Here is a 55,706-nt window from a genome sequence, read left to right as displayed (position 1 = left end):
GGTGACCTCCGGGCAGACGACGCCGGCCGGGGTCGACCCGACCGCCGGCGTGAACGTCCACACGATCGACTTCAGCGCCGTCACCGCGCGCGGCACCTACACCCTCGTCGCCGACGGCGAGACGAGCTACACCTTCACCATCGACGCCGACATCTACCAGCAGCTGCGCCACGACGCGCTCAACTACTTCTACCCCGTGCGCAGCGGCATCGCGATCGACGGGTCGGTCATGGTCGGCCAGCCGGACGCCCACGAGTTCACCCGCCCCGCGGGCCACGTCAGCCGTCCCGGCGACGGCCCCAACCAGGGCGACGTGGACGTCGCGTGCCTCACCCCGGCCACCGAGGGCGAGTACTGGATGTACGGGGACTGGACCTGCAACTACACCGCCGACGTCAGCGGCGGCTGGTACGACGCTGGAGACCACGGGAAGTACGTGGTCAACGGCGGCATCGCGGTGGCACAGATCCTCAGCACCTACGAGCGGACCCTCTACAGCCCCACCGGGGCCGGTGCGGACCTCGGCGACGGCAGCCTGAACATCCCGCTCGACGAGAGCGCCAACGGCGTCCCCGACCCGCTGGACGAAGCCCGCTGGGAGCTCGAGTGGATGATGGCCATGCAGGTCCCCGCTGACGCAGACATGTACGCGGGCATGGTCCACCACAAGGTGGCTGACGCCGACTGGACCGGCCTCCCGCTGCTGCCCTCCGACAGCACGCAGGAACGCTACCTGCACCGCCCCTCCACGGCGGCGACCTTGAACTTCGCCGCCGTCGCGGCCCAGGGCGCACGGCTGTGGGCCGAGTACGACCCGGAGTTCGCGGCAGACCTGCTCACTGCGGGCCAGGTCGCCTGGGACGCGGCCGTCGCCACGCCGGACCTGTACACGCCGGCGCCCAACGCCGACCCGAGCCCGGGCAGCGGCCCGTACAACGACGACTCGGTCGGTGACGAGTTCTACTGGGCGGCGGCCGAGCTCTTCCTGACCACCGGTGCGCAGGAGTTCGAGGACCACGTGCTCGCGAGCGAGTACAACACCGCCGACATCTGGACGGCCGGTGGCTTCAACTGGTTCGAGACGGCGGCGCTGGGGCGGATGAACCTGGCGACGGTCGAGTCCGACATCCCCGGACGTGACCAGATCCGCCAGTCCGTGATCGCAGCGGCTGAGCGGTACCTCGGCTGGCAGCAGTCCCAGCCTTTCGGCACCGCCTACCCCGGCGCCGACGGGATCTACGACTGGGGCTCCAACAGTGCGATCCTCAACAACCAGGTGGTCATCGGCACGGCCTTCGACCTGACCAGCGACCAGCGGTTCGCCGACGGCGTGCTGGAGGCCATGGACTACCTGCTCGGCCGCAACGCCCTGAACAACTCCTACATCACCGGCTACGGCCACGTGTACTCCAAGAACCAGCACAGCCGGTGGTTCGCCAACTCCCTGGAGCCCTCGCTGCCGAACCCACCCCGCGGGTCCGTCTCCGGTGGCCCCAACTCCAACGCCGGCACCTGGGACGACGTCATCAAGATGCGGTACAGCGCGGACGCCATGTGCGCTCCCCAGCTCTGCTACGTCGACGACATCCAGTCGTGGTCGACGAACGAGATCACCGTGAACTGGAACTCCGCTCTCTCCTGGGTCGCGTCCTTCGTCGCAGACCAGGGCGACGGGGACCGGTCGGGAGCGGGCCGGGTGGTCCAGGTCCTCGCCCACCCCGACGACGCCACGGCCGTCGACGGCGCGACGGTCAGCTTTGTCGCCGAGGCGACGGGCGACTCCGCCCCGGTGGTGCGCTGGCAGCAGCGCGTGGACGGCGTCTGGGCGGACCTCGCCGGGGCGACGTCACCGACGCTGTCCTTCGCAGCCCGCTCGGGTGACGACGGCCGTGCGTACCGGGCGGTGTTCGCCAACGAGTTCGGCGCCTACTTCACCGACCCGGCGGCTCTCACAGTCACCCCGCGCCCGGCGCAGGTCGTGACCCCTGAGCCGAGCGCCCCAGCGCCGCTGCCCTCGACCCCCGCACAGTCCCCGCCGGTGGTCACCGCGGGACCGGGCAGGCTGCCCACCACCGGCGGGGAGGTGCGCTGGATCGTGCTGGCCAGCGCGCTGCTGCTCGCCGCGGGCAGCGCCGTCACCCACCTGACCCGTCGCTCCAGGCCGGAGTAGCCCGCTCCACGGTGCGGCGTGCCTGCCGCTCCTCCTCCGATGTCCCCCACGGCTGGTGGAGGAGGAGGGGCGGTAGGCTTCCAGCCATGCAAGACCCCACGGACGGTCCAGAGCGTGCCCCCGAGAGCGCACCCCGGCCGGCCCCGGACGATCCCCATGCCCGTCCGACTCTCGACGAGGTGGCGCGCCGAGCCGGCGTCTCGCGCTCCGCGGCGTCGCGGGCGATGAACAACACCCGCCACGTCAGCCCCGCCAAGCGCGAGGCTGTCGAGCGGGCCGCCCGGGAGCTGGGTTACGTCCCGAACGCGACGGCGCGCGCGCTGGCGACCAGCAAGGCCGGGTCGGTGGTCCTGGCCGTCGTGAACGAGGACCCGGACTTCTTCGGTGATCCCTTCTTCTCCCAGGTCATGGTCGGGGTGGCCACCGCCCTGGAGCGCTCGGAGCTGGACCTGACGCTGATGCTCGCCTCCTCGCCCGCCAGCCGGGCCCGGTTGGAGCGGCTGCTGCGGTCTCGTCGCTCGGACGGGGTGATGCTCATGGCCTTGCGGGGGGACGACCCGCTGAACCGCGTCGCGGAGACCACGGGCCTGCCCGTGGTCCACTGCGGTCGCCCGATGACCGGTGAGCCGCGCTGGTATGTCGACGTCGACAACCGAGGCGGCGCGCGTCAGGGGACCGAGCACCTGCTGGCATCCGGGCGTCGGCGCATCGCGGCCATCACCGGACCGATGGACCAGGAGGCCGCCGTCGCGCGGCACCGCGGTTTCACCGACGCCATGGCGGTCGCGGGCCTGAGCGTGGACCGGGTAGCCCACGCGGACTTCACGCACGCCGGTGGCGTCCAGGCGATGACCGCGCTGCTGTCCGCTCACCCTGACCTCGACGCCGTGTTCGTCGGCTCGGACAACATGGCGGCCGGTGCGATCCGTGCCCTGCAGGCCCACGGGAGGTCCGTGCCCGAGGACGTGGCGGTCGTCGGTTTCGACGATCTCAGCATCGCCCAGCAGACCTCACCGGCGCTGACGACGATCAGCCAGCCGATCCGTTCCCTGGGTCACGAGATGGCGACCATGCTGCTGCGCCTCATGGAGGGCGAGAGCCCGAGCCCGATCATCCTGCCCACCCGCCTGGTGGTCCGTGACTCGGCGCCCGCCGCCGGTGGGGAACCCTCCTCCAGCCGGTGACGAGGGCGGTCTCCGGGGGTGTCTTCCCAGGTCTGGGCGTTGGTGCCGGGAGGGGCGGGGCTGACGTTCCGGATGCGGGTGCGTCGGGGTCGACGTACGGTCGAATGGAACCGCGCGACGACCGTGCGGCACCGCCAACCGAGCACTAGGAGGATCCATGGGCATCGGAGACAAGATCAAGAACGCCGCCGAGGACGCGAAGGGCACGGCCAAGGAGGCCGCTGGACGCGCGACCGGGAACGAGCGGCTCGAGGCCGAGGGCAAGGTCGATCAGAGCAAGGCTGATCTCAAGCAGGCCGGCGAGAAGGCCAAGGACGCCTTCAAGGACTGATGACGACAGCGCTCACGCGCTGACGACGCGCAGAGCCCGCCCCGGATGCCGGGGCGGGCTCTGCTGCGTCGTGGGCCTGTGTCGTCGGAGGCGCGAGCGTCAGCCGCGGGGGGCGTTGGCGGAGATGTCGCACTCGCCGCTCGGGTCGATCTGCGTCTTGATGACCGAGCACGCCTCACGCAGGTGGGCGGACTGGTCGGGGTCGAGGGCGTCGAAGACAAGGCGCCGGACGTTGGCGACGTGACCGGGGGCGGCCTCGACGATCTTGGCCAGGCCGGTGTCGGTGAGGATCGCGTTGGTGTGGCGGCGGTCGTGCGGGCTCGGTTCGCGGGTGACGAACCCCTGCTTCTCCAGGCGCTTGACCACGTGGGAGAGCCGCGAGAGGGAGCCGCTGGTGAGCTTGGCCAGCTGGCCCATGCCCAGGGTCCGGTCGGACTGCTCGGACAGCATGGCCAGCACCATGTACTCGTAGAAGCTCAGGCCTGCGTCGCGCTGGAGCTGGGCGTCGAGCGCGGACGGCATGCGGATCATGATCTCGGAGAACTGCAGCCAGGTCTCGTTCTCGTCGGCACTCAGCCAGCGCGGGGCGTCCAGGGGGGCGGGGTCGGCGCTCATGGGCTCTATTCTACGGCAAACGTTTGATGTTTCAAATGTTCTGGGACGGATGGGACCAGCCGGACATGCCGCAGGGGATCCGCAGGGGAGCGGCCCACGGCCGGGGCGCACGTCCCCGGCCACGAGCCCGTCCTGCGATCAGTAGGTGAAGGTGCCCACCGCCGTGCGCAGGTCGGCCGCCATCTGGGAGAGGTCGCTGATCGCGGAGCTCGCCTGGGTCAGCGCCTCCGTCGTGGAGCGGGCGGCGTCGGAGACGCCGGTGATGTTCTCCGCGATCTGCCCTGCGCCGGTGGCCGCCTCGGTGACGTTGCGGGACATCTCGTTCGTGGTGGCCGTCTGCTCCTCGACCGCCGAGGCGATGGTGAGCTGGTGGTTGTTGATCACCGCGATGACGCGGGAGATCTGACCGATCGAGCCGACCGCGCCGGCGGTGTCTGACTGGATGGCCTCGACCAGCCGCGCGATGCTCTCCGTCGACCGGGCGGTCTCCTGGGCGAGCTCCTTGACCTCGGAGGCCACGACCGCGAAGCCCTTGCCGGCCTCGCCCGCCCGGGCCGCCTCGATGGTGGCGTTGAGGGCGAGGAGGTTGGTCTGCTCGGCGATCGAGGTGATGACCTTGACCACGTTGCCGATCTCCTGGCTCGACGTGCCCAGCTTGGCCACGGTCTCGGTGGCCTCCTCGGCTGCGCCGACGGCGGAGGCCGCGACGCCCGCCGCCTCGGTCGCCGAGCTGGAGATCTCCCGGATCGAGGAGCCGATCTCGTCCGCGCCGACGGCCACGGTCTGCACGTTCGTGGAGACCTGCATGGCGGCGGCGGAGACCACCCCGGCCTGGGCGGCGGTCTCCTCCGCGCCGGCAGAGATCTGGTTGGTGGTGGCTGAGAGCTCCTCCGACGCCGCAGCGACGGCGTGGGAGGACCGGGCCACCGTGGTCATGACCGAGCGGAACTGCATCAGGGCGCGGTCCAGCGCCGCCCCCATGCGCCCGATCTCGTCCTGCGTGGTCAGGCCCGTCGAGTGGGTCAGGTCGCCCTCGGCCATGTGCTCGATGACGGTCTCGACCTGCGCGGTGCGCCGTGACACGCCGCTCGCCACGTACCAGCCGAGGGACAGCGGTGCGAGCGCACCGACGACGAGGATGGCGATGGACAGCTTGCGCTGGTCCTGGAAGGCGTTCTCGGAGGCGTCCACGGCGTCCTGGCCGCTGGCGGTCTCGGCGTCCTTGATGATGGCGATGAGCTCGCTCATGCGCGTGGTCAGCGGCTCACCCTGGTCGGCGTTCACCGTGGACCACGACTCGATGTTGTTGGCGATCGCGTGAGAGGCCAGCGCCCCGCGCTGGAGGGCGAGGTAGTCGTCGATGGTCAGGTGCAGCTCCTCCAGAGCCTTCGCCCGGGTGTCGTCCAGCGCGATCGCCCCGTAGTTCGCGGTGGCCTCGTCGAAGGTCGCCTCGATCTCGTCGAGGGTCGCCAGCTCCGCCCGGGTCTCGGCGGGGTCGGCGGCGATGAGCGCGTCGCGGACGGTGAGCCTCATGTTGTCCACGGCGATCTCCATGTCGGCGGCGTACGCCGTGCCCAGCAGGTTGACCTGATACAGCGTCCGCGTCGTATAGGTCGCCGTCGCCAGGGACGTGACCCCCAGCGTCCCGACGATCACCGCCACGAGCGCGGCGATGGTGACGGTGGCCAAGATCTTGGGCCGGATGTTCTGGTTCTTGATGAAGGACAACAGGGAGCGGGCGCGCATGAGATCTCCGATGGGTACGGCGGGCGGGCGGGAGCCCGTGGGCCGGGGGACATCGATGTAGATCGGGCGCAGCGGCCTGCTTATGATGAGTCTTTGGTCATGGGGCTTCCCGCAGGCCAGATGCATCTGCCCGGGAAGCTTGAGGAGAGGACCCTCTCATGACCACCATCGCCCTCATCACCCTCGGTGGGACGATCAGCTCGGAGTCCACCGCCGCCGGCCCCGGTGTGGTGCCGGTGACCGGCGCCGACCTGCTGCGCCAGGAGATCCAGGCCTGGGTCCCCGAGGTGGACCTGGTCGCCCACGAGTTCCGGCTGCTGCCCTCGGCATCGATCGCCCTGGCCGACCTCCTCGAGCTCACCGCCTTCATCGCGGCCCTGCCGCCCGACGTCGACGCCGTGGTCGTCTCCCAGGGGACCGACACCATCGAGGAGACGGCCTTCGTCCTCGACGTGCTCGGCGCCGCCGCGCGGCGGCCGGTCGTGGTCACCGGTGCGATGCGCAACCGCGCGAGCGCGGGCCCGGACGGTCCGGCCAACCTCGTCGCCGCGGTGCTCGTCGCCGCGAGCCCGGACGCCCGGGGCCTGGGCGTACTCGTCCAGTTCGCCGACGTGGTGCACGCCGCGCGCTGGGTGCGCAAGGCGAGCACCTTCCACGTGGACGCCTTCAGCTCCGACCCGCTCGGGCCTGTCGGCCTGATCAGCGAGGCGCGCGCGCACCTCGAGCTCAGCCCCCGTCCGCGGCCCATGCTCGCCGCCCCAGCGCACGCGTCGGCGCGGATCGCCCTGGTCAGCGCGGGGATCTCCGACGACCTCTCGCTGCTCTCCGGCCTGGCCGGCGCCGGGTACGACGGCGTGGTGCTCGCCGGGGTGGGTGGCGGGCACGTGGCAGCCGACGCCGTCGCGCAGGTGGAGCGGGTGGCCGCGGAGCTGCCGGTGGTGCTGTGCAGCCGGATCGGCATCGGCCCGGCGCCGACCGCCACCTACGGGTACCCGGGCGGGGAGATCGACCTGCTGGGCCGCGGGCTCATCCCGGCTCGGATGCTCTCACCGGTCAAGGCGCGGCTGCTGTTGGCGTTGCTGCTCGGAGTGGGTCTGGCGGGAGACGAGCTCCGCGAGGCCTTCGACCGCTACGCTCGGTAGCGCCCTCGCGTGGCTCCACGATGCCGCCTTGCGGCGTCGGGCATGGCTGTCACGATGGATGAAGGTGCCGTACGCGCCTGCGGCGAGCTGCACTGTGCAGCGCTAAGGCATCTCGCGCTCAGGACCTGGGCGTCGACCTCCCATGCAAGGAGTCGAAGATGTCAGGTGAAGGAAGAGTTGCTCTGGTCACCGGCGCCAGCCAGGGGATCGGACGAGGGATCGCGCTGCGCTTGGCTCAGGACGGGTTCGACGTCACGGTCGTGGACCTCGCCACCCAGGAGGACAAGGGGCTGGAGGTCGTCCAGGAGATTCACGACCTCGGCCGCAAAGCGATCTTCGTCGCAGGGGACGTGTCGAGGCGCGACGACGTCTTCGCTGCGGTCGACCAGGCGGTCGACTCCCTCGGCGGCTTCGACGTCATGGTCAACAACGCCGGCATCGCTCAGGTGAGACCTTTCCTCGAGATCACGGAGGAGGATCTGGAGACGATCTACCGGGTCAACGTGCACTCGGTCGTCTGGGGGATCCAGGCGGCTGCCGCCAAGTTCGACCAGCTCGGGCACCCCGGCAAGATCGTCTCGGCGGCGTCGATCGCCGCGATCCAGGGCTTCCCGATCCTCGGTGCCTACTCGAGCACCAAGTTCGCGGTCCGCGGGCTCGTGCAGACTGCCGCGCAGGAGCTCGCGCCTCGAGGCATCACGGTCAACGCCTATGGTCCCGGCATCGTGGGGACGAGCATGTGGGACCTGATCGACGCCGAGCTGAGCAAGGTCAACGGCAAGCCGATCGGGCAGAACCTCAAGGAGAACGTCGAGTCGATCGCCCTGGGGCGGATCGAGACGCCGGAGGACGTCGCCAAGGTCGTGTCCTTCCTCACCGGCCCGGACTCCGACTATGTCACCGGCCAGGTCCTGCTCGTCGACGGCGGGATGCTCTACAACTGAGCGCCCCACCCAGCCCGACGCCGCACCTGCGGGCACACTGGCTCCATGACTTCTCATGCTGGCATGGTCGCCCTGGTCACCGGTGCGTCGTCGGGCATCGGCGCGGAGACCGCGCTGGCCCTGCGCGACGCCGGCTACACCGTCTACGCGGTCGCTCGGCGCACCGAGCGGATGGCGGACCTCACCTCCCGCGGCATCCGCACCTTCGCGATGGACCTGACCGACGACGCGACCATCACCGCGGGCGTGGAGCGGGTGCTGAGCGAGGCCGGGCGCATCGACCTGCTCGTCAACAACGCGGGCTACGGGTCCTTCGGCGCGGTCGAGGACGTGCCGCTCGCCGAGGCTCGGCGGCAGTTCGAGGTCAACGTCTTCGGTCTGGCCCGCCTCGTCCAGCTCGTCACCCCGGGCATGCGCGAGCGCCACCAGGGACGGATCATCAACATCTCCTCCATCGGCGGCAAGATCTACGAACCGCTCGGCGCCTGGTACCACGCGACGAAGTTCGCCGTCGAGGGGCTCAGCGACTGCTTGCGGGTCGAGCTCGCGGAATTCGGGGTCCGCGTCGTGATCGTCGAGCCCGGGCCCATCCTCACCGAGTGGAACGCCCTCGCGCGCGAGAGCATGCTCGCCTCCTCGGCCGGCACGGCGTACGAGGGACAGGCGCGCTCGGTGGCGCGGACGCTGACCGCCGCCGACGACCCGCGCACCGGGACCCGGCCCGGCGTCGTCGCGCAGGTGATCCGGCGGGCGGCGACGGCGCGACGGCCGCGGGCCCGGTACGCCGCTGGTAAGGGGGCGGCGACGATCCTGGCTGCTCGCAAGATCCTCCCGGACCGCGCCTTCGACCTCGTCGTGGCCCGGACTTTCCTGCGCTGAGAGCGGAGCGCGGCCCGGTCGGGAATACCGTCACCGCACCCGAGGGTTAGCCCGAGCACGCCCATTCTCGATCGAAAGGCTCCCTCGTGGACCTGTTCTCCCCGCTGTCCCTCGGCGACCTGCGCCTCGCCAACCGCCTCACCATGGCACCGCTGACCCGCATGCGCTCCGGCGACGACGGCATCCCCGGCGACCTCCTCGTGGAGTACTACACCCAGCGCGCCAGCCTGGGCATGATCGTCACCGAGGGCACGTACCCGCTCCAGGAGTCCAAGGCATTCCCCGGCCAGCCCGGCATCGAGACCGAGGAGCAGGTCGCAGGGTGGAAGGTCGTCACCGACTCCGTGCACGCCGCAGGCGGCGTCATCGTCCTGCAGCTCATGCACGGCGGGCGCGTCAGCCACCCCTTCATCACCGGGACCGAGCGCATCGTGGCCCCCAGCGCCGTCGCCATCGACGGCCAGGCGCACACCGCCCAGGGCAAGGTGGCCTACCCGGTCCCGCACGCCCTGACCCTCGACGAGCTCGCCTCGACCAAGGACGCCCTGGTCGCCGGAGCTCGCAACGCCATCCGCGCCGGCTTCGACGGCGTCGAGATCCACGGAGCCAACGGCTACCTGCTCCACGAGTTCCTGTCCCCGGGCGCGAACGTCCGTGACGACTCCTACGGCGGCAGCCCCGAGAACCGCGCGCGCTACGTCATCGAGGTCACCCAGGCGATCAGCGAGGCGATCGGTGCCGGGCGCACCGGCATCCGCCTGTCCCCGGAGCACAACATCCAGGACGCCTGCGAGAAGGACGCCGACGACGTCCGCGCCACCTACGCCGCCCTGCTCGACGGGATCGGCGGGCTGGGCCTGGCCTACCTGTCCGTCCTGCACGCCGAGCCGGCGGGCGAGCTGGTCCAGGACCTGCGCGCACGCTTCGACGGCGGCCTCATCGTCAACTCCGGGTTCAGCGCGGTGACCACCCGCGCCGAGGCGGTCGCAGTCCTGGAGAACGCCCACGCCGACGCCGTCGCGGTGGGCCGCATGGTCATCGCCAACCCCGACCTGGCCGAGCGGTGGGCGCAGGAGGCTCCGGAGAACACCCCCGACGCCACGACCTTCTACGGCGCGGGCCCGCAGGGTTACACCGACTACCCGACGCTCGTCGGCGCCTGACCTCAGCCTCAGGCCGAGAGCCAGTCGCAGCGACCGCCGCTGCCACCACGCCTGACCGGCGCGGTGGCAGCGGCGGTCGTGGTTACCGGGAGGTGCGCCCGATGAGCGGGAACACGTCAGCGGCGAAGCGCCGGTAGCTCTCCATAGGGTCGTCGGCCCCCGCGACCAGGACGACGGTATCCGTCCCCGCGGCGGCCCAGTCCTGGATCGCGCGGGCGCCGTCGGCCGGGGTCCCACCGACGGTGATGGACTGCAGGATGGCGTCGGTCAGCTCTCCGCTGCCGTCGGCCCCCACGCCGGCGATCTCCGTGAGCCGGTCGAAGACCCGGAAGTCGACGAGGCGCTGCATCCGGGCTCGCAGCGGGGCCAGGGCCTTGTCGCGGTCGTCGCCCAGGCTCGTCATGGCGAACAGCACCGTCGTGGCGGCGGGGCCGCTCGCGGCCATCTCCTCCCGGGCCCAGCGCACGGCAGCGGGCGGGGCGATCTCGGGGAGCACCACGCCGTCCGAGCTGCGACCGGTGATGGCCAGCCCGGTGGGACCGGTGGTGCCGAGCAGGATCGGCGGCACCTGCGCCGGCGGGAAGCCGAGACGGATGCCGTCGAGGTGGACGTGGAAGCCGTCCACCGTGACAGTGTCCCCGGCGAGCAGCGCCCGCAGCGCCGTCGTGGTCTCCTCCAGCGCCGTGAACCGGCGCGGGGTGCCCGCACCGATCTGATCCATCCACGACGGGATCCCGTGACCGAGGGCGACGATCAGACGGCCCGGGGCGATCCGAGCCAGCGCGGCGATCTCCATGGCCGTCGTCGCGACGTTGCGGGTCACCGCCGGCAGCAGACCGATGCCCACCGAGATGGTCTCGGTGCAGGCCAGCGCCGTGGCGACCATCGCGATGCCGCCAGCCCACGGCAGGTCCTCGCTGAACCAGATCTCGTCGAAGCCGGTCTCCTCGGCCCAGCGGGCGAAGGCCGGGAGCTCCTCGGGCGCCCAGTCCGGCTCGAAGCGCACGCCGATGCGCGGGGGGCGGGCGGCGTCGGGCAGGGCCGCCTCGATGGCCGCGACGAGGGCGGGGTCGTCCGGGGCGACCCCAGAGCGGAAGCGGCTCACCTGACCGTCAGGGGTGATGAGGAACTTCTCGAAGTTCCAGGTGACGTCCCCGGCCGTGCCCTCGGCGTCGGGCGCCTGGGTGAGGCGGGCGAACAGCGGGTGCTGGGAGGGACCGTTGACGTCCGTCTTGTCGAAGAGTGGGAAGGTCACGCCGTAGGTGCGCTCGCAGAACTCCGCGATCTTGTCGACCGTACCCGGCTCCTGGCCGGCGAACTGGTTCGACGGGAAGCCCAGGACGACCAGGCCGCGCTCGCGGTATGTCGTGTACAGCGTCTCCAGACCAGCGAGCTGGGGGGTGAAACCGCACCGGGAGGCGGTGTTGACGACGAGCAGTGCCTTGCCGACGAAGTCAGACAGCGCGGCGTCGGTGCCGGCCAGGGTGCGCAGGGCGAAGTCGGGAAAAGTCATGAGGTCAGCGTAGAGGCGAGGTGCCTGCATCTGTCCCGAGCAGGGACCGGGTGATCCGCTGCGTGTCGCCGTCGAGCTCGGCGACGGCCTCTTCAAGGGCTGCGTCGTCCACCTCGCGAGCGGCCTCCGCGGCGAGCAGGACGGCGCGGCGGATGACCTCCTTGACGAAGGAGGCGGTGACCCCGGCTGTGCGGTCCGCGGCGTCCTTGAGAGCCCGGGCAGAGAACGGCAGGTCGGCTGCGTAGAGCCGGAAGAGCCGGCGTCGGGCCTGGGCGTCGGGCAGGGGGATCTCCACGGCGAGGTCGACACGGCCGGGACGCTGGGCGAGTGCTCGTTCGAGCAGATCGGCGCGGTTGGTGGTGAGGACGAAGGCGACGTCGGCGTCACGCCCCAGGCCGTCCATCGCATCGAGCACCTCGAAGAGCAACGGCTGCGGTCCGTCGTGGAAGGACCGGTCCTCGGCGATGAGGTCACAGTCCTCGAGCACGACGATCGCCGGCTGCATCGCGTGCGCCGTCTCGGTCGCGAGGCGGACGAGCGACAGGGCGTGGCCGGCCAGGACGATGGCCGTCACCTCCGGTGCCGCGCCGAGCAGATGCTGCACGGTGTGAGACTTCCCTGTCCCGGGCGGGCCGTAGAGCAGCACGCCGCGCTTGAGGTGCTGGCCGGCTGCGAGGAGACGCTCGCGGTGCTTGGCCACGCCGAGCACCTGACGCTCGACGCGCTCGAGAGCGCCGTCAGGGAGCACCACGTCCTCAGCAGGGATGGATGTGCGACGCAAGAAGGTGACCCCACCGCTCGACGCCGTGTAGGGGCTCACCGAGAAGCTGATGACCTGACCGCGCAGCACGCTGTGACTGAGCATCGTCGCGCGGATCTCCGCCAGAACCGCTGCGGTGACCTCGTCATCCGTCGAGACCACCTCCAGCCGCCCGTCCATCCCGGCGCTCGCGCGGGGCGCACGTTCCAGCAGTGCGACAGGGACTCCGCTGTGGTGGAAGAGGTGCAGGCCGAAGGCGACCACACGTCGCTCGGTGTCAGGACCCACCGAGCTGGACTCGTAGTCCACGGCACCGATGGGGTGGTGGCCGATCATGGCCGAGGACTCGATCAGCTCCGAGAGCGACGCGTGGTGGCGGTGCTCGCCGCCACCGATGCCGACCAGGCGCCCGCCGCCCGCCCGCGAGACCACGACCTCCACGGCGACGTCGGCGTCGACGGCGCGGAACGTGCTCACCGTCTCGCTGAGCACCGAGAGCTGGCGCGCGTCCACGCCGAGATGCTCCGTGAGCGCGGTGGCCAACGTCGGGATGGCTCGCGTGCGCTTGCGGTGCTCGTGCGTGGTGATCACCCCGAGGAACTCGGTGACCGCATCGAGGAACGCCTCAGTCCGAACGGGATCAGGAAGGTCTGCCGTCTCTGCCATGGGCCGACCATAGCGGGAGGTGTACGGCGAACCGGCTAGGCGGACGGTGTGCCCGTCATGGTCGTGACCAGCGCGTCGACGTGTCGGGCGATGTCGTCGCGGACGAGGCGCATCCGCTCCATGCCCTCGATCCCGCGGGCGGAGGGCTCGTCGGTGTCCCACCTCTCGAAGCGCGGGCCCGGGACGTGCTCGACGCTGGCCTCACGGCCCAGCGTCACCACGACGTCGACCCGGGAGAGCAGGTCGGGGTCGATCGGCTGAGGGTGCTCGTCGCGGATGTCCACGCCGACCTCCAGCAGGGACTCCACGGACTGGGCGTTGAGCGAGCCGCCGGGCACCGTCCCCGCCGAGTGCACCTCGACGCGATCACCCACCGCGGCGCGCATGAGGCCCGCGGCCATCTGGGACTTGCCGCCGTTCTTGACGCAGACGAACAGGACGCTGGGCCGGGTGGAGGTCATAGATCCAGTCTGCCAGGGCGCTGACTGGTCGTGCCCCGTCGACCGCGCCGGATCCCTCACCTGTGGCGCACGGCCAGCCGCGCGCAGACGACGCTGAGCACCACCCCGGCGACCACGAGGACGACCATGGTGGGACACCCACCGACCGGCTGCGACTGGCAGCTGTCGTCGATCACGCCGGCTACCCTCGACGCGCAGCTCCCGCTGCGGGTCAGGGCGACCAGCAGGGTGGCGACGAGCGCGGTGATCGCCGCCGCCGCCCACCCCCAACGAATCCTCATGCGGCCAACCTAGGGCATGCGGACCGAATCATCCTCAAGCCCCCACCCGCGTATTCACGCAATCTCCCCGGCCACACCGCAGGTCAGGCTGGACATCCCGGTCGAATCCGCGTTCTCTTGGTGCCATGCATCCCGCCGCGTGCGCGTCCGTCCCGTCCCCCGCAGCCATGCCTGCCCGACGCCGCGTCCTGACCCGACGATCCGGCGCGCTCGCCGTCGTGCTCGCCCTGGTCACCGGAGGCCTGGCGGCCTGTGGCTCGCAGGCACCCGACCCCGAGGCCGCCGCGACGGCCCTGGCCACGGGGATGGCCGGCGGGGACCTCAGCTCCGTGGTCTTCGACGGGGCCAGCGCGACCGACGCGACCACCCACCGCGACACCGTCCTGGAGCCCCTCGCGGACGCGACCCGCACCGTGGCAGTGGGCGACGTCGTCCTCGCTGAGGACGGCGAGACCGCCACCGCCACTCTCGACTACGACTGGGTGGTGGGCGGCACGCCGTGGAGCTACTCCACGACCGCGCCGATGACCCTCGTCGAGGACGTCTGGCACGTCACCTGGTCACCGGACCTGCTCGTGCCTGACCTGGCGATGGGGGAGCGGCTGCAGACCAGCCGGACCGCCGCGCCGCGGGCGGACGTCCTCGGGGCCGGGGACGTCGTCCTGGTGACCGAGCGGCCGGTCAAGCGGGTGGGGCTGGACAAGACCCGCCTGCCCGCAACGGAGTGGGACGGCGCAGCCCGCGCGCTCGCCACAGCGACAGGGATCGACGCGGAGACCTACGCCGCCAAGGTCGCTGGCGCGGGGGAGAAGGCCTTCGTCGAGGCTGTCACCCTGCGCGCAGAGGGCGCCTACGACTGGACGGCGATCACCGCATCCCCCGGAGCCCTCCTCCTGGACGACTCCCTGCCGCTGGCACCGACCCGTCAGTTCGCCAGCGAGATCCTCGGCCGGGCTGGGGAGGCGACCGCGGAGCTCGTCGAGTCCTCTGACGGCGCGATCGTGGCGGGCGACGAGGTGGGGCTCTCCGGGCTGCAGCGTCAGTACGACGGCCAGCTGCGGGGCACCCCTGGCCTGGCTGTGGAGATCGTCGGTGCGGACGGCGCCACGCTGCGCGACGCCTTCCGGGTGGATCCTGTGCCCGGCGAACCGCTGCGCCTGACCCTGGACCCTCAGGTCCAGATGCTGGCAGAGACCACTCTGGCCGATCAGACCGTGCCGGCCGCCCTCGTGGCGATCCGCCCGTCCACCGGCGCCGTGCTCGCCTCGGCCAACTCACCTGCGAGCAACGGGCTGTCCACGGCGACCACCGGGATGTACGCCCCGGGCTCGACCTTCAAGGTGGTCACCGCGCTCGCGCTGCTGCGCAGCGGAGCCACGCCCGAGACGATGATGGACTGCTCGCCCACGACCGTGGTGGACGGCCGGTCCTTCACCAACTACCCGGACTACCCCGCGAACCGTCTTGGCTCGATCACGCTGCGCGACGTCATCGCGAACTCGTGCAACACCGCGATCATCAACGCGGCCGGTGACGTCTCCCAGGCTGACCTGGTCTCGGCCGCCCAGTCCCTCGGGCTGGGCCTGGCCCAGCAGGCGGGCCCTGGCGTGTTCACCGGCTCCGTCCCCGCCGACGCCGCCGGCACCGAGCACGCCGCCTCGATGATCGGCCAGGGCAAGATCCAGGCGTCTCCGCTGGCCATGGCCGGTGTCGCGGCGTCGGTCGCGGCCGGCACCACCGTCCGCCCCACGCTGCTCGCCCAGCCGGGCGACGCCCCGGACTCCGACCTCCCGGACGCGCCGGAGACGGCGTTGACCGCCGAGGAGGCGGCGGCGCTGAAGGCGATGATGCGCGCCGTGGTGACCGACGGCGGCGGGACGTTCATCCAGGGCGTGCCCGGAGGTGACACGGCGGTCAAGACCGGCACCGCCCAGTACGGCGACGGGTCCACCAACCACGCCTGGGTCATCGCGATCCAGGACGACCTCGCCGTCGCCGTCTTCGTCGAGACCGGCGACTACGGGTCCACGACCGCTGGTCCCCTGCTCAAGTCCTTCCTCACCAACCTCCCGCGCTGACCCGCCCGCCGGTCAGACGGTGACGTCCAGCGAGCCGGCTGCGGCGACCTTGGCGGCCGCGAGGGCGAGCTGGTCGGCCTGGATGGTGGCGCGGTCGGCGGCGAGGACGGCTTCGCTCGCCTTCTCTCGCTGGTGCTGGGCCAAGGCCTTGACGTCTTTGTCGTAGGTTGCCTGCGCCGTCGTGACGGCTGACGAGGTGGTGATCTCCATGTGAGGTCCTCTCTGGTGGTAGGTCGGGACCGGGCGGTCCGCACGACCCATCGACACCATCCACCCGGGCGTGACGGGGGAGTACCTGTGAGGACCATGTGTGTTTGTCGCCAGCAGCGCCCGTTCTAGTTGGCATTGCCCCGTTCTGGGGTGGATGCTGACTGGCATGGACACCCGGTTTCCCGTCATCAATCTCCCGCTGTGGCGGGCTGATGCGCTCGTGCTGCACTTCTGGTTGTCCACGGTGGACCTGGACGACGTGCCCGTCGAGGACGAGAGCCAGCGCCAGGCGCTGCGCGACCTGCTCACGGCGCTGGACCAGACCGACGTCGTCGACGCCGACGACGCGGAGATCGTCGCCGCGCACGACCTGGTCGCCCGCCCGGCCGTCTGATCCTGCATGCGGCCCCCAGCGGCCGCGCTGACCGGCGTTCCCTCTCGCGCGCTCCCACCACACTGTGCGAGAATCTGCGTATGGATGCAGATATGAACATTCGACTCGACGACCGAGCCGGTCACGAGGACGACCTCGTCGAGCTCGCCGTCGAGGTGTTCTCCATGTTCGCCGACGCCACGCGGCTGCGGATCATCCTCGCCCTGCGCGACGGTGAGCTGCCGGTCAACGACCTCGCGCGCCTCGTAGGGAAGTCGCCGTCCGCGGTGTCCCAGCACCTGGCCAAGCTGCGCCTGGCGCGGATGGTGACCACCCGCCAGGACGGCACACGGGTGTTCTACCGCCTCGCCAGCGACCACATCCGCCAGCTCGTCACCGACGCGATCTACCAGGCCGAGCACGCCCTCGACGGGGCGCCCCGGCTGCACCACCACACCGTCGACGAGGCCTGACGTGGGGCACAGCCACAGCCACAGCCACAGCCACGGCGACGCGACGGCACGCGGCCACCGCCGCCAGCTGGCCATCGCCTTCTCCATCACCACGACCATCCTCGTCGTCGAGGTGGTCGGGGCGATCTGGACCGGCAGCCTCGCCCTGCTCGTCGACGCCGCGCACATGCTCACCGATGCCGGCGGGCTCGCCCTGGCGCTGCTGGCCACCAACCTCACGATGCGCCCGCCGACCGCCAAGCGGACGTGGGGCTTCCAGCGCGCCGAGGTCATCGCCGCCCTGGCGCAGTCGGCCATCCTGCTCTCGGTCGGCGTCTACGTCATCGTCGAAGCCGTCCAGCGCCTCGCTGCGCCCCCGGACCTGCCCTCGACCGAGCTGCTGGTGTTCGGGGTGATCGGGCTCGTGGGGAACATCGTCTCCCTCGCCGTCCTCGCCTCGAGCCGCTCGGACAACATGAACCTGCGCGCCGCCTTCCTCGAGGTGGCCAACGACGCGCTCGGCTCGGTCGCGGTGATCGTCGCCGCGATCGTCATCGCGACGACCGGCTGGGCCGGGGCAGACGCGATCGCGGCGCTGTTCGTCGGCGCGCTCATCGTGCCGCGCACGCTGCGACTGCTGCGCGAGACCCTCGAGGTGCTGCTCGAGTCCACCCCGCGCGGCCTCGACCTGGACGACGTCCGCGAGCACCTGCTCGGCGTGGACCTGGTCCGCGGCGTGCACGACCTCCACGCCACCCAGATCGCCTCGAACCTGCCGGTGCTCACCGCGCACATCGTCGTGGACGAGGAGTGCTTCCACGACGGTCACGTGCCCCGCATCCTCGACGCGCTCCAGGCCTGCGTCGCCGGGCACTTCGAGGTGAACATCGAGCACTCCACCTTCCAGATCGAACCGCCCTCGCACAGCCGGCACGAGCACGGGGTGCACGACTAGGGCGTGTCGAGCCCCACAGGCGATTCGTCCTGATCACCGCACCGAGCATTCGACCCCGCTGTGAACCGCAGGTATGGTCGCGAGACCAGCCGTGACGTCCGCGGCGAGGTGCTCGTCGCGGATCCTGCCGGTCGAGGTCGAGGAGCCGCACGGGTTCTGAGGGCGGAGAGGTGAAGATGGAGTCGACCGAACGCCGCGCAGCGGTGATCATCGAAGACGACGACGACATCCGCCAGCTCCTGGTGTCGGTGCTCAGCGAGGCGGGCCTGCGCGTGGTCGCCACGAACAACGGCCTCGACGGCATCGAGGCGGTCCGCGACAACGCCCCCGTCCTGACGACCTTGGACGTCTCCATGCCGGGGATCGACGGGCTGGAGACCGCCCGCCGCATCCGAGAGTTCAGCCCGACGCACCTGGTGATCATCAGCGCCGCCTCGCAGGACTCCGACGCGCGCCGCGGCCTGGAGGCCGGCGCCGACGAGTACCTCACCAAGCCCTTCCGCCCCCGCGAGCTGCGGGCGCGGATCGCGAACGCGCTCCGGGGGCGAGAGCCCGCCGAGGTCACGGTCGCCGACCACTAGCCTCAGACGCGCGGGCCCGTGCCCGACGCCGCCAGCGCGCCCGCCCCGGTCACGTCACCCGAGATCGCGGCGCTGACCACCCGGTTGCCGCCCTGGGTCACCGCCTCCTCGCAGGCGACACGCGCCGCCCGGGTCAGCGCGGAGGTGCTGTACCCGCTGCGGTGCGTGGCTGCCGTGCCGATGCTCGTGGTGAGCCTGATCCCGGGGACGTCGGCCATGTCGATGGTGAGCACCGCCCGGCGCAGCGCGGTCGCCAGGGCGACGTCCTCACCGGGCGGCATGCCAGAGACCGCGATCTCCATGCGCCCGGCTCCTGCCTCGCCGATGATGGCGGTCGTGGGGACCTCGGACCGGACGGTCGCCACAAACTCGCCCAGGACGTGGTCGGCGGCGGAGCGGCCGAAGGCGACGGCGATCTCGTCGACGTCGTCGATCAGCACGTGCAGGAGGGCCACCGGGTCCTCGTGCTCGGCCGAGCGGGCGAGGCGGTCGGTGAGCACCTGGTCGAAGGAGTCGTGGCCGAGAAGACCTCGACGGGAGAACAGCCGTGTGCCGGCGCCCGCCCGCACGGGCGAAGCCGCGTCAGCGCGCATGACGGACATGGTCACGGCCGCGACGATCATGAGGACGATCGTCGCGATCGACGTCGTCGCGGTCCCCAGGTACGTGTCGAAGGCGATGTGCTCCGACCCCCACACCGCCAGCACCACGAAGCGTGTCAGGAACAGTGCGCTCTCGATGATGAGCACGATCGAGAGGCCGCGAGCGTTGGCGTCGGAGCCCATCGAGCGGCTGAAGGTCTCGATGGCCCCGAGGGCCGAGAAGACACCCACCCCGAGCAGCCAGGCGGGTGCGCCCGCCCAGTCTCCGCCGCCAGTGCCCTCGACGACGACCGTGCCAGACACCAGCACCCCGACCAGGATCACCACCCACAGCATGCTGCGCCGATTGTTGAAGGACCGGCAGCCGCTCCAGATCGCCCCGGCGCTGATCACGAAGGCACCGTTGCCGACGGCGACGGTCCACCAGGCGTCCGGCATCGTGGCCCACAGCGCGTAGGACACGGCGGTGAGGATCCCCGCGAGGTAGGCAAGGGACCACAATCGGCTCGTGGTGCTGTCCCGGTTGACGAGGGTCTCCAGGACGAAGATCGTCCCCGCGGTGAGCACCACGAGGCCGGTGATGATGGAGAGAGTCTGCTGGTCGAGCGTCATACGCCTGCTTTCGTCGGGATGTCGATCGTCACCGTCGTGCCCTCACCGAGCGTGCTCTCCACGCTCAGCTCTCCACCGTGCTTGCGGACGATCTCGCGCGCGATGCCCATACCGAGCCCGCTGCCGTGCACACCGGTGTTCCGCACAGCGTGCGACCGGAAGAAGTTGTCGAAGAGCTGGGGGACCTCGTCGGCGGAGATGCCGATGCCCGAGTCCGCCACGACGAGCAGCAGCCGGTCACCGTCGCGCCTCAGGGTCACCATGACGCTGCCCTGCTCCTGGTTGTACTTGATGGCGTTGGACAGGATGTTGTCCACCACCTGCCGCATCCGGAACGGGTCGGCGACGGCGAGGCTGTTCTCCACGGCCGAGGTGTCCACCGTGATCGACCGCTCGGCCGCGCGGGGCAGCAGCGACTCCGCCGACTGCAGCACCACCTCACCCATGTCCATCGGGACGGGAGAGATCTCCAGCGGCTTGGACGCGTGGGAGGACGAGGTGAGGATCTCCGAGACCAGGTCGAGGAGACGGGTGCTGTTGCGCTCGACGATGCCCAGCCAGGCGCGTGCGTCGTCGGGCAGGTCGTCCCGCTCGATGACGAGGTCGAGGTACCCCAGGATCGAGGTCAGAGGCGTCCGCAGCTCGTGGGAGACCGAGGAGATGAGGTCGTCGCGGGCAGCGATGGCCTTGAGCTCGGAGGTGACCTCGCCGGAGACGAGGATCGTGCCGTCGAAGGCGCCGTCGCCGTCGTAGAGGCGCCGGGCCGTGACGAGGTAGGCGTGACGCTCCTCGTCAGGCTCCCCGGTCCAGATGAGCACCCCGTCGAAGGACTGACCGCGCTGGGCGCGGGCGAAGGGACGGTCCGCCTCCCGGAAGGGGGTCACCCGGTCGCTCTGGTAGACGACGTCCATCACCGGATGGTCGGCGGTGCCGCCCGACCGCAGGTGCATCGCCTTGTGGGCGCGGTTGATGAGGGTGATCTGGCCGTCCCGGTCGAAGCGCGCGACGCCGAAGGTCACCGTGTTGAGCACCTCCACGAGCAGGCGCTCGTGCTGGTTCGCTGAGCGCAGCGCGTCCGCGAGCAGGGCGGACTGCTTGCGCATGAGCACGCGCTGGGCCTTGTCACGCCGGGCGCTGAGGTACGTCGAGGCCGCGACGAAGGTCAGGGCCAGCGGCAGCAGGACGAGCAGCGTCATGGAGGGCAGGTCGATCGGCTCGGCCCGCAGCAGGAGCACGCCCCAGCTGCCGGCCAGGAGCAGCACGATCGAGGAGATGGTCCCCGGCAGGCCGAAGTACGTCGCGAGCCAGATGACCGGGAGCGCCCACAGCACCCCGAGGCCGACCTCCGGCACGCCCAGGCGCAGGAAGAAGATGACGAGCATGTCCGCGATCGGCAGCAGCGCGATCCACCGCTTGTCCAGGCGGTTCCACGGCACGAGCAGCGAGACGCCGGAGGCCACGAAGGCCAGCACCACCCCGACGAAGACCACCGGGGAGGTGAGACGCTCCGGGCTGAACCACTGCAGGGAGATGACCAGCGCCAGGACCGCTGAGCCGAAGAGGAGCTGGTTGAGCGTGACGGCGCGGTTGATCTGCGGGCCGCGCGGGGGCGCGCTGCTCCGTGCCCGCGTCCCGGTCGAGCCGCGTCGCCGCCCGTCCGTGCGCTGGTCTGTCGTTGATCCTGCCGTCATCACGGGGGCCACAGTATCTTCCCGGCAGCACCGGTGGAGCCGGGCCGCAGCCTCAGTGCTGTTCCAGGTCACGACGCCGCACGCCGACGAAGCCGGTCGCCAGCAGCGCCGCGGCCACCACCGTCAGGACCACCAACGGCACCGCTCGCAGGCCCTCGGTGAGGTACTCCGGGACGTGGGTGAAGGGGGAGAGGTCCAGCGCGGCGTCGGGCAGGCCGAGGGCGGGGCCGAAGATCGTCAGGACGAAGGTCACCGCGACCACCACCCAGGCCACCGGCAGGAACCGCGGTGCGGCGCCCAGCAGCACGACGGCCACCCCCACCACGACCCAGACGGCCGGGACCTGGACCAGGCCGGCCACCAGCAGGCGCGCGACCGTGACCGTGCCCGGGTCCGTGGTCGCCACCGTGACCAGGGCGAAGGCCACCATCCCGGCGGCGTAGACCAGGGTCGCCGAGACGAGCCCAGCCACCCCGTGGCTGGCCAGCCAGGCGGTGCGTGAGGTCGAGGTCGCCAGCAACGGCTCGGCGCGTCCCTCCAGCTCCTCGGTGCGCCCGTGCAGCACGCGCTGCACCCCGTGCACGGTCGCCACCAGCGCCAGGATCGTGGGGACGGAGCCGAGGAAGACGAGCGTGAGGTCCTCGGCGGCGCCGCTGCTCCCGGTCTCCTGGAGAATCTGCTCCAGCGCCGGGTTGTCCCGGAAGATGTCCCCGATGGACGCCGTCACCGACCCGTACAGGGCCCCGAGCAGCACGAAGGCGGCCGTCCACCCGGCGACGGACACCCGGCCCAACCGCCATGACAGCGCCCACACGCTTGCCAGCCGCGGGGCCGCCGTCGCCGGCCCCGGCCGCGCACCGAGGAGACCGAAGCCCAGGTCGCGGCGGGCCAGCACCAGGTGCGCCACCACCAGCGCGACGCCGGTCGCGGCCAGCGGCAGCGCAAGGACCACCCACCGGTTCTCCAGGTAGGGCAGCACCTGCTCGCCCCAGCCGAAGGGTGAGAGCCACACCACCCACTCCGCGCCGGAGGTCGCCGCCCCCCACCCGCGCAGCACGTAGGTCACCGCGAGCAGCGCCCCGGCCAGCGCGTTCGCGGTGCGGGAGAAGGACCCGAGCTGGGCGGTCACCGCCGCGACGCCGGTGAAGACGAGGCCGGTGGCCCCGATCGCCGCGCCCAGGGCGAGGGCCCCGCCCAGGTCAGGGGCGCCGTCGGGCAGGCTGGCGGCGAGGAGGGAGAGGGTGACGGCCACGGTCGCGGCCAGGCAGGCGGAGGCCGCCAGCAGGGTCGCCGCGGTCAGCGCCGCGTGGCGGCCTACGACCGCGGAGGCGACGAGCTCGGCGCGGCCGGAGTCCTCCTCGGCGCGGGTGTGACGCACCACGGTGAAGATCGCCATGAGCGAGACGGCGACGCTCGAGAGCCCCAGCGAGCGCCACGTGGTGAAGGCCCCCGGCGTGCCCAGGTCGTGGACCTCACCGAGCAACAGGGTGAAGGCGGTGTTGGAGCTGAAGGAGGCGGTGAGCTCGGCGGTGGTGGCGGGGTCGGGGAAGACGGTGTCGTAGGCGAGGTAGCTCGAGGCCGCGAGCAGCACCACCCCCGCGATCCAGCCGGCGAACCGCAGCCGGTCCCGGCCGAGGGCGAGGCGCAGCAGCGTGCCCGTCCCGGCAAGGGCGCGAGGACGGGCGGCGGCGCGGGCGGAGGCGGTCACGGGTGCGCCTGGTAGTGGCGCAGGAACAGCTCCTCCAGGGTGGGCGGCTGGCTGGTCAAGGACTGCAGACCGGAGCCGGCCAGCACGGTGAGCACTGCGCCCAGCCAGGAGGCCTCCACGTCGAGGCGGAGCGTGGCGGGGCCGCCGGTCCGCTGGGTCACCGCGAGGTCGTGGACGCCGGCGTGCTGGCCGAGGCCGGGCGGGACGGCGGCCACCACTGCGGTGAGCGAGGTCCGGGTCAGGTGCCGCAGCTCGGTGAGCGAGCCGGAGTCGACCACGTGCCCGGCGCGCACGATGGACACCCGGTCGCACAGCGCCTCGACCTCGGACAGGATGTGGCTGGACAGCAGGACCGTGCGCCCGCGGTCCTTCTCCTCGGCCACCACCTGCTGGAACACCGCTTCCATGAGGGGGTCCAGGCCCGAGCTGGGCTCGTCGAGGATGAGCAGCTCGACGTCGGAGGCGAAGGCCGCCACGAGCGCCACCTTCTGCTTGTTGCCCTTGGAGTAGCTACGACCCCGCTTGGTCGGGTCGAGCTCGAAGCGCTCGATGAGGTCAGCCCGACGCCGCTGGTCCAGCCCCCCGCGCAGACGTCCCATGAGGTCGATCACCTCCCCGCCGGACAACAACGGCCACAGGGTGACGTCGCCGGGGACGTAGGCGAGGCGCCGGTGCAGCGTCGTCGCCTCGCGCCAGGGGTCCCCGCCGAGCAGCCTCACAGTGCCGGCATCCGCGCTGAGCAGCCCCAGCAGCACCCGGATGGTGGTGGACTTGCCGGAGCCGTTGGGGCCGAGGAAGCCGTGGACCTCGCCGGTGGCGACGGTGAGGTCGAGGTCGTCGAGGGCACGCGTGCCTCCGAACGACTTGGTCAGCCCGGTGATGGTGATCGCGTCCATGGACTCACTCTGCGCCCGATCGCGTAAATTTGGGCCCCATGAATACCACGCACCTCATCGTCTGCGCCCCCAGGACCGCTCTGTGACCACCCCTGTCCTCCTGCCGCCGACCGCCGAGCTGCACCTGCACATCGAGGGCACCCTCGAGCCTGACCTCGTCTTCCGGCTCGCTGCCCGCAACGGCATCGACCTGCCCTACGCGAGCCCCGCCGAGCTGCTCGAGCGCTACACCTTCGCTGACCTGCAGTCCTTCCTCGACCTGTACTACGCCAACATGGCGGTGCTCCAGACCGCGGAGGACTTCGCGGACATGACCCGGGCGTACCTCGCCCGAGCCGCCGCCGCCGGGGTCCGTCACGCCGAGATCATGGTCGACCCCCAGGCCCACCTGGCCCGCGGGATCCCGCTGGCCACCTGCATCGACGGCATCGCCTCGGTGCTGCGCACCTCCGAGGCGGACTACGGCGTGAGCACCTCGCTCATCGCCGCCTTCCTGCGGGACCGCCCGCAGGAAGAGGCCCTGCAGGTCCTCGACGACCTGCTGAGCATGGACGCGCCGATCATCGGCATCGGCCTCGACTCCGCGGAGGTGGGCAACCCGCCGTCGGGCTTTGTGGCGCTCTTCGCCCGCGCTCGGGCCGCGGGCCTGCGGTGCGTCGCGCACGCCTGCGAGGAAGGCCCGCCGAGCTACGCCTGGGAGGCGCTCGACCTGCTGCACGTCGACCGCATCGATCACGGGATCCGGTGCATGGAGGACGACGCGCTGGTCGCCCGCCTGGTCCGGGACCAGGTCCCGATGACCATCTGCCCGTTGTCCAACGTCCGGCTGCGGGCCGTGGACACCCTGGCCGAGCACCCGCTGCCGCAGATGCTCGACGCAGGCCTCAACGTCACCATCAGCTCCGACGATCCCGCCTACTTCGGCGGGTACGTCGACGACAACCTGCGTGCGCTCGTGGCTTCGCTGGGGTTGACCGCGGACGACCTCGCCCGGCTGGCCACCAACTCCGTGCGGTCCTCGTTCCTGACCGACGACCGCCGTCAGGTGCTGCTCGCCGAGGTGGAGCGGTGGCGAGACGGTACCGTCGAAGAGTGAACGCACCGGAGTCCGCCGCGACCATCTTCGACACGCTCTCCCTCGACGAGCTGCGCACCCGCACGAGCGAGAAGTGGCGCTACTACGCCCCGGACGTGCTGCCGCTGTGGGTCGCGGAGATGGACGTGCCCCAGTCCGAGCCGGTCATCGCCGCGGTCACCGACGCGCTGCGCCGTGGTGACACCGGCTATCCGGGAGGGCGCGGGTACGCCGAGGCCTTCGCAGGCTTCGCCGCGGACCGCTGGGGCTGGGAGCTGGACCCGGGCCGCGCCCGCATGCTCACGGACGTGATGATCGCCGTCACCGACGTGCTCAAGGTCCTCACCGCGCCGGGGGACACGGTCGTGGTGAACACCCCGGTGTACCCGCCGTTCTACGACTTCGTCCGGGACACCGACCGCGTGGTGCGCGCCGCGCCGCTCACCGCTGACAACCGCCTCGACCTCGCCGCCCTCGACGAGGCCTTCGTGGGGGCCACGGTCTTCCTGCTGTGCAACCCGCACAACCCGACGGGCACGGCGCACACCCCGGACGAGCTCGCCGCTCTCGCCGAGCTGGCCCGGCGCCACGGGGTGCGGATCGTCGCGGACGAGATCCACGCCCCGATCACCTCTCCGGCCGCCGCGCGCGAGCTCGGCCGGCCGGTGTTCACCCCGATCGTCACGGTGCCGGGGGCGGAGAACGCGATCAGCGTCATCTCCGCGTCCAAGGCCTGGAACCTCGCCGGCCTCAAGGCCGCGCTGGCGATCGGCGGTCCCGAGGCGGCGCCCGACGTCGCCGCCATCGCCGAGATCGCCGACCACGGCGCGAGCCACCTGGCGGCGATCGCCCACGCGGCCGCGCTCACCCATGCCCGCGGCTGGCTCGACGAGGTCGTCGCCGGCGTCGACGTCACCCGCGCCCACTTCACCGCCCGGCTCGCCGAGCGCGTGCCCGACGCCGTGGTGCACCCCGCGCAGGCGACGTACCTGGCGTGGGTGGACTGCCGGGCGGTGCGCACGGCCGACGGCAGCGCGCTGGGAGACGACCCGGCCCGGGTGTTCCTCGAGCGCGGAAAGGTGGCCTTCACCTCGGGGCTTCCCTTCGGAGAGGGCGGTCAGGGGTTCCTCCGGGTCAACCTCGCGACGAGCCGCGGCATCCTCGACGAGGCGGTCACCCGCATGGGCGCAACGCTGCTCGCCTGACCGCTCGGCGAGGAGCCGGCCGGGCTGGCGTCAGGTCACGTGCTGGGCGTGCCGAGGTAGCCGAGCATGTAGCCGGCGGCGATCGCGCCGAGGCGGTCGTGCACGCCGAGGGAGGCGAAGAGGTCACCCACCACGGTCAGCGCCTGGGTGATGGTGATGCCCCGGCGGGTGGCGATGGTGTCGATCGAGGCGCCGGCGTCCAGGGCGCGCAGCAGGTCCTGCTCGGGGCCGGTGAGCACCACCAGCACCTGGTGCTCGACCGGCGTCAGGGTGATGCCGCTCGCCTCCAGCCGCCACAGCAGCGCCGCCACCGGCGGCAGCCGCTCGGCGAAGTCGGCGAGCAGGCCGCGCGGCACGACCAGGAAGGGACGCAGCAGCAGGGGGTCGGCCAGCTCGATCGCCAGGCACAGGTCCGTCTCGGAACCGACGTGGTCGCCCTGGCGGGCGCGTGCCACGCTCCGGGTGATGAGCGTCTCGATGCGCAGGCGGTCCGGCACGGTGTCTGCGGCCAGCGAGGCGTCGGTGATCGCCAGGGCGCCCTGCACGTCACCCATCTGGAGGACGACGTCGGCGTGCACCGCGTTGATCAGCGGGTTGCGGGGGATGCTGTCGAGGATGTTCTTGGCCCGGGTGGTGTTGCCTCCCCACACGTTGATGGTCGCCGCGGTGGCGGTGAGCAACTGGGAGGACAGCGTGCCGAGCCGCAGGCTGGTCCGCCGGTCCCGCAGCACCCGGCCCAGCCCCGTGGTGGCCGAGAAGAGGTCCCCGGTGAGCAGCCCGATGTGCGCCCGCACGTACGCCTCGACGAACCACGCCGGCGGCACGCCGCGCCGGTGCGTCTCGTCCGTGGGCGGCAGCAGCAGCCGCGCGGTCTGCAGGTCGAGCTGGTCCAGCGCGAGGAGGGCGCCGACGAGCTGGTCGAGCCGGGTGTCGACGAACTGCAGCGCCACGAGGGCGTGGGAGTAGTCCCGAGAGCGCTTGAGCGCCGCACGGGCTCCCGCGATGTCGCCCTTCAACGACCGGGCGAGCGCGCTGTACTCCGCCGCCGCCCGGGTCACGGAGTCCAGCCCCGCCGCCCGGCTGAGCTCGAAGCACCGCTCGAAGTCCGTGATCGCCGCGGACACCGCACCGACCAGGCACCGCGCGATCCCGGCGTGCAGCAGGAAGAGCGGTGCGGCCGTCCCCGGTGGTGCGGCGTCCGGGCGCAGCAGCCCCTCGGCGCACCGGTCGACCAGCTCGCACGCGGCCATGTCCTGATGGCAGGCCCGCAGGGCGATGACCTGCGCTGTCGCCACGGTGAGGGCGCGGTGCAGGTCCGCCGGGCCCAGCCGGGCGCCGGGCGGGGGGAGGCGGGTCGGTGGAGCGAGCATGTCGTTGTCGAAGCGGGCGAGCACGGCGTGCAGCTCGAACAGCCCGGGGCTGTCGCTGAGCCGCGCGGCCGGGACCTGGGCGAGCGCCCGGAACAGCGCGCGCGGGTGGTCCAGGATGAGCGGGACGACCGCCGCCTCCGCGATGGAGATGACGAGGTCCCAGTCCTGGGCGAGGACGGCGTGGCGCACGGCGTGCTCGGGCATCGAGCGGAACATCTTCGCGGCGTGGCGGTGGGCCGGGGCGTGCTCGGCGGCGGCGGCCGGGCGCGTCCGGATCGCGCGGACGACGGCGGGGAGCAGCGTGTAGCGCCGCTCGCCGTCGTGCAGGTGAGACCGGGTGATCCCGGCGCGCTCGAGGTCCGCCAGGGCACGGCTGGCATAGGCGGACCCGGTCAGGCGGTTGGCGAGGTCTCCGGTGAGCGGGTCGAGGAGGCAAACCTGCCGCAGGAAGTGGGCCACCTCCGGGTCGGTGCCCTGCGGGTCGAGGGAGGACAGGAAGTCACCGGCGGACTCCCAGGTGGCCTCGTCGTAGCCGGACCCGGAGCCGGCGAGGGTGGTCAGCACGGCGCAGGTCAGCGCGGGCCACCCCCACAGCTTGGTCTGCAGGTGGTGGGCCTGGGCGAGGGTGAGCGCGATCCCGGACGCCTCGGCCAGGTCCAGGGTGTCGGCTGCGGAGAGGGTGAAGGCCGCCGAGTCGAGGATCTGGGCACCGGGACCGAAGATCGCGTCCATCGCGAGCGGGCCGTAGGGCCGGCAGACGAGCAGCACGTCGAGGTGCGGGCTGAGCTGGAGGAGGTCGACGAGCTCGGTGGTGATGTCGCCGACCGGGGACGGGTCGCTGGTCGGGGTGCTGACCTCGGCCTCCAACCCGTCGACGATGAGCAGCAGGGGTGCGGTGAGGTGGGCGACGAGGCCCCGGACCTGCGCGTAGGCGGCGTGGTCGGCGATGTCTGCGGCATCGGCCGCGTCGCCGATCGTGGGGGAGAGGTCCGCGGCCAGCTCGCCCCAGAAGGTCGCCGAGGAGGTCGGCGGGGCGCTCAGGGCGTGCCAGGCGACGGCGCGGCCGCCGGGAGCCGGCCCGCAGGGTCCGGCGTCGCAGCCGTGGAGCCAGGTCGTCACGGCTGCCGTCTTGCCAAATCCGGTGGGTGCGCGCAGGACTGTCATCCGGTGGCCGGCGTCGAGCATCCGGTGGACCTCGGGGCGGATCAGGTAGGGCGCGGGAGCTCCTGGGATCGCGGGTCCTGCTCGGCCGGGGCCGAGCGAAGACGCGGGGTCGGGCATGGATCACCTGTCGGTCAGGAGCACAGCTGGGTACGTCCGGGGAATACGTCTGTTCCCCAGCATGTTAATGCTCGTACTACAGTGGACCGACGCGGACTCGCCGCGCGACATCTCAGGAGAACAGACTGTGACATACGGGTGGAGCAACACCGTTCACCGCGCCGCTGACCTTGGTCACGCGAGCTCGATGACGGAGCTCACCGGTTGTTGTCGTACCTGTTGCTGACCCAGGCCGGCGTCACCGCGTGACGCCCCGCCCCCCGCAGACCTGCCTCGAGCAGGACCTGTCCCGCACAGGCGCACCTGCGCGCAGGCACCGCCCCGCCTGACTCCTGACCCACGCGACACCCGGGTCTGAGCAGACGCTGGCACGCCCCGCGCGGCGCCTCTCCGCCCATGACGTCCCTCGTCTGGGCCTCTCCCTGATCGTGCGGCTCTCCGCCGCACGGCACGCCCGCGTGCACCCGTCTGTTCTGCCACCTGCATCGCAGGTCTGGTCGGCTGCCGCATCCTTGTGAAAGGCCTCACTGTGCCCACTCCACCTGACTCGCTCGCGACAGGCACCGCCGCCTCCGCGCGGCCCACTCCTGCGCCGGCCAAGACCCGTCGCCTGCGCATGCCGTCCTTCAGCGTGCAGATCATCGGGGCGCTCGTCCTGGGTGTGCTGCTCGGCTGGGCGGCGCTGACCATCGGTCCCGTCGACGACGGCAGCCCGTCCGGCGGTGACAACTGGCTGACCACGACGCTGGACACCATCGGGTCGTCCTTCGTCCTGCTGCTGCGCACGATCGTCCCGCCGCTCGTCTTCACCGCGATCGTCGCCTCGATCGCCAACCTGCGCAACGTGGCCAACGGTGCCCGGCTGGCCTGGAAGACCCTGCAGTGGTTCGCCATCACCGCGCTCGTCTCGGTGGTCATCGGCATCGGGCTGGGCCTGGTCCTGCGCCCGGGGGAGAACACCACCCTCGACACCTCGGACGGCTACGAGGCGGGTCGCACGGGCAGCTGGCTCGACTTCCTCGACTCGATCCTGCCGGCGAACTTCCTCGGTGCGGCGGCCCGGACCTCGACGGAGACCGGTGACGCCGGTGCGATCACCGCGTCCACCACGATCTCCTTCAACGTGCTGCAGATCGTGGTCATGGCCCTCGTCGTGGGGATCGCGGCGCTCAAGGTCGGGTCCAAGGCGGACCCCTTCCTCGCCTTCAACCGGTCCGCGCTGGAGATCATCCAGAAGGTCCTGTGGTGGATCATCCGCCTGGCACCGCTGGGTACCCTCGGCCTCATCGGCTACGCCATCGCCGCCTACGGCTGGGACCTGCTGGCCCCGCTGGGCACCTTCGCCGCGGCCATCTACATCGGTCTCGCCCTCGTGCTGTTCGTCCTCTACCCGGTGCTGCTGCGCACCAACGGTCTGAAGATCACCAGCTTCTTCCGCGGTGCCTGGCCGGCGATCCAGCTGGCCTTCGTCTCCCGGTCCTCGATCGGGACGCTGCCGGTCACCCAGCGTGTCACCGAGCGCAACCTCGGTGTGCCCAGCGAGTACGCCTCCTTCGCCGTCCCGCTCGGCGCGACCACCAAGATGGACGGCTGCGCCTCGATCTACCCGGCCGTCTCGGCGATCTTCATCGCCCAGATCTTCAACATCGACCTGTCCCTGACGGACTACCTGCTCATCGCCTTCGTCTCGGTCATCGGCTCCGCCGCGACCGCTGGGCTCACCGGGGCGATCGTCATGCTCACCCTGACCCTGTCCACCCTCGGCCTGCCGCTGGCCGGCGTGGGCCTGCTGCTGGCCATCGACCCGATCCTCGACATGGGCCGCACCGCGGTCAACGTCGCTGGTCAGGCGCTGGTCCCGGTGATCGTGGCCAAGCGAGAAGGGATCCTCGACGTGGAGAAGTACGCCTCGGCGAGCGCGGAGGACCTCTTCGCCGACGACGAGACCCCGGCGCCCGCTGCTGAGGTCGACGAGGCCGCCGAGCGGCAGCCTGCTCAGGTCTGACCTGCAGACACCCTGACGGCGTGGTCCGCGCTCCTCCCGATGGGAGGCGCGGGCCACGCCGTCGTCGTCTCACTGGGAGTTCGCGTCAGATCGGGTGGGCGCTCAGAAGACGGTGCATGGACGACACCCCTTGACGATAATGATTATCAATACGTATAGTAGTCACCTCGACCAAGGAGGCCACCATGGCAAAGCACGTCGACCTGCGTCCCGTCATCAAGCTCCGCTCGACCGCGGGGACGGGATTCACCTACGTCACCACGAAGAACCGCCGCAGCAGCCCCGACAGGCTGGTGCTGACCAAGTACGACCCGGTCGTCCGGGCCCACGTCGACTTCCGCGAGGAGCGCTGACGGCCACGACATCCACGACATCCCGACGTCCACGACAGTCCAGGAGGACACCATGAAGCAGGGAATCCACCCCGAGTACCACCCCGTCGTCTTCCGGGACGCCTCAGCGGGCTACGCCTTCCTCACCCGATCGACGGCCACGCCCACCGCGACCATCACCTGGGAGGACGGCGCCACCTACCCGGTCGTCGACGTCGAGGTCTCCAGCGCGAGCCACCCCTTCTACACCGGCAGCGCCCGGGTGGTCGACACCGCTGGTCGCGTCGAGAAGTTCCGACGGCGCTACGGCACGCCGGTCGCCTGACGCGCACAGGGCACGCACGAAGCCGCGACGCGGACCTGCGCCGGCTCAGTCCCGGCGGACCGTCCGCGTCACGGTGAACTTCGGGTTCTGCCCGGCCATCGTCGTCGGCCCGACGACTCGGCTCAGGTCGCGCTTGTAGAGCAGGTGGGAGTTGTAGACCGTCCACAGCTCCCCGCCGGGGCGCAGCACCCGCGCGGCGGCGGCGAACATCCGGTGCGCGGCGTCGGTGTGCAGGGCCGTCCCGGAGTGGAAGGGCGGGTTGCAGACCACGAGGTCGGCGCAGTCGGCGGGGAGGGTAGACAGCGCGTCGTCGCGCAGCGTGGTGACCGCCGCCGCCACGCCGTTGGCCTGCGCGGTGGCCGCCGTCGAGGTGATCGCCGCAGCCGACTGGTCGCTGGCCAGGACCTGCAGGCCGGGGCGGGCCTGAGCCAGGCTGACCGCGAGGATCCCCGACCCGCAGCCGACGTCGATCGCCTGGGCGGCGTCGGGTGCCATCTCGTCGAGGAAGGTGAGCAGGTACCGCGTGCCGATGTCCAGGCGGGTGCCGGCGAACACGCCGCCGTGGGAGACCACGTCCAGCCCGATCTCACCCAGGTGGGCTCGGCGCGGGAAGGTCGGCTCCTGGGTGCGCGCGGACGGCAGCGGAGAGCGGGCGATCAGTGCCCGGGACTTGAACCGGCCCAGGCTCGCGCGGACGTCGCCGAAGGAGCGGGCGATCACGTCGTTCATCCCACGGGTCATGTGCTTGACCCGCCCGCCCGCGTAGACGGTGACGTCGGCCGGGGCGTGCCGGGCGATCGCCTCGACCTGCTCGGTAAGGGTGTCCAGGCTCTTGGGCAGCCGCAGCAGCACCACCTTGGCCCGTCCCAGCAGCTCGCTGTCCAGGCCGCGCAGCGCGTCGTGGCGGGTGAAGGCGTCGGTGAGGCCGAGCCGTTCGGCGTTGACGTCGAGGGCACGCTCGGCCGTCACCCAGTCCTGGTGGACGACGACGCGGGCCGGGTCGCTCGCCCCGGTGGCGCAGGCCACCGCACCCAGGGTGAGCGCCCCGAAGGCGTCGTCGAGCACGACGACGCGGCCGGCGCCGCCGCCGTCGGTGGCCGGGTCGCTGCGCAGGTCCGCATAGGCCTCGGCGAGCAGCAGGCGGTCCACCCCGTCGACGGCGGACAGCTCGGGCCCTTCGGTCCCGGGGAACCGGCCGAGGGCGTCGAGGCTGTGGAAGAGAGAGTCGAGCTCCTCCGGTGAGTCAGGCATGAGACAAGTGTCCCCGACCGCGGTCACGGTGCATGCGAGAGCCGCCTCGGGAGGCGCCACCGACGGCCAGCGGCCCAGTTTTTTCGCTCCAGAGGGCTCGCGAAGCCCTCAGAACGACGAAAATTCACGATTTTCAGCGTTGAGAGAAACCGAAACGGCTGAAATGGCGCCCGGAGGCTCGATGATTCCCTAGTGTTGTCCACGAAGACCGGTCACATGACTGGCAAAGTACGTCTGGTGCTGGTCAGCGACCGCTGCCCGGCCCAGACCGAAGAAGGGATCCGCATGTCGCTCAACCGCACTGACCTCGTCTCGGCGATCGCCAGCAAGTCCGGTCTGACCAAGACGGACGCTGACTCTGCGCTCTCTGCCCTGCAGGAAGTTCTCATCGAGTCGCTCAGCAACGGCGAGGCCGTCAAGGTCACCGGGCTGCTCTCCGTCGAGCGCGTCGAGCGTGCCGCTCGTACCGGCCGCAACCCCCGCACCGGCGAGGAGATCCAGATCCCCGCTGGCTTCGGCGTGAAGATCTCGGCTGGAAGCCTCCTGAAGAAGGCTGTCTCCGCCAAGTGATGTACCGCTGACCTCCGCCCCGGCGGAGCTCAGCACCCCGAAGGCCCGGTCCGGGAGCAGCTGCTCCTGGCCGGGCCTTCGTCGTCTCCGGGTCCGACGGCGACGTCTGGCAAGATCGCCGGGTGAGTGCACACCGAGCAGGGCCACCGCCCACCCGACGACCCGCCCGCCGTCCTTCCCGTCGTCCTGACCAGGCAAGCCGCTCCCACGGCGACACCCACGGACACGCTCACTCCCACTCCCACTCCCACTCTCACGGCCCGGCGCCGCGCTCCTCGAACCGGGTCCGTCTGGTCCTGGCCGCGCTGCTCGTCCCGGCCCTGCTCGCCACGGTCGTGGGCCTCGTCCTGTTCTGGCCGCACGACGCCCCGGCCCGCGGCAGCATCGACACCACCGCAGACACCGCGGGCAAGGTCTACGGGACGGTCGTGGGGCCCATCGAGGACACCAACCTCGTCCCCGTCCTCCTCGACGACACCGACGAGCTCATCACCGTCCACATGCCCCCGGAGTACATGGAGACCGGCGTCGGGACGGGTGACACGATGAAGATCTTGCACATCCCGCAGGCGGCCGCCTCGGGCAGCGAGTACGTGTTCATGGACTTCGTGCGGGACGTGCCCATCTCGATCCTGGCGATCGCCTACGCCGTCGTCGTGCTCGCCGTCGCGCGCTGGCGCGGACTGGCGGCCCTGGCCGGGCTGGTCATCTCCTTCGGGGTCGTGGTGCTCTTCACGCTGCCCGCGCTGCTCGTGGGGACCAACGCGATCGCCGTGGCGCTGCTCACCTCCACCACCGTGATGTTCGTGGTGCTCTACCTCGCCCACGGCTTCAACGCCCGGACCTCCACGGCGCTGCTGGGCACCCTCCTGGGGCTGGTGATCACCGCGCTGCTGGCGGGGTGGGCGGTCGACGCCGCCAACATCCTGGGGCTGGCCGACGAGTACTCCCTCATGCTGCCGGCCTACGCCCCTGAGGTGAACATCCGGGGGGTCATCCTGTGCGGGATCGTGCTGGCCGGGCTCGGGGTGCTCAACGACGTGACCATCACCCAGGCGTCCGCGGTGTGGGAGCTGCGTGCGGTCAGCCCGGAGATGAGCCGTTACGAGCTGTTCACCCGCAGCATGCGGATCGGCCGTGACCACATCGCCTCGACCGTCTACACGATCGCCTTCGCCTACCTGGGAGCGGCCCTGCCGATGCTGCTCATGGTGAGCCTGATCGACATGGGCCTGGGGGAGACGCTCACCTCGGGTGAGATCGCCGAGGAGGTCGTGCGCACGCTCGTCGGCTCGATCGGCCTGGTGCTCGCCATCCCGATCACCACGGCGATCGCGGCGGCCGCGGTCGGCGGTCACGGCACGCTCGCCGCTCCAGCCGTCGAGCAGCCGAGCAAACCGCAGGTGGGGCCGCCGAGCGAGGCGGAGCTAGAGGTCGCCTCGGCTCTGCAGGAACCGCATCGCTAGCCAGCCCAGCGGGATGCGGCACCAGAAGGTCACCACACGGAAGAGGATCACGGCCGAGGTCGCGATGGGGCCCGCGACCCCGGCGGTCACCGTCAGACCGGTGATCAGCGCGACCTCGATCGCACCGAGACCACCCGGGGTCGGCACGAGCGCACCGGCGGTGTTCCCGAGGAGGAACACCACCGCGACGTCGATGAGGGAGACGTTCTGCCCGAAGGCCGCCAGCGCGGCGTCGAAGGCGAAGACGTAGCCCATGGTCATCACGACGTTCCCGGCCAACCCGATGAGGATCCGGCGCGGCTCACCCAAGATCTCTGACAGGCGCGGCCAGATCTGCTTGTACATGGGTTCCGTCTTGGCTCGCACCCAGCGGCGCACCTGCGGCACCAGGAACGCCGCCGCCACGACGGCGCCGATGATGATCACCGCGACGAGCACCGTGGCCGAGGGCAGGCTGCGCAGCACGCCGCCGTCTCCGGTCACCACCGACAGCAGGACGAGCAGCAGGACCGTCACGATGAACTGCGACGCCTGGACTAGGGCCACGGTGGCTACGGCGAGGGAGGTGGTGACCCCCCGGCGGGTGAGCATACGCAGGTTGAGCGCGGCCGGACCGATCCCGGCCGGTGCGGCCAGCGCCACGAAGGAGGACGCGGCCTGGACCAGGGTCGCCCGCAGCACCGACAGCTTGACCGGGGAGAAGGCGACGAAGGTGACCGCGGCGCCGAACCAGGTGAGCAGCCCGAGCGCGAAGGAGACCGCGACCCACCACGGCTGGGCGTTGCTCACCGCCTCCTTGATCTCGTCGAAGTTGATCGTGGTGACCACCACGGACACCGCGACGATGGTGAGCGCCAGGGTGATGATGGTGCGGGCGCCGAAGCGGATGAGGCTCACTGGTGCGACGTCGACCTCGGGCAGCTGGGCCACCAGGGCCTTGCGCAGGTCGGTGATGACCCCCTTCTGCGCGCGGACCTGCTCGCGGGTGCTGGCCGGCAGCGCGACCACCTGGAGCAGCGGACCGATCGCGGCGACCTCCTCGGTCGAGTGCACCGTCAGGGCCGAGGCGACGGCGCGCTCGGCGCCGACCCGCAGCGCCAGCAGCGCGATCATCTGCGTGAGGTCCACCCGCTGGGCGAGGGACGACGACGCGACGTCGCCGGTCTCCCAGCCGGTCAGCCACACCTCCGGCTGCCCGTCCTCGCCGGTGCCCACGAGCAGCACGTCCGAGGTGAGCGAGCGGTGGGCCAGGCCGGCTGCGTGGGCGATCTCCAGCTGGAGCCACGCATCGTGCAGCACGGCGTCGGTGAGCTGCTCGGTGGGTACGTCGCTCAGCGGGCGGGTGCCCACCGCGTGCTGCTGGATGAGCAGCATGGAGTCGTCCGCCTCGGCGATGCCCTCCAGGGTCGGTGTGCGCACCCCGGCGGCCTGGGCGGCGTAGGCGAGCAGGGCGGCGCGCTCGGCGACGGCGCGCAGGGAGACAGCGGTGCGTCCGTCGATCCCGCGCATGCGCAGCGAGCGCCACATCCGGGTGAGGATGCCGATCACCTGACGGTCGCCGTCGAGCACGACGACGTCCAGGCGCGGTCCGTCGACCTGGGAGAGGGCGTAGACCCGGTTGTCGGAGACCCGGGCGATCGCCAGCGTCGACGGCTCCGCGGCGAGATCGGCGGCGAGGTCGGAGTCGGCGGCGAGGTCGTGCGCGACGAGCTCTTCGGTGACGGCGGCCTGCTCGGCCTCGTCCGCGACGTCGCGCACCCGGACCAGCGCGGTGGGGTGGAAGCCTGCGCGCCGGACACCGGCGACGAGGTCGTCACCGTAGGCGCGCTCGCTGCGCACCCCGGAGACGTAGCGGACGGCCAGCCCGGAGGCCCGGCCGAGCAGCAGCGTGAACAGGACCCCGGGCAGTGACACCTGACCGGTGATGAGGACCACGCCCAGGGACAGCCACAGCAGGTTCCAGGAGTAGGCGACCGTGCGGCGCCGCGTCCGCGGGCCCGAGGCGGTGAGCAGGCCGGTGATGCCGGCGACGTAGCCGGGGATGGTCAACGTCAGGACGCCGCGGATGGGCACGGACATGCCGTCGACGAGGTTCTCCGAGCCCCAGTTGACGATCATCCATGTGGCCAGCGCGGCCAGGGCGAGGCCGAGGACGAGCGCTGCGATGCACTCGACCACCTGACGGCCCAGGCGGCGCAGCGCGATCTCGGTGAGGACGGCGACCGGGACCACGAGGGTGACCAGGCCCTCGAGCACGGCGACCGGGATGAACAGCACCCGGGCCAGGATGGAGGAGAAGCTCTGGACGTCGGACTGCACGCCCTCGGTGGTGCCGTGCGCGTACACCGCGAGGACCAGCACGAGGGTCGCGCCCAGCAGCGCGAGCAGCAGGGCGAGCAGGTCGCTCGGCTGGCGCACCCGGTCCTCGGGGGTGTCGATGACGAGCACCTCAGGAGGCAGGTCCGCCTCGGTCTGCGTCTCGTCCGTGCCGGAGGACATGGTGGGCGACCCCGATTTCGGGATGTGATGGGAGCCGACGTCGTGCACCGCGGCGGTGGTGCGGGGGACGTGTGACATGACTGCGATTCTAGAGCCGGGACCGGCAGGGACGCAGGGGAGGGCGAGGTGAGTTGGTCACATGTGCGTAACCGCTGGCCGGGCGCCTGCCCAGGGCCGACCCTAGGCTGACCACATGACACAGAGCACGAGCGGGACCCCGGGGGACAGCGGCTCGACGCTGAAGCTGTCACGGCCGATGTGGCAGATGCCGTTGCTGCGCGGGCTGGCCCTGCTCGCCCTCGGCCTGCTGCTGCTCGTGGAGCCGCTGACCACCCTGACCAACCTCATCGTGCTGTTCGCCGTGTTCCTGCTGGTCGATGCGGCCCTCGCGGCCGCCCAAGGGCTGGTGAACCGGGATCAGGTCGGGTGGCGGTGGTGGCTCGTCCAGAGCGCGGTCGACGTGGTGTTCTCCATCGCGATCTTCCTGTGGCCAGAGCCCACGCCGCTGGTGCTGTTCTACCTGTTGCTCGTGTGGGCGCTGGTGCTGGGGATCGTGTCGATCGTGGGCGGGGTCACGCTCGTGCGCAACCGGGACCTGGGCTGGTCCTGGTTGCTGATCACAGGGATCATCTCGACCCTGTTCGGCCTCATGCTGCTCACCAAGGTGCAGTCCGCCACGAGCGTCCTTGACCTGGTGATCGTGGTCTTCGGGCTGTACGCCTTTGTGATGGGCGCCGTGCACGTGGTGTCGGTGTTCTCGATGCGCTGGGTGGCGCAAGAGATCGACCGGGCGCTGGGCGGGGAGAGCCTGGTCGTGGCTGGCGCCGTGGACCGCAAGGCCGCGCGCACGGCAGCCCACGACGCCCGGGCCCTCGAGGGTGAGCGGCCCGACGCCGCGCTCGCGGCCCCGGATGCCCGTGCCATCGACGGCGCCCAGATCGATCCTCAGGACCGGGTGAGCGACGACGAGCTCGCCGGGCTGGGCTTCCCGGACACCCCGGGGATGGTGGCCGCGCCCGGGCCGCCGCCTGCCTTCGAGGAGGCGGACGAGGGTGACGTCACGAATGGCGACGGGACGGGCCCCGAAGAGACCACGAAGTAGGCGGACGAGCCTGGGGGACCCCGACAGTACGCTCGTACGCATGAACCACACCTCCGTCGGCGCCCGGCCGCCGTTCAGCCCCGAGCTCCGCCGTCGACGGACTGCCATCTTCGTGTTCATGCTCGTCGTCGGCGTCTCGATGGCCTCCTGGGTCGTCCGCACACCCGCCGTGCGCGACCTGCTCGACGCCTCGACGGGGCAGATGGGCCTCGTGCTCTTCGGGCTCTCGGTCGGCTCTATGACAGGTGTCCTGTCGTCCGCCTCCGTCGTCAGGGCGCACGGGGCCCGCCGGACCATCGCGATCGGGGGCGCCAGCCTCGTCGTGGGGCTCGCCCTCGTGGGCATCGCGTCGAGCCTCGGACTCACAGCGGGCGTCTTCGTCGGACTCGCCCTCGTCGGCGGTGGCGTGGGAATGTCTGAGATCGCGATCAACATCGAGGGTGCCGACATCGAGAACTCCTCGGGCCGGTCGGTCCTGCCGATGCTGCACGGCTGCTACAGCCTCGGCACCGTGGTCGGCGCCAGCGTCGGCATCGGTCTGACCGCCGCCGACTTCCCCGTCGTCTGGCACCTCACCGGGATCGCTGCGGCAGGTGCCGCCGCCGCTCTCTGGGCCGTGCCGACGGTCCCGGCGACGACAGGGCTCGCCCGCAAGGGGACCGCGGCCTCGTCCACCTGGCGTGAGCAGCTCTCCGTCTGGAAGCAGAGCCGCATCCTCATGCTCGGGCTGATCGTCCTTGCCCTCGCCCTGGCCGAGGGCTCAGCGAGCGACTGGCTGCCGCTCCTCATGGTCGACGGCCACGGCATGTCCGAGACCCTCGGATCAGTCATCTTCACCGGCTTCGCCGCCGCCATGACCATCGGCCGGTTCTCGGGCGAGCCGCTGCTCGCCCGCTACGGCAACGTCGCCGTCCTGCGCGTCAGTGCCCTCGTCTCCGCCGCCGGCATCGCACTCGTCGTCTTCGCGGACAACGTGGTCGTCGCAGGCTGCGCCGTCATCCTCTGGGGCCTCGGTGCTGCTCTCGGGTTCCCCGTGACGCTCTCCGCTGCGGGGGACAGCGACGACCCGACCTCTTCGGTCGCCGCCGTCGCGACGGCCGGATACGTCGCCTTCCTCGTCGGCCCGCCCCTGCTCGGCTTCCTCGGAGAGCACTACGGGCTCCGCGGGGCGATGGTCGTCGTCCTCGTCGTCGTGGCCCTCGCCTCGCTGCTCACGTCGGCTGCCCGGCCGCGGGCGCGGTCGGAGTCGGAGAGCAGCGTCACCAGCGTGCCAACCGCCCTGTCGTAGGGACCGCATAGGTACGCTGGCAGCCATGACTCGTGACGATGCAACCCCGGACAGCACGCTCCCTGAGATCGGCATCATGCTCCCCCGGGACCTCCCGGCCCACCAGATCCTCGACTTCGCCCGGGCAGCAGACGACGCAGGGTTCGACGAGCTCTGGGTCGTCGAAGACCTCGGCTTCCGCGGCGGGATAGCGCAGGCGGCCGCGGTGCTCGCGGTCACCTCACGCATCCGGGTGGGGGTCGGGATCCTCCCGGCCTCGGCCCGCAACGTCGCCTTCACGGCGATGGAGGCCGCGACGCTCGTCGACCTCTTCGGTGACCGCCTCCACCTCGGGATCGGGCACGGCATGCCTGCCTGGATGCAGAGCGCGGGCGCCTGGCCGGAGAGCATCCTCACCTCCTTCGAGGAGCATGTCACCGCGCTGCGCGCTCTGCTGTCCGGCGACGAGGTGAGCGTCGACGGACGGTACGTGCACCTGGACGCCGTGCAGCTCGAGGGAGGGCCCAGGACCGCGCCACCGATCCTCGCCGGGGTCCGCGGACCACGCTCCCTCGCGCTCGCCGGACGCGTCGCCGACGGCACCGTGCTCGCCGAGCCCTCCGCACCCGAGTACATCGCACAGGCCCGCCAGCAGATCGGGGCCGCCGACCACCGCGTCGTCGTCTACAACGCAGCAGCTGTCGACGCGGACCCCCAGGTAGCCCGACGAGCCGTCCGTGCGGGGCTCGAGTGGATCGCTGAGCCCGGCTGGGAGGCCCACCTGCGGCCGTTGCCCTTCGCTGACGAGATCGTCGCGCTGCGGGCTCGCTCCGCCACCCGGGCGGACTTCGTCGCGGCACTGCCCGACGCGTGGGTCGACGCCCTCACCGTCAGCGGGACGAGGGACGACGCCAGGGCCTCGCTCGCCCGGATGCGCGCTGCGGGCGCCGACTGCGTCGTCCTGCAACCGGTCGGGGACGACCCTGTCCAGGCCCTCGGCTCTCTCGCGAGCATCCTCTAGGCGCTGGCCATCGCGGGGTTCGGAGATCTGGGGCGCGCCAGAGGTGCGGGTGGCCGAGGCTGCGTCGCTCAGCTGAAACCGAGCGCGCTGCGCCAGGAGTCGGGCATGAGGGCGTAGCCGACGAAGGCGACCACATCGATGAGGGTGTGGGCGATGACCAGCGGCATGACGCGGCGTCGGCCCCACCGTGACTGGTAGAACCAGGCGAAGAGCACGCCCATGATCACGTTGCCGAAGAAGGGCCCGTAGCCCTGGTACAGGTGGTACGACCCGCGCAGCAGGGCGCTGGTCACGATGATCTTCACCGCGCCCCAGCGCAGGTCCTCGAGCCGCTCGGTGAGGTAGGCCACGACGATGACCTCCTCGAGGAGGCCGTTCTTCACTGCCGCCAGGATGAGGACCGGGATGGTCCACCAGTGGGTGTCGAGCGACGCGGCCTGGACCTCGACGGTGACGCCGATCGCCCTCCCGGCGGCGTAGAGGCCCAGGCCAGGGATGCCGATGACGGCGGCCAGCGCCAGGCCCCAGCCCATGTCTCGCACCGGCCGGGCGAAGTTCAGCCCGATGCGTGCGAGGGTGCCCTTGCCGCGCGCGGAGAGCAGGTACAGCGCCAGAGCGACCGGCATGAGGGTGAAGGTGATCGAGAGCAGCTGGTAGGTGAGGTCGAGCAGCGGCCGGGCGGACTGGCTGGCGTTGATCGAGGCGGACTGGTCACGCAGGGGCGTCCCCGCGGTCATCCGGGCGATGATGTTGACCACCGCGTACACCCCGGACTGCCCCAGGCTCAGGCCCAGCAGGATCCAGATCTCCACGCCGATTCGGCGCCGCTCGTACCGGGTCAGCTCAGGGTGAGGTGTGGACCGGAGGAGCGGCGCCGAGCCGCCGTGCGCGTCGGAGGGTGCGGCGTCCGTCATGTACTGGTTATAGCAGGACTGTCAGTCCTTGCGAGCGCGACGCTTGCTCAGGACGGTGAGGACGATCCCGACGCCGAGGCCGATGAACGCGCCGATGATGATCCCGGTCCACGGCAGCCCGGAGTCGGAGTCGGCGTCGTCGGCCTCCTGCGTCGCGCTGATCGGGGTGGGCGTCTCCTCAGCCGGCGCCTCGGTCGCGGAGGCGGGCTCGGTGGCCTCGACGGTCGGCTCCGGGGTCACCTCGGCGGCGGGGTCGGCGACGGTGAAGGCGAAGCTGCCTTCGATCGGGTGGCTGTCGGAGGACACCGCCCGCCAGGTGACGGAGTAGGAGCCGTTGGCGAGCGGCTCGGGGAGGGGGAGCGTCGCCGTCGGGCCGGTGACCGCGGGCTCACCGGAGGCGACCGTGGCGCCTGCGGCGTCGGCCACCTGGATCTGCCCACCGAGGGTGGACAGGTCGTTGTTGAAGGTCAGCGTGATCTGAGCGGGGCTGGAGGTCAGCTCTGTGCCGTCGGCCGGGTCGCTGGAGATGATGGCGTCGTGCGCGGCGGCCGGCGTCGCGGAGAGCATCGTGAAGCCGGCGAGCAGGGCCATGACCAGCGAGGCGAGCAGTGCAGCGGGGGCGAGGCGCCCGCGGCGCGAAGGAACCAGGGAGAAGGTAGTGGAAGACACGGCTCCACCCTAGCCCGCCCGCCTGTGCGCCCGGAGAAGCGGGAGGTGGCCCGGGCGCCCGCAACGCGGCGAGGCGGACGGGGCATTGCCAGCGGAGCGCTCCCGTGCAAGAATGGCAAAGTAGTTTGCGCCGCAAACCCAACCGACGGAGACCCGATGACCCACGACGACGCACCGCACAGCTCGCAGCTCGACGTGGGGGACGACGCCCCGCTCGACCCGGCCGAGAGCCTGCGCATCATCGCCGCCCAGACTGACAAGGTCCGCGCGACCCAGGTGGATGGGCGCGTCCTCTTCGGTGTGTGGGGCGTGGCGTGGCTCGTGGGCTACCTCGCCCTCTACCTCACGGCCGAAGGGCACCTGCCCGGCGGCTCGTCCGGTCCCGGCGGGCTGCTGCTCCCGGCGACCTGGGCCTACATCGTCTTCGCCGCGCTCATCTGGACGGCCGTGGCCGTCACCATCGTCTACAGCATCCGGGTCGGTTCCGGCGTCCGGGGGGTGTCCGCGCGGACCGGGGCGATGTACGGCTGGAGCTGGTTCATCGCCTTCGCCGGCATGGGGACCATCATCGGCGGTCTCGTGAACCTGGGTGCCAGCGATGAGATCGTCAGCCTCATGTCGAACTCGCTCGCCTGCCTGGTCGTGGGCATCATGTACCTCGCCGGCGGCACGTTCTGGCAGGACACCCGTCAGTACATCCTCGGCATCTGGATCATTCTCGTGGCCGTCGTCGCGCTGTACGCAGGCCTGCCCGGCGCCTTCCTCGTCATGGCGGTGCTCGGGGGCGGCGGCTTCCTTCTCGGTGCGCTAGGGGACCACCTGGTCCGCACGACCCGCACGACCCGCACGGCGAGGTCGCGGGGGTGAGCGACCTCGACCTCGACCCGATCATCCACGCCCAGTCCCGGCTGCGCGTCGTGGCGACGCTCGCAGCGCTCCCGGTCGGGGACCGCATCACCTTCCCCCGGCTGCAGAGCCTGCTCGACATGACCGCGGGCAACCTCTCCACCCACCTGCGCAAGCTCGAGGACGCCGACTACGTCCTCGTCACCAAGGCCCACGAGGGACGACGGCCGACGACGTCCATCGAGCTCACCCCCCGTGGACGCCTCGCCTTCGAGACCTACGCGGCGACCCTGACCGCGCTCCTGGGAGGAGGGTCCTCATGACCGTCACCGACGAGCCGGTGGTCGCGGTGCGCGGGGTCACCCGTCGCTTCAACGACGTCGTCGCCCTGGACGACGTGTCCCTCGACATCGCCCCGGGCGAGCTCGTGGGACTGCTCGGGCCCAACGGCGCGGGCAAGTCCACGCTGCTCTCGCTCGTCTCCGGCCAGCGCAAGCCCGACAGCGGCGTCGTGCGGCTGTGCGGGCAGGACCCGCGGCTCGCCTCCGCCCGTGCCACCCTCGGCCTGACGCCGCAGGAGACCGGCCTGCCCGCGACCCTCAAGGTCCGTGAGGTGGTCGACTTCGTCGCAGGCCATTACCCGGACCCGGTCCGCACGCCGGTTCTGCTCGAGCAGTTCGGCCTCGCGGACCTCGCCGGACGCCAGACCGGCGGGCTCTCAGGAGGGCAACGGCGCCGTCTCGCGGTCGCGCTGTCCCTCGTGGGCAGACCGAGCATCATCCTGCTGGACGAGCCGACCACCGGGCTCGACGTCGCTGGCCGGCAGACGCTGTGGGCGGCGATCCGCGAGTACCACGCCTCGGGCGGGACCGTGCTGCTGACCAGCCACTACCTCGAGGAGGTGCAGGCGCTCGCGCACCGCGTCGTCGTCATCGACGAGGGGGTGGTGCGGGCCGACGACACGATGGAGCAGATCCTGGAGCGGGTCGGTCTGCGACGCGTCGTCCTGCACACCACCGGCCTCCCGGCGCCCGACGCCGTGCCCGCCCGTCTGACTGGCGTCGTGCGCGCCTCCCAGGAGGGCGACCGCTACGAGCTCTACACGCCCGACGCCGACGCGCTCGTCCGCGAGATCGTCACCTCAGGCCTGGTCTTCCACGGCCTCGAGGTCCGCGGGGCGACCCTCGAGGAGGCCTTCGAGCAGATGGTCACCCACCCTGCCGCGGACCTGCACCGACGGTCCGCTCCGGCCGACCCGCCCGCCGCGGACCCGGCCCCGTCCCCGTCCCACCGAGTGAATCAGGACGGTGCACGATGACCAGCACAGTCACCCCGTCGGCCGTGAGCCTGACCTGGCTGCACCTGAAGTACCAGTTCCTCGAGACGGTGCGCGTACCCATCGCGGTGCTGGGGAACCTGCTCTTCCCTGCGCTGGCGATGTTCTTCTTCGTCGTGCCGCAGGAGGAGGTGGCCGGCGACCCTGTCATGGCGACGATGGCCGTGGCCTCGCTCGGGCTCTTCGCCATCTGCTCAGCGAGCCTGTTCACCTACGGTCTGGGCGTGGCCGAGGACCGGGGGCTGCCCTTCGACCCCTTCGTCCGCTCCCTCCCGGCCGGACCGACGCCGCGGATGGTCGCCCGGGTGCTCAACGGGGCGATCTTCTCCCTGTTCGGCGTGGTGCCGCTCGTCCTCATCGGCTGGCTCTTCACCGACGCCACGGTCACCGGCCGGCAGCTCCTGACCGGGATAGTCGTGCTGCTCGTCGTCTCGGTGCCCTTCGTCCTGCTGGGCATGGCGATCGGGTACTCGCTCTCGGCCAAGGCGGCGCTCCCGGTGGTCCAGGTGATCCTCTTCCCGCTGGCCTTCGCGGACGGGCTCTTCATGCCGCCGATGTTCTTCCCCGACTGGCTCGCGGTCATCTCGCAGGCCACGCCCACCCGTGCCGGACGTGACCTCCTCGTGGGCGCGCTCACCGGTGAGCCGGTCTACGCCCTGGCCTGGCCGGTCCTGCTGGCCTGGACGGCTCTGCTGGCAGCCCTCGCCGTCGTCGCCTACCGCCGCGACGAGGGCCGCCGATTCAGATAGCCCAGCCCCTGGCGTGGCTCGCTAGCTCGGGTCAGCCTGGGCGGCCGGCGTGGGGGAGGTGCTGGTGCGGCGGCGGACGACGGTGAGCACCGTGCCGCCGATCAGCATGAGCGCGAGGGCAACCTGCAGGATCCGTGACCCGTCGCTGCCGGTCCGAGCGAGCGTGGACGCGCTGGCGACGGCGGGTCCTTCTCGACCGGTCGGCGGAGTGGTCGCTGCGGCTGACGGCGACCCGGTTCCTGCCGGGGTGCTGGCGTCCGTGCCCGCGCCCGGGAGGGTGACGGGCGGCGGCGTCTGGGCGCCGGGGTCGGTGGTCTCGCCGGTGCCAGGGGCTGTGGTCTCGCCGTCGCCGGGCTCAACCGGTTCGCCGGGACCGGGGTCGATCGCCGTGACGGTCAGGGTCGCCACTGTGCTGGTCGTCGAGCCGTGAGCGTTCGACACACGGGCGCGGACGCGCAAGCCGTCCTGCGCAGGGGTGACGGCGGCGAGGGTGAGCGTCGACGTCGCGCTGTCGCCGACCGCCCTGGTGACGGACGGCGTCGTCGTCGGCTGCGGGGTGACCGCGGTCCAGGTGAGGCCGGCGTCGGAGGAGGTCTCCCACTCGGCGACGGGGGCGGGTGAGCCGGTCGCGGTCAGTGTGAAGGCTGCCGTGGACCCGGCGGCGGCGCTCGCGCCGGCAAGGTCGGTCGTCACCGAGGGCAGCTCGACGCTCTGGTCGGTCACCGGCCATCCGTCGACCCAGGCGAGCTTCTGGATGCCGAGCGTGGGGAAGTACGGGACAGCCGCGTTCGACGCGTCGTAGTAGTGGAAGGCCAGGTAGTCACCGGCGACGGACTGCCCGCCCGGGCCGACGATCGCCCCGTGCTTGTCGAGGAGGATCGTCCCGCCGCCGCCGAACATGTCACGCCCGTCCCGGTCGAGGTAGGGGCCCTCGACGGAGGTCGAGCGGCCGACTGCCACCTGGTACGTCGAGCTGGCCCCCTGGCAGCAGGCGCCGAAGGAGACGAAGAGGTAGTAGAAGCCGTCGCGCTGGGTGATGTAGGGCGCTTCGATCGGGTTGCCAGCCATGAAGCGGTCGGCGATGTGCACGGTCTTCGACTGCCAGTCGGCGACCGGCTTGCCTGTGGGCCACTCGAGCGGGACGAGGAAGATCCCGTACCAGAACGACCCGATCGCCATGTACGGGTTGCCCGCGTCGTCCTCGACGATCCCGGCGTCGATCGCGTTGAAGTCCTTGCCGTCGGGCAGCCCGGTGACCGGGGAGGAGATGACCAGGCCCTGGTCGACCCACTCGTAGTCCGGGTCCGCCGGGTCGAGGGTGGTGTTGGTGGCGAGTGCGGTGATGGAGTTGTTGCCCCCGAACTGGGAGGCGGAGTAGTAGAGGTAGTAGGTCCCGTCGTGCACGTAGACCTCGGGCGCCCACAGGTTCTCCGGGAGAGCGCCGCCGGCGTAGTGGTCGTCGATCCAGGTGGGGATCGTGTCCCAGACGGTCCCGGAGTAGGTCCAGGTGGTGCCGTCGTCGGTCGAGGTCGCGATCTGGATCGTGCCGCCGTTCTCGCGGTTGATGCGCCCGGTCGAGAACACGTACCAGGTGCCGTCGTCGTCGATGACGAGGGCGGGGTCGTGGATCGGCGAGGTCTGGCCGACGACGGTCTTGCCGCCCGTGGGATCGCTCGGTGCGGGGGCCGTTGCGGTAGGGGCCGGCGCGGCTGGCGACGCGGCCCCTGCGGGTGCTGCTGCCACGGCGCTGGGGACCACAGCGGCGCTGAGCGCGAGGCCTGCGACGGTGAGGAGGGCGGCGGCCTGCCGCCGGAGACGCTGTCTCATGCATGTTCCGTTCTCTCGCGCGGTCATCGTCGACCGCTGTCTACATCGTTGTAGTTCAACGATGTAGACAGTAAGGAGAAGGGCTGCTCACGTCAAGGGTCTGGGGTCGGCCGCTTCGTGGACCGAGCTGCGGCGTGGACAGAGGCGCCCACTCCGCGGGTACGACCTCCGCCCTGTTCCTGGTGGGGAACAGGGCGGAGGTCGCACTTCCTAGGGCGGGCGTCGGGCGCGTCGAGCTGGTCGCTCTCGGGGTCAGGCTGCCTTGCGCAGCCGCAGCGAGTTCCCGACGACGATCACCGAGCTCGCGGCCATGGCAGCCCCGGCGATCATCGGGTTGAGCAGGCCGAGCGCGGCCAGCGGGATGGCTGCGACGTTGTAGGCGAAGGCCCAGAACAGGTTCTGCTTGATGACGGTCAGCGTGCGCCGGGACAACCGGATCGCGGTGGCCGCGCTGCGCAGGTCGCCGCGGACCAGCGTGATGTCGCTGGCCTCGATGGCCACGTCGGTCCCGGTGCCCATCGCCAGGCCGAGGTCCGCACCGGCCAGGGCGGCCGCGTCGTTGACGCCGTCGCCGACCATGGCCACCACGCGCCCCTCGGACCGCAGGCGCTCGACGATCTGCGCCTTCTCGTCCGGGAGGACCTGAGCGATGACGTCGGCCTCGTCGATGCCGACGGACCGCGCAGCCACCCGGGCAGCGCCCGGGTTGTCACCGGTGAGCAGCATCGGCCGCAGGCCGAGGGCGACAAGCTCGCTGATCGCCTCGGCGGAGGTCTCCTTGACCGGGTCCCGCAGCACGATCACGCCCTGGGCGACGCCGTTCCACGCGGCCACGACGGCGGTCGCCCCGGAGGACTCGGCGGCGTCGAAGGCCTCGACGAGCTCGGTGGCTGCGTCGTCGGCCGTGAACGGGATGCCCTGCTCGGCGAGCCAGCCAGGCCGCCCGACGAGCACCCGGGCGGACATGTCCACCCCGGAGTGGGCGGTCCGCACCACGCCGGCGACCCCGCCACCAGGAGCGCTGGAGAACTCCAGCACCTGGTCGGAGCCGACGAGCACGCCGTCCGCCCCGTGGCTCGCGGTCTCAGCTGGGTTGGCGCCGTCAGCATCGTCGGCGTCGACGGCGTGCGCGGTGTGCGCCGCCGTCGCGATGGCCTGGGCGATCGGGTGCTCGCTGAGCGCCTCGACCGCGCCGGCCAGGCGCAGCGTCTCGGCGTGCCCGACGACGGACTCCACGGCCATCCGGCCCTGGGTCACCGTGCCGGTCTTGTCGAGGACGATCGTGTCCACGCGCCGGGTGGACTCGAGGATCTCCGGGCCCTTGATGAGGATGCCGAGCTGGGCGCCGCGGCCGGTGCCCACGAGCAGGGCGGTCGGGGTAGCCAGTCCGAGGGCACAGGGGCAGGCGATGATGAGCACCGCGACGGCCGCGGTGAAGGCTGCCTGGGCGGAGGGTCCCCACACCATCCACGCCGCGAAGGTGGCGATGGCGATGACGAAGACGATCGGCACGAAGACCGCGGAGATGCGGTCGGCCAGTCGCTGGACGGGGGCCTTGCCGGTCTGGGCGGCCGAGACCAGCCGGCCGATCTGGGCCAGGGTGGTCTCCTCCCCGACGCGCGTGGCCTTGACCACGAGGTGGCCGGAGGTGTTGACGGTGGCGCCGGTCACGGGGTCGCCCGGACCGACGTCGACCGGCATGGACTCGCCGGTGAGCAGCGAGGCGTCGATCGCGCTCGTGCCCTCCACGACCACGCCGTCGGTGGCGACCTTCTCACCGGGCTTGACCGCGAAGAGGTCACCGGTGGTGAGGGAGTCGATGGGCACACGCTTGAGGGTGCGCCGCCCGCCCTCGGTCACCACGAGGGTCGCGTCCTTGGCCCCGAGGGCGAGCAGCGACCGCAGCGCGTCACCCGCGCGACGCCGGGACCGGTGCTCGGAGTAGCGGCCGGCCAGCAGGAAGGTGGTCACCACCGCGGCCACCTCGAAGTAGAGCTCGGGGGCGGCGGAGGCGTCGTGCTCCGCGCCGGGGAACAGCGAGGGCGTCATCTGCATGCCGATCTCGCCAGCTCCGCCGAAGAGCAGCGCCCACAGCGACCAGGCGGTCGCGGCGATCACGCCGACCGAGACGAGGGTGTCCATGGTCGAGGCGCCGTGCCGGCCCGCCCGGAAGGCTGCGCGGTGGAAGGGCCAGGCGGCCCAGGTCACCACGGGCATGGACAGCGCGGCCACGACCCACTGCCAGCCGTCGAACTGCAGCGCGGGGATCATCGACAGGGCGACGACGGGCACCGCGAGCACGGCGGCGACGACGAGGCGACGTCGCAGGTCGGTGCCGCGGTCCGGGGTGGGCGCGGAGGTGTCCTCGCCCTCGACCATCGTGTGGCCCTCAGCCATCGAGTGGCCGGAGAGAGCCATCTCGGTGTCGCTGTGGCCCATGGCGGCGTGGTCGGTGGAGTGGGGTTCCTTCGGTGCGCGTCGAGCCGTGACGCGGGCGTCGTAGCCGGCCTTCTTCACCGCGGCCACGAGCGCGGCGTCGTCGACGTCCCCGCTCGCCACCACGTGAGCGGACTCCAGCGGCAGGTTGACGGTCGCCTCGACGCCGGGGAGCTGGTTGAGCCGCTTCTCGACGCGGGCAACGCACGAGGCGCACGTCATCCCTTCGACGGCGAGGTCGATCTCGGTCGGCACCGCTGGCGCTGCCGGTGCTGTCATGTGGTCTGTCATCACTGCTCCCTAGATGCGCGGAGGCGAGTATCAAGCGCGTACCTCATACCAACCACCATACCCCCCCTGGGTATTCCACGACCGGGACGTCAGTCCCGGACGGAATGCACAGAGCCCCGGGCGACGAGGTCGACCGGGGCTCTGTGGGCAGCCTCAGGGCGCGGGGTGCTCCGCCTCGAACTCCTCGCGCTGCTCGCTCAGGTCGCGGGCCTGCTCAGCGACCGCGTTCTCCATGACCTCGACGGACGCGACCTCGTAGCCCGCCTCGGAGATGGCTGCGCGCAGCGCGGCCTCGTCGAGCGGGGAGTGAGAGAGCACCGTGACGTCGGAGACGCCCTCCGCGTGCAGCTCGACGCTCACGCGCTCGACGCCGTCGACGGTCTCCAGCTCGTTGGTCACGGACGAGACGCAGTGGCCGCAGGTCATTCCGGGGACACCAAGGGTGGTCACGACGGGCATGAGATTCTCCTTCTGGATGGGTGGTGCTGATGGGCTGCGGACAGGTCAGCTGCGGACGAGGCGGGCGATCGCGTCAGCAGCCTCACGCACCTTCGCCTGCCCTTCTTCGTCGGAGGACTGGGCGGCGTGCACGACGCAGTGGCCCAGGTGATCCTCCACGAGGCCGATGCTCACGGCCTGCAGCGCCTTGGTCACCGCTGAGATCTGGGTGAGCACGTCGATGCAGTACGTGTCCTCGTCGACCATCCTGGCGATGCCGCGGACCTGTCCTTCGACGCGCCGCAGGCGCTTGAGGTAGTCCTCTTTGCTTCCGGTGTATCCGGCCATGGCGAACCTCCAGGTGTTGTTGCCTGTCTAGAGAACACGATACCCCCGGCGGGTATTCCGGCACCTAGGACCTCGGCCCTCCCCTTGGAGGTCCTCCTCGTCCGAGCGTAGCGTTCGACCCGTGAACACGATCAGGGCATACCTCGGACTGTCCGACGACGGCACCCGCGTGAGCCCCGGCACCTCCGTGGCCATCTCCTTGCTGCTCTCGCTCCTGGTGAGCGTCCTGCTCCGCGTCCTGGTGCCCGGGGCGAACCCCGTGGTGCGCCTGGTGCTGTGGTTCGCCGTCATGCTGGTGATCTTCCGCTGGGCGGGCAGCAACGCCGCAAAACAGCGGGAGCGGTCACGCGATCGCCGTGACCAGTGAGAACGCTCGCCGGGCGGAATGAGGGCAGCCGCGCCAAGATCGAGGGGAACAACCCGGCGGCACCCTGACCAGGCACAGGAGCACCTCATGACCGAGACTCTCTTCCCGTCCTTCTCCTCCCTCGCCAAGCAGGTCTGGTACTGGCCGGTCATCCGCGGTGTGATCGCGATCCTCTTCGGCATCATCGCCCTCGTCGCACCGATCGCCACGGCGATCGCGCTCGCGGTGATCATCGCCGTCTTCGCGGTGGCCGACGGTGTCGTCGAGATCATCGACGGGGTCCGCCACCGGCACTACGGCGGCGCCGGGCTGCGCATCGCCATGGGCGTGATCACGCTGATCTTCGGCTTCGTGGTGCTGGCCTGGCCGGACAAGACCACCACGGTGCTCATCTACCTCGTCGCGATCTGGGCGATCCTCGTGGGCATCGTCCAGTTCGTGGTGAGCTTCATGCTGCGTGCGATCCCGGGCAGCGGATGGGGATGGGGAGTCTTCGTCGGGCTGCTGTCCTTCGTCTTCGGCGTGCTGGTCATCGCCCAGCCGAGCGCCGGGCTGACGACGATCATCTGGCTCGTGGGCATCTTCGCGCTGATCACCGGGGTCCTGCTGGTCGCCCTCGGGCTGCAGGTCCGCAGCCTGGGCAAGCGCGCGGCCACCTTCGACCTCTAGCCACCTTCTCACCCGCAGGTCACCCGCACCGGTGTCCTACCAGGAGCGCCGGTGCGGTGGTGAGGTGCCATGCTGATGAGAGGACCTGGCGCCCAGGCCCCGACTGCGAGGTGACCATGGACCGCGACCCGACCACGACGAATCCCGACCTCTACCACGTGCTCTTCGAGAACGACCGAGTCCGGGTGCTCGAGTACCGCGACGTCCCCGGCGACCAGACCCAGCCGCACCACCACCCCGACGCCGTGCTGTGCGCGCTGAGCGACTTCACCCGGCGGATCTCCACCGACGACCACCCGATCGAGGTGGGGCTGAGCACCGGCGAGGTGCGCTGGATGTCAGCGCAGGAGCACACCGGGGAGAACATCGGCCAGACGCCGACGCACGCGATCATCGTCGAGCTCAAGGAGCCAGCGGGAGCGCTGACGGAACGCTGACGGCTCGCTGATTCAGCGCGGCGGAGCGAGACCCCCCGGTCAGATCCCCCTGGTCAGCGCGTCGCCGCTGCGGCCGCCTTGGCTGCGGCGGGCAGCGCCTCGAGGATCTTGCTCACGGCCGTGTCGTCATGGGCGGCCGAGACGAACCACGCCTCGTAGACCGACGGCGGCAGGGAGACCCCGGCGTCGAGCATGGCGTGGAAGAACGGCGGGTAGCGGAAGGTGTCCGAGGCCTGCACCTGGGCGTAGGAGTGCACGCCCGCGGCCTCGGCGACCTCACCGAACATCACCGAGAAGAGGTTGCCCGAGTACTGCACGCGGTGGGCCACGCCCTCGGCGCTCAGCGCCTGGGAGACGGCCGAGCCGATGATGGTGGACACGGTGTCCACCCGGGAGTACACGCTCGCGTCGGCCGCCTGCAGGGTCGCCAGGCCGGCAGCGACGGCGACCGGGTTCCCGGACAGGGTGCCGGCCTGGTAGACGGGTCCGAGCGGGGCCAGCTGGTCGAGCAGCACGGCCGGCCCGCCGATCGCAGCGACCGGCATCCCACCGCCCACGACCTTGCCGAAGGTGAACAGGTCCGGGGTGTAGGTCGCGCCCAGCGTGGAGGTCTCGTACCCCCACCAGCCGCTCGCGCTCACCCGGAAGCCGGTGAGCACCTCGTCGAGGATGAGCAGCGCACCGTGCGCGGCGGTGATCCGGCGCAGCCCTTCGTTGAAGCCGGGGGCCGGCGGCACGATCCCCATGTTCGCCGGCGCCGCCTCGGTGATGACCGCGGCGATCTGCGACCCGCGCTCGGCGAAGGCCTCCTCGACGGCGGCCAGGTCGTTGTAGGGCAGCACGAGCGTCTCGGCCGCGGTCGCCTCGGTCACCCCGGCGGAGCCGGGCAGTGCCTGGGTGGCCACGCCCGAGCCGGCCTCTGCCAGCAGGGAGTCGACATGGCCGTGGTAGCACCCGGCGAACTTCACGATGAGCGGCCGACCGGTGACCCCGCGCGCCAGGCGCACCGCGGTCATGGTCGCCTCGGTCCCGGTCGAGACCAGGCGCACGCGCTCGGCCGCAGGGACACGACGGCGGATCTCCTCGGCCAGCTCGACCTCACCGAGGGTCGGCGCACCGAAGGACAGCCCGCGCGCGGCGGCCTCCTGGACGGCGGCCACGACGGCGGGGTGGGCGTGACCGAGCAGCGCCGGACCCCACGAGCACACGAGGTCGACGTACTCGTTGCCGGCCACGTCGCGGATGTAGGGCCCCGACGCCGACGCGATGAACCGCGGGTCGCCGCCGACCGAGCGGTAGGCCCGGACCGGGGAGTTCACACCGCCGGGCAGCACGCCCTGGGCGCGCTCGAAAGCGAGGTGGTTCGCTGCGTCGTCGTGCATGTGAGGTCCAATCAGCGGGGGGTGGGGACGCGGGAGGGCTAGCGGAGCCAGCCGGCGAGCTCGGTGGCCCAGTAGGTGAGGATGATGTCCGCGCCGGCGCGCTTGATGCCCAGCACCGACTCTTCGATCGCGGCGCGACGGTTGATCCAGCCGTTCGCGGCGGCGGCCTCGATCATCGCGTACTCACCGGACACCTGGTAGGCGGCGACGGGGACGTCGGACTGAGCGGCGACGTCGGACAGCACGTCGAGGTAGCTCATGGCGGGCTTGACCATGACGATGTCGGCGCCCTCGAGCAGGTCGAGGTCGGTCTCGCGGCCACCCTCGCGGCGGTTCGCCGGGTCCATCTGGTACGTGCGGCGGTCGCCCTCCAGGGTCGACTCGACGGCCTCGCGGAAGGGGCCGTAGAAGGCGGAGGCGTACTTGGCGGAGTAGGCCAGGATCGCGGTGTCGGTGAAGCCGGCACCGTCGTTCGCGGTCGAGGCATCGAGGCCCTCGCGCACGGCCGCGACCTGGCCGTCCATCATCCCGGACAGGCCGAGGACGGTCGCGCCCGCGCTCGCCTGGGCGATGGCCATGGAGACGTAGCGGTCCAGCGTGGCGTCGTTGTCGACGCCGCCGTGAGAGTCGAGCACGCCGCAGTGGCCGTGGTCGGTGAACTCGTCGAGGCACAGGTCAGCCATGACGACGAGCCGCCCGGCCGCCGCCTCGGTGGCGATGCGGATGCCGACGTTGAGGATCCCGTCCGGGTCGTCCGCGCCGGAGCCGATGGCGTCGCGGACGAGCGGCACGCCGAAGAGCATCACGCCGCCGATCCCAGCCTCGGCTGCCTCACGGACCGCCTCGGCGAGCGAGGCCTCGGTGTGGTGGACCACGCCGGGCATCGAGGAGATCTCGACGGGCTCGGTCGCGCCCTCCTTGATGAACAGCGGGAGCACGAGGTCACGCGGGTGCAGGCGGGTCTCGGAGACGAGGGCGCGCAGCGCGGGAGTGGCGCGCAGACGGCGTGGGCGGGTCATGGTTCCTCCGGTGTGTGAGGGGCGCCCGGTGTGCGGGTGGCGGGGTGTGCCCGCTCCTCGATTATCGCGGCGTCGTCCCTGGGGTCCAAAAGGGCCGCTGGGGCCGGTGCTGGGCCGCCGCTCGCGGCGGGCCGGGCGACTGGGTGGGCGCGACCCGTTCCAGCGGCGACCGCGGCGAGCAGCGCCGCGAAGAGCGCGTCGTCGGTCGCGGCGTCGGCCACTGCCGCGACCGGCTGCCCGACGGCGAGCGCCGCCTCGCGGGTCGGCTCACCGATCGCCACAGCCAGGACGCCTGGACGGGAGCCCAGCTGGGCGTCGACCTCCCGGGCGACGCTGCCGGAGGTGAGCACGACGGCGTCGAAGCCTCCCGCTCGCCACCGGGTCACGACGTCGGCCGGGGCGGGGTGGGACACGGTGCGGTAGGCGGTGACCCGGACCGGGGTGTAGCCGAGGGCCGTCAGGCCGCGCTCGAGGGTCGGGCGGGCGAGGTCGCCGAGGGGGAGGAGGACGCGGGGGAGGACGACGCGGGGGGCGTCAGACGAGGTCGCGGAGGTGGGCGTGGCGGCTCGGGGGCCCGGCTTGGCGGCGGCGGTCGCGGCGGGCCAGACGGCGAGCATGCCGGTCGCGGAGTTCTGCGGGGCGACGAGGTCGGCGGTGATCCCGTGGGCTGCGAGGGCTCGGGCGGTCGCCGGACCGACCACGGCCCACCGGGCCGCGGTGGCGAGGCGGCCTAGGGGAGAGGTGCCGGCGTCGGCGGCGTCGGGCTCTGTGGGGCGCGACGGTGCTGCGGGGGGCGAGGCGGGGCGCGAGGTGGGGCTCGTCTCGACGCGTTCGGCGGACGCGACCAGCTCGTCGACTGCGTTGACGCTGGTCACAGCGACCCAGGCGAAGGCGCCGTCGCGCAGCCCGGCCACCGCGTCGTCGAGGGCCGCGCGCTCGGCGTCGTCGATCGCCTGGCGGGAGATGAGCGGCGCCACGACGGGCACGCCGCCCGCGGCCTCGATGAGACGGGCGAGGCCTGCGCCGCGCCCGGGGGCCCGAGGGATGAGGACGTGCAGCCCGGCCAGCGCGCCGGGAGGGGTGGAGGTCACCGACCCAGTGTCCCCCCGATCCCCGCCCACCAGAAGCACGCCGCTCCCCCCACCCCCACCCCCGCCCGCCGCCCGCCGCCCACCCCAGCCCGCCGCCCGCCGCCC

The 55,706-nt window shown here is 71.5% G+C and carries 52 protein-coding genes (1 of these 52 running past the window's edge); 29 read left to right on the top strand and 23 right to left on the bottom strand.

Going from position 1 to position 55,706, the window contains the following annotated elements; all coding sequences use genetic code 11:
* From SS2_RS01520 to SS2_RS01510, 3 genes are all read left to right on the top strand, one after another.
* On the top strand, positions 1 to 2,170 hold the 3' portion of the coding sequence (locus SS2_RS01520; RefSeq protein ID WP_245643277.1) for a glycoside hydrolase family 9 protein. The gene continues 1,250 nt to the left of window position 1, outside the view; 2,170 of the gene's 3,420 nt are visible here — the last part of the coding sequence; its start codon lies off the left edge, out of view; it ends in the stop codon at positions 2,168 to 2,170.
* A gap of 86 nt (positions 2,171 to 2,256) precedes the next feature.
* Positions 2,257 to 3,354 carry a LacI family DNA-binding transcriptional regulator gene (locus SS2_RS01515; RefSeq protein WP_083941512.1) on the top strand — a complete coding sequence of 366 codons (1,098 nt, stop codon included), beginning with the start codon at positions 2,257 to 2,259 and terminating at the stop codon, positions 3,352 to 3,354.
* A 157-nt stretch (positions 3,355 to 3,511) separates the two neighbouring features.
* On the top strand, positions 3,512 to 3,685 hold the full coding sequence (locus tag SS2_RS01510; RefSeq protein WP_066460626.1) for a CsbD family protein: 174 nt from the start codon (positions 3,512 to 3,514) through the stop codon (positions 3,683 to 3,685).
* A 99-nt stretch (positions 3,686 to 3,784) separates the two neighbouring features.
* Here SS2_RS01510 and SS2_RS01505 read toward each other — a convergent pair whose 3' ends face one another.
* Positions 3,785 to 4,300, bottom strand: coding sequence for a MarR family winged helix-turn-helix transcriptional regulator (locus tag SS2_RS01505; RefSeq protein WP_066460625.1), 516 nt, complete (start codon positions 4,298 to 4,300; stop codon positions 3,785 to 3,787).
* A 138-nt stretch (positions 4,301 to 4,438) separates the two neighbouring features.
* On the bottom strand, positions 4,439 to 6,046 hold the full coding sequence (locus tag SS2_RS01500; RefSeq protein ID WP_066460624.1) for a methyl-accepting chemotaxis protein: 1,608 nt from the start codon (positions 6,044 to 6,046) through the stop codon (positions 4,439 to 4,441).
* A 158-nt stretch (positions 6,047 to 6,204) separates the two neighbouring features.
* On the opposite strand from SS2_RS01500, the gene SS2_RS01495 reads away from it, so the two are divergent.
* The 4 genes from SS2_RS01495 to SS2_RS01480 all read left to right on the top strand — a co-directional run bounded on the left by SS2_RS01495 (position 6,205) and on the right by SS2_RS01480 (position 10,174).
* A complete protein-coding gene (locus SS2_RS01495; RefSeq protein WP_066460623.1) occupies positions 6,205 to 7,188 on the top strand; it encodes an asparaginase domain-containing protein in 984 nt (327 codons plus the stop codon).
* 158 nt (positions 7,189 to 7,346) lie between these two features.
* The gene (locus SS2_RS01490; RefSeq protein ID WP_066460622.1) at positions 7,347 to 8,132 is read left to right on the top strand and encodes an acetoin reductase; all 786 of its coding nucleotides are present in this window, start codon (positions 7,347 to 7,349) and stop codon (positions 8,130 to 8,132) included.
* 45 nt (positions 8,133 to 8,177) lie between these two features.
* On the top strand, positions 8,178 to 9,011 hold the full coding sequence (locus tag SS2_RS01485; RefSeq protein WP_245643276.1) for an oxidoreductase: 834 nt from the start codon (positions 8,178 to 8,180) through the stop codon (positions 9,009 to 9,011).
* 86 nt (positions 9,012 to 9,097) lie between these two features.
* On the top strand, positions 9,098 to 10,174 hold the full coding sequence (locus tag SS2_RS01480; RefSeq protein ID WP_066460620.1) for an alkene reductase: 1,077 nt from the start codon (positions 9,098 to 9,100) through the stop codon (positions 10,172 to 10,174).
* Positions 10,175 to 10,256: 82 nt separating this feature from the next.
* Here SS2_RS01480 and SS2_RS18090 read toward each other — a convergent pair whose 3' ends face one another.
* The 4 genes from SS2_RS18090 to SS2_RS01460 are packed head-to-tail and all read right to left on the bottom strand — an operon-like array spanning position 10,257 to position 13,855.
* On the bottom strand, positions 10,257 to 11,687 hold the full coding sequence (locus tag SS2_RS18090) for an LLM class flavin-dependent oxidoreductase (protein ID WP_169796240.1): 1,431 nt from the start codon (positions 11,685 to 11,687) through the stop codon (positions 10,257 to 10,259).
* A 4-nt stretch (positions 11,688 to 11,691) separates the two neighbouring features.
* On the bottom strand, positions 11,692 to 13,113 hold the full coding sequence (locus tag SS2_RS01470) for an AAA family ATPase (RefSeq protein WP_066460619.1): 1,422 nt from the start codon (positions 13,111 to 13,113) through the stop codon (positions 11,692 to 11,694).
* Between the two features lie 35 nt (positions 13,114 to 13,148).
* Positions 13,149 to 13,574 carry an arsenate-mycothiol transferase ArsC gene (locus SS2_RS01465; RefSeq protein ID WP_066460618.1) on the bottom strand — a complete coding sequence of 142 codons (426 nt, stop codon included), beginning with the start codon at positions 13,572 to 13,574 and terminating at the stop codon, positions 13,149 to 13,151.
* 56 nt (positions 13,575 to 13,630) lie between these two features.
* Positions 13,631 to 13,855 (bottom strand): hypothetical protein, encoded by a 225-nt coding sequence (locus tag SS2_RS01460; protein ID WP_066460617.1) that lies wholly within the window; start codon positions 13,853 to 13,855, stop codon positions 13,631 to 13,633.
* A 167-nt stretch (positions 13,856 to 14,022) separates the two neighbouring features.
* Here SS2_RS01460 and SS2_RS01455 point away from each other — a divergent pair, with 167 nt between their 5' ends.
* A complete protein-coding gene (locus SS2_RS01455; RefSeq protein WP_066460792.1) occupies positions 14,023 to 15,933 on the top strand; it encodes a penicillin-binding transpeptidase domain-containing protein in 1,911 nt (636 codons plus the stop codon).
* 12 nt (positions 15,934 to 15,945) lie between these two features.
* On the opposite strand, the gene SS2_RS01450 is transcribed toward SS2_RS01455, so the two are convergent.
* The gene (locus tag SS2_RS01450) at positions 15,946 to 16,143 is read right to left on the bottom strand and encodes a hypothetical protein (protein WP_066460616.1); all 198 of its coding nucleotides are present in this window, start codon (positions 16,141 to 16,143) and stop codon (positions 15,946 to 15,948) included.
* Positions 16,144 to 16,309: 166 nt separating this feature from the next.
* Between SS2_RS01450 and SS2_RS01445 the strand changes: the two genes are divergently transcribed.
* From SS2_RS01445 to SS2_RS01430, 4 genes are all read left to right on the top strand, one after another.
* Positions 16,310 to 16,537: a hypothetical protein gene (locus SS2_RS01445; RefSeq protein ID WP_066460615.1), complete on the top strand. Its 228-nt coding sequence runs from the start codon at positions 16,310 to 16,312 to the stop codon at positions 16,535 to 16,537.
* A 92-nt stretch (positions 16,538 to 16,629) separates the two neighbouring features.
* On the top strand, positions 16,630 to 16,989 hold the full coding sequence (locus SS2_RS01440; RefSeq protein WP_245643275.1) for an ArsR/SmtB family transcription factor: 360 nt from the start codon (positions 16,630 to 16,632) through the stop codon (positions 16,987 to 16,989).
* A gap of 1 nt (position 16,990) precedes the next feature.
* Positions 16,991 to 17,923, top strand: a complete 933-nt coding sequence (locus SS2_RS01435; protein ID WP_066460613.1) for a cation diffusion facilitator family transporter — start codon at positions 16,991 to 16,993, stop codon at positions 17,921 to 17,923.
* A 176-nt stretch (positions 17,924 to 18,099) separates the two neighbouring features.
* A complete protein-coding gene (locus SS2_RS01430) occupies positions 18,100 to 18,504 on the top strand; it encodes a response regulator transcription factor (RefSeq protein ID WP_066460612.1) in 405 nt (134 codons plus the stop codon).
* A gap of 2 nt (positions 18,505 to 18,506) precedes the next feature.
* On the opposite strand, the gene SS2_RS01425 is transcribed toward SS2_RS01430, so the two are convergent.
* The 4 genes from SS2_RS01425 to SS2_RS01410 are packed head-to-tail and all read right to left on the bottom strand — an operon-like array spanning position 18,507 to position 24,013.
* Positions 18,507 to 19,718: a GGDEF domain-containing protein gene (locus tag SS2_RS01425; protein WP_066460611.1), complete on the bottom strand. Its 1,212-nt coding sequence runs from the start codon at positions 19,716 to 19,718 to the stop codon at positions 18,507 to 18,509.
* Positions 19,715 to 21,409: a sensor histidine kinase gene (locus SS2_RS01420; RefSeq protein WP_066460610.1), complete on the bottom strand. Its 1,695-nt coding sequence runs from the start codon at positions 21,407 to 21,409 to the stop codon at positions 19,715 to 19,717. The genes SS2_RS01425 and SS2_RS01420 overlap by 4 nt, the downstream gene beginning before the upstream one ends.
* Positions 21,410 to 21,461: 52 nt before the next feature.
* Positions 21,462 to 23,117: an ABC transporter permease gene (locus SS2_RS01415; RefSeq protein ID WP_066460609.1), complete on the bottom strand. Its 1,656-nt coding sequence runs from the start codon at positions 23,115 to 23,117 to the stop codon at positions 21,462 to 21,464.
* Positions 23,114 to 24,013: an ABC transporter ATP-binding protein gene (locus SS2_RS01410; protein WP_066460608.1), complete on the bottom strand. Its 900-nt coding sequence runs from the start codon at positions 24,011 to 24,013 to the stop codon at positions 23,114 to 23,116. The genes SS2_RS01415 and SS2_RS01410 overlap by 4 nt, the downstream gene beginning before the upstream one ends.
* 82 nt (positions 24,014 to 24,095) lie before the next feature.
* Between SS2_RS01410 and SS2_RS01405 the strand changes: the two genes are divergently transcribed.
* Positions 24,096 to 25,109 carry an adenosine deaminase gene (locus SS2_RS01405; RefSeq protein WP_066460607.1) on the top strand — a complete coding sequence of 338 codons (1,014 nt, stop codon included), beginning with the start codon at positions 24,096 to 24,098 and terminating at the stop codon, positions 25,107 to 25,109.
* Positions 25,106 to 26,293 (top strand): MalY/PatB family protein, encoded by a 1,188-nt coding sequence (locus tag SS2_RS01400; RefSeq protein WP_066460606.1) that lies wholly within the window; start codon positions 25,106 to 25,108, stop codon positions 26,291 to 26,293. Before SS2_RS01405 ends, SS2_RS01400 begins: the two co-directional genes overlap by 4 nt.
* A gap of 35 nt (positions 26,294 to 26,328) precedes the next feature.
* On the opposite strand, the gene SS2_RS01395 is transcribed toward SS2_RS01400, so the two are convergent.
* Positions 26,329 to 28,944: a winged helix-turn-helix domain-containing protein gene (locus tag SS2_RS01395; RefSeq protein WP_157607149.1), complete on the bottom strand. Its 2,616-nt coding sequence runs from the start codon at positions 28,942 to 28,944 to the stop codon at positions 26,329 to 26,331.
* A gap of 616 nt (positions 28,945 to 29,560) precedes the next feature.
* Between SS2_RS01395 and SS2_RS01390 the strand changes: the two genes are divergently transcribed.
* From SS2_RS01390 to SS2_RS01380, 3 genes are all read left to right on the top strand, one after another.
* On the top strand, positions 29,561 to 30,949 hold the full coding sequence (locus SS2_RS01390) for a dicarboxylate/amino acid:cation symporter (protein ID WP_066460604.1): 1,389 nt from the start codon (positions 29,561 to 29,563) through the stop codon (positions 30,947 to 30,949).
* Positions 30,950 to 31,134: 185 nt separating this feature from the next.
* Positions 31,135 to 31,302 carry a 50S ribosomal protein L33 gene (gene rpmG, locus SS2_RS01385; protein ID WP_066460603.1) on the top strand — a complete coding sequence of 56 codons (168 nt, stop codon included), beginning with the start codon at positions 31,135 to 31,137 and terminating at the stop codon, positions 31,300 to 31,302.
* A 52-nt stretch (positions 31,303 to 31,354) separates the two neighbouring features.
* The gene (locus tag SS2_RS01380; RefSeq protein ID WP_066460602.1) at positions 31,355 to 31,606 is read left to right on the top strand and encodes a type B 50S ribosomal protein L31; all 252 of its coding nucleotides are present in this window, start codon (positions 31,355 to 31,357) and stop codon (positions 31,604 to 31,606) included.
* 45 nt (positions 31,607 to 31,651) lie between these two features.
* Here SS2_RS01380 and SS2_RS01375 read toward each other — a convergent pair whose 3' ends face one another.
* Positions 31,652 to 32,857, bottom strand: a complete 1,206-nt coding sequence (locus tag SS2_RS01375) for a class I SAM-dependent methyltransferase (protein ID WP_066460601.1) — start codon at positions 32,855 to 32,857, stop codon at positions 31,652 to 31,654.
* Between the two features lie 285 nt (positions 32,858 to 33,142).
* Between SS2_RS01375 and SS2_RS01370 the strand changes: the two genes are divergently transcribed.
* On the top strand, positions 33,143 to 33,427 hold the full coding sequence (locus SS2_RS01370; protein WP_066460791.1) for an HU family DNA-binding protein: 285 nt from the start codon (positions 33,143 to 33,145) through the stop codon (positions 33,425 to 33,427).
* Positions 33,428 to 33,549: 122 nt separating this feature from the next.
* Entirely contained in the window at positions 33,550 to 34,893 is a 1,344-nt protein-coding gene (locus SS2_RS01365) for a YibE/F family protein (RefSeq protein WP_083941503.1), read from the top strand.
* Here the strand turns inward: SS2_RS01365 and SS2_RS01360 are convergent.
* Positions 34,855 to 37,470, bottom strand: coding sequence for a lysylphosphatidylglycerol synthase transmembrane domain-containing protein (locus SS2_RS01360; protein ID WP_066460600.1), 2,616 nt, complete (start codon positions 37,468 to 37,470; stop codon positions 34,855 to 34,857). The two genes, SS2_RS01365 and SS2_RS01360, sit on opposite strands and share 39 nt — an antisense overlap.
* Positions 37,471 to 37,585: 115 nt before the next feature.
* Between SS2_RS01360 and SS2_RS01355 the strand changes: the two genes are divergently transcribed.
* The 3 genes from SS2_RS01355 to SS2_RS01345 are packed head-to-tail and all read left to right on the top strand — an operon-like array spanning position 37,586 to position 40,782.
* Positions 37,586 to 38,494 (top strand): HdeD family acid-resistance protein, encoded by a 909-nt coding sequence (locus SS2_RS01355; protein ID WP_066460599.1) that lies wholly within the window; start codon positions 37,586 to 37,588, stop codon positions 38,492 to 38,494.
* Between the two features lie 40 nt (positions 38,495 to 38,534).
* The gene (locus SS2_RS01350; protein ID WP_066460598.1) at positions 38,535 to 39,782 is read left to right on the top strand and encodes an MFS transporter; all 1,248 of its coding nucleotides are present in this window, start codon (positions 38,535 to 38,537) and stop codon (positions 39,780 to 39,782) included.
* A gap of 25 nt (positions 39,783 to 39,807) precedes the next feature.
* Positions 39,808 to 40,782, top strand: coding sequence for an LLM class flavin-dependent oxidoreductase (locus SS2_RS01345; RefSeq protein WP_066460597.1), 975 nt, complete (start codon positions 39,808 to 39,810; stop codon positions 40,780 to 40,782).
* A gap of 68 nt (positions 40,783 to 40,850) precedes the next feature.
* Here SS2_RS01345 and SS2_RS01340 read toward each other — a convergent pair whose 3' ends face one another.
* Complete coding sequence (locus tag SS2_RS01340) at positions 40,851 to 41,696, bottom strand: CPBP family intramembrane glutamic endopeptidase (protein WP_066460596.1); 846 nt, start codon at positions 41,694 to 41,696, stop codon at positions 40,851 to 40,853.
* 21 nt (positions 41,697 to 41,717) lie between these two features.
* Positions 41,718 to 42,365, bottom strand: coding sequence for a copper resistance CopC family protein (locus SS2_RS18085; RefSeq protein ID WP_066460595.1), 648 nt, complete (start codon positions 42,363 to 42,365; stop codon positions 41,718 to 41,720).
* A gap of 156 nt (positions 42,366 to 42,521) precedes the next feature.
* Between SS2_RS18085 and SS2_RS01330 the strand changes: the two genes are divergently transcribed.
* From SS2_RS01330 to SS2_RS01315, 4 genes are read left to right on the top strand one after another with little or no spacing between them, the layout of a single operon-like run.
* Positions 42,522 to 43,232, top strand: coding sequence for a hypothetical protein (locus tag SS2_RS01330; protein ID WP_066460594.1), 711 nt, complete (start codon positions 42,522 to 42,524; stop codon positions 43,230 to 43,232).
* Positions 43,229 to 43,534, top strand: a complete 306-nt coding sequence (locus SS2_RS01325) for a transcriptional regulator (RefSeq protein WP_066460593.1) — start codon at positions 43,229 to 43,231, stop codon at positions 43,532 to 43,534. Before SS2_RS01330 ends, SS2_RS01325 begins: the two co-directional genes overlap by 4 nt.
* Entirely contained in the window at positions 43,531 to 44,529 is a 999-nt protein-coding gene (locus SS2_RS01320; protein ID WP_066460592.1) for an ABC transporter ATP-binding protein, read from the top strand. Before SS2_RS01325 ends, SS2_RS01320 begins: the two co-directional genes overlap by 4 nt.
* Entirely contained in the window at positions 44,526 to 45,296 is a 771-nt protein-coding gene (locus SS2_RS01315; RefSeq protein ID WP_066460591.1) for an ABC transporter permease, read from the top strand. Before SS2_RS01320 ends, SS2_RS01315 begins: the two co-directional genes overlap by 4 nt.
* Positions 45,297 to 45,317: 21 nt before the next feature.
* On the opposite strand, the gene SS2_RS01310 is transcribed toward SS2_RS01315, so the two are convergent.
* The 4 genes from SS2_RS01310 to SS2_RS01295 form a co-directional block, all read right to left on the bottom strand.
* Positions 45,318 to 47,123 carry an arabinan endo-1,5-alpha-L-arabinosidase gene (locus SS2_RS01310; protein WP_083941501.1) on the bottom strand — a complete coding sequence of 602 codons (1,806 nt, stop codon included), beginning with the start codon at positions 47,121 to 47,123 and terminating at the stop codon, positions 45,318 to 45,320.
* Positions 47,124 to 47,375: 252 nt separating this feature from the next.
* Positions 47,376 to 49,850 (bottom strand): heavy metal translocating P-type ATPase, encoded by a 2,475-nt coding sequence (locus SS2_RS01305; RefSeq protein WP_066460590.1) that lies wholly within the window; start codon positions 49,848 to 49,850, stop codon positions 47,376 to 47,378.
* A 153-nt stretch (positions 49,851 to 50,003) separates the two neighbouring features.
* On the bottom strand, positions 50,004 to 50,309 hold the full coding sequence (locus tag SS2_RS01300) for a heavy-metal-associated domain-containing protein (protein ID WP_066460589.1): 306 nt from the start codon (positions 50,307 to 50,309) through the stop codon (positions 50,004 to 50,006).
* Between the two features lie 45 nt (positions 50,310 to 50,354).
* A complete protein-coding gene (locus SS2_RS01295) occupies positions 50,355 to 50,636 on the bottom strand; it encodes a metal-sensitive transcriptional regulator (protein WP_066460588.1) in 282 nt (93 codons plus the stop codon).
* A 121-nt stretch (positions 50,637 to 50,757) separates the two neighbouring features.
* Here SS2_RS01295 and SS2_RS01290 point away from each other — a divergent pair, with 121 nt between their 5' ends.
* From SS2_RS01290 to SS2_RS01280, 3 genes are all read left to right on the top strand, one after another.
* Positions 50,758 to 51,003 (top strand): hypothetical protein, encoded by a 246-nt coding sequence (locus SS2_RS01290; protein ID WP_066460587.1) that lies wholly within the window; start codon positions 50,758 to 50,760, stop codon positions 51,001 to 51,003.
* A gap of 87 nt (positions 51,004 to 51,090) precedes the next feature.
* Positions 51,091 to 51,672, top strand: a complete 582-nt coding sequence (locus SS2_RS01285) for an HdeD family acid-resistance protein (RefSeq protein ID WP_066460586.1) — start codon at positions 51,091 to 51,093, stop codon at positions 51,670 to 51,672.
* Between the two features lie 116 nt (positions 51,673 to 51,788).
* A complete protein-coding gene (locus tag SS2_RS01280) occupies positions 51,789 to 52,109 on the top strand; it encodes a cupin domain-containing protein (RefSeq protein ID WP_066460585.1) in 321 nt (106 codons plus the stop codon).
* Between the two features lie 53 nt (positions 52,110 to 52,162).
* Here SS2_RS01280 and hemL read toward each other — a convergent pair whose 3' ends face one another.
* Genes hemL through SS2_RS01265 form a run of 3 tightly spaced genes read right to left on the bottom strand, consistent with a single transcriptional unit; the run spans position 52,163 to position 55,601 of the window.
* Positions 52,163 to 53,491, bottom strand: a complete 1,329-nt coding sequence (gene hemL, locus SS2_RS01275; protein ID WP_066460584.1) for a glutamate-1-semialdehyde 2,1-aminomutase — start codon at positions 53,489 to 53,491, stop codon at positions 52,163 to 52,165.
* Between the two features lie 38 nt (positions 53,492 to 53,529).
* A complete protein-coding gene (gene hemB / locus SS2_RS01270) occupies positions 53,530 to 54,510 on the bottom strand; it encodes a porphobilinogen synthase (RefSeq protein WP_066460583.1) in 981 nt (326 codons plus the stop codon).
* Entirely contained in the window at positions 54,507 to 55,601 is a 1,095-nt protein-coding gene (locus SS2_RS01265; RefSeq protein WP_066460582.1) for a uroporphyrinogen-III synthase, read from the bottom strand. Before SS2_RS01265 ends, hemB begins: the two co-directional genes overlap by 4 nt.
* Positions 55,602 to 55,706 lie beyond the last annotated feature (105 nt).

Origin of the sequence: Sanguibacter suarezii NBRC 16159 (assembly GCF_001552735.1) — a bacterium.
Lineage (GTDB): Bacteria > Actinomycetota > Actinomycetes > Actinomycetales > Cellulomonadaceae > Sanguibacter > Sanguibacter suarezii.
Note: the sequence above shows the minus strand (reverse complement) of the source record. Positions and strands in the feature narration are given on the sequence as shown.

Excerpts from the sequence above, each read along its gene's own strand:
- SS2_RS01515 (WP_083941512.1), top strand. The coding sequence starts at position 2,257 with ATGCAAGACCCCACGGACGGTCCAGAGCGTGCCCCCGAGAGCGCACCC.
- SS2_RS01510 (WP_066460626.1), top strand. The coding sequence starts at position 3,512 with ATGGGCATCGGAGACAAGATCAAGAACGCCGCCGAGGACGCGAAGGGC.
- SS2_RS01505 (WP_066460625.1), bottom strand. The coding sequence starts at position 4,300 with ATGAGCGCCGACCCCGCCCCCCTGGACGCCCCGCGCTGGCTGAGTGCC.
- SS2_RS01500 (WP_066460624.1), bottom strand. The coding sequence starts at position 6,046 with ATGCGCGCCCGCTCCCTGTTGTCCTTCATCAAGAACCAGAACATCCGG.
- SS2_RS01495 (WP_066460623.1), top strand. The coding sequence starts at position 6,205 with ATGACCACCATCGCCCTCATCACCCTCGGTGGGACGATCAGCTCGGAG.
- SS2_RS01490 (WP_066460622.1), top strand. The coding sequence starts at position 7,347 with ATGTCAGGTGAAGGAAGAGTTGCTCTGGTCACCGGCGCCAGCCAGGGG.
- SS2_RS01485 (WP_245643276.1), top strand. The coding sequence starts at position 8,178 with ATGACTTCTCATGCTGGCATGGTCGCCCTGGTCACCGGTGCGTCGTCG.
- SS2_RS18090 (WP_169796240.1), bottom strand. The coding sequence starts at position 11,687 with ATGACTTTTCCCGACTTCGCCCTGCGCACCCTGGCCGGCACCGACGCC.
- SS2_RS01470 (WP_066460619.1), bottom strand. The coding sequence starts at position 13,113 with ATGGCAGAGACGGCAGACCTTCCTGATCCCGTTCGGACTGAGGCGTTC.
- SS2_RS01465 (WP_066460618.1), bottom strand. The coding sequence starts at position 13,574 with ATGACCTCCACCCGGCCCAGCGTCCTGTTCGTCTGCGTCAAGAACGGC.
- SS2_RS01460 (WP_066460617.1), bottom strand. The coding sequence starts at position 13,855 with ATGAGGATTCGTTGGGGGTGGGCGGCGGCGGCGATCACCGCGCTCGTC.
- SS2_RS01455 (WP_066460792.1), top strand. The coding sequence starts at position 14,023 with ATGCCTGCCCGACGCCGCGTCCTGACCCGACGATCCGGCGCGCTCGCC.
- SS2_RS01450 (WP_066460616.1), bottom strand. The coding sequence starts at position 16,143 with ATGGAGATCACCACCTCGTCAGCCGTCACGACGGCGCAGGCAACCTAC.
- SS2_RS01445 (WP_066460615.1), top strand. The coding sequence starts at position 16,310 with ATGGACACCCGGTTTCCCGTCATCAATCTCCCGCTGTGGCGGGCTGAT.
- SS2_RS01440 (WP_245643275.1), top strand. The coding sequence starts at position 16,630 with ATGAACATTCGACTCGACGACCGAGCCGGTCACGAGGACGACCTCGTC.
- SS2_RS01430 (WP_066460612.1), top strand. The coding sequence starts at position 18,100 with ATGGAGTCGACCGAACGCCGCGCAGCGGTGATCATCGAAGACGACGAC.
- SS2_RS01425 (WP_066460611.1), bottom strand. The coding sequence starts at position 19,718 with ATGACGCTCGACCAGCAGACTCTCTCCATCATCACCGGCCTCGTGGTG.
- SS2_RS01420 (WP_066460610.1), bottom strand. The coding sequence starts at position 21,409 with ATGACGGCAGGATCAACGACAGACCAGCGCACGGACGGGCGGCGACGC.
- SS2_RS01410 (WP_066460608.1), bottom strand. The coding sequence starts at position 24,013 with ATGGACGCGATCACCATCACCGGGCTGACCAAGTCGTTCGGAGGCACG.
- SS2_RS01395 (WP_157607149.1), bottom strand. The coding sequence starts at position 28,944 with ATGCCCGACCCCGCGTCTTCGCTCGGCCCCGGCCGAGCAGGACCCGCG.
- SS2_RS01390 (WP_066460604.1), top strand. The coding sequence starts at position 29,561 with ATGCCGTCCTTCAGCGTGCAGATCATCGGGGCGCTCGTCCTGGGTGTG.
- rpmG (WP_066460603.1), top strand. The coding sequence starts at position 31,135 with ATGGCAAAGCACGTCGACCTGCGTCCCGTCATCAAGCTCCGCTCGACC.
- SS2_RS01380 (WP_066460602.1), top strand. The coding sequence starts at position 31,355 with ATGAAGCAGGGAATCCACCCCGAGTACCACCCCGTCGTCTTCCGGGAC.
- SS2_RS01375 (WP_066460601.1), bottom strand. The coding sequence starts at position 32,857 with ATGCCTGACTCACCGGAGGAGCTCGACTCTCTCTTCCACAGCCTCGAC.
- SS2_RS01370 (WP_066460791.1), top strand. The coding sequence starts at position 33,143 with ATGTCGCTCAACCGCACTGACCTCGTCTCGGCGATCGCCAGCAAGTCC.
- SS2_RS01360 (WP_066460600.1), bottom strand. The coding sequence starts at position 37,470 with ATGTCACACGTCCCCCGCACCACCGCCGCGGTGCACGACGTCGGCTCC.
- SS2_RS01355 (WP_066460599.1), top strand. The coding sequence starts at position 37,586 with ATGACACAGAGCACGAGCGGGACCCCGGGGGACAGCGGCTCGACGCTG.
- SS2_RS01350 (WP_066460598.1), top strand. The coding sequence starts at position 38,535 with ATGAACCACACCTCCGTCGGCGCCCGGCCGCCGTTCAGCCCCGAGCTC.
- SS2_RS01345 (WP_066460597.1), top strand. The coding sequence starts at position 39,808 with ATGACTCGTGACGATGCAACCCCGGACAGCACGCTCCCTGAGATCGGC.
- SS2_RS01340 (WP_066460596.1), bottom strand. The coding sequence starts at position 41,696 with ATGACGGACGCCGCACCCTCCGACGCGCACGGCGGCTCGGCGCCGCTC.
- SS2_RS01330 (WP_066460594.1), top strand. The coding sequence starts at position 42,522 with ATGACCCACGACGACGCACCGCACAGCTCGCAGCTCGACGTGGGGGAC.
- SS2_RS01320 (WP_066460592.1), top strand. The coding sequence starts at position 43,531 with ATGACCGTCACCGACGAGCCGGTGGTCGCGGTGCGCGGGGTCACCCGT.
- SS2_RS01315 (WP_066460591.1), top strand. The coding sequence starts at position 44,526 with ATGACCAGCACAGTCACCCCGTCGGCCGTGAGCCTGACCTGGCTGCAC.
- SS2_RS01310 (WP_083941501.1), bottom strand. The coding sequence starts at position 47,123 with ATGAGACAGCGTCTCCGGCGGCAGGCCGCCGCCCTCCTCACCGTCGCA.
- SS2_RS01305 (WP_066460590.1), bottom strand. The coding sequence starts at position 49,850 with ATGACAGACCACATGACAGCACCGGCAGCGCCAGCGGTGCCGACCGAG.
- SS2_RS01300 (WP_066460589.1), bottom strand. The coding sequence starts at position 50,309 with ATGCCCGTCGTGACCACCCTTGGTGTCCCCGGAATGACCTGCGGCCAC.
- SS2_RS01295 (WP_066460588.1), bottom strand. The coding sequence starts at position 50,636 with ATGGCCGGATACACCGGAAGCAAAGAGGACTACCTCAAGCGCCTGCGG.
- SS2_RS01285 (WP_066460586.1), top strand. The coding sequence starts at position 51,091 with ATGACCGAGACTCTCTTCCCGTCCTTCTCCTCCCTCGCCAAGCAGGTC.
- SS2_RS01280 (WP_066460585.1), top strand. The coding sequence starts at position 51,789 with ATGGACCGCGACCCGACCACGACGAATCCCGACCTCTACCACGTGCTC.
- hemL (WP_066460584.1), bottom strand. The coding sequence starts at position 53,491 with ATGCACGACGACGCAGCGAACCACCTCGCTTTCGAGCGCGCCCAGGGC.
- hemB (WP_066460583.1), bottom strand. The coding sequence starts at position 54,510 with ATGACCCGCCCACGCCGTCTGCGCGCCACTCCCGCGCTGCGCGCCCTC.